This window comes from Ruegeria sp. CDSC054, assembly GCF_059610645.1.
This window is the reverse complement of record NZ_JBXWOA010000008.1, coordinates 1-57671: the sequence shown is the minus strand read 5'-3', so window position 1 is coordinate 57671 and position 57671 is coordinate 1. Positions and strand designations below refer to the sequence as shown.

General features: G+C 57.2%; 49 protein-coding genes, 1 other RNA gene and 1 riboswitch. Of the genes, 34 read left to right on the top strand and 16 right to left on the bottom strand.

Annotated features, from left to right (window positions below; all coding sequences use genetic code 11):
* Nucleotides 1–352: 352 nt before the first annotated feature.
* A complete protein-coding gene (locus AC2FGC_RS15605) occupies nt 353–2104 on the bottom strand; it encodes a DNA polymerase III subunit gamma/tau (protein ID WP_496726611.1) in 1752 nt (583 codons plus the stop codon).
* A 157-nt stretch (nt 2105–2261) separates the two neighbouring features.
* Between AC2FGC_RS15605 and AC2FGC_RS15600 the strand changes: the two genes are divergently transcribed.
* Nucleotides 2262–2759, top strand: coding sequence for a protein-tyrosine phosphatase family protein (locus tag AC2FGC_RS15600; protein WP_496726612.1), 498 nt, complete (start codon nt 2262–2264; stop codon nt 2757–2759).
* 7 nt (nt 2760–2766) lie between these two features.
* Here the strand turns inward: AC2FGC_RS15600 and AC2FGC_RS15595 are convergent, their stop codons facing one another.
* Nucleotides 2767–3174, bottom strand: coding sequence for a hypothetical protein (locus tag AC2FGC_RS15595; protein WP_496726613.1), 408 nt, complete (start codon nt 3172–3174; stop codon nt 2767–2769).
* Nucleotides 3175–3258: 84 nt separating this feature from the next.
* A riboswitch (cobalamin riboswitch) is annotated at nt 3259–3478 on the bottom strand.
* 144 nt (nt 3479–3622) lie between these two features.
* Here AC2FGC_RS15595 and AC2FGC_RS15590 point away from each other — a divergent pair.
* Nucleotides 3623–4480 (top strand): alpha/beta hydrolase family protein, encoded by an 858-nt coding sequence (locus AC2FGC_RS15590; protein ID WP_496726615.1) that lies wholly within the window; start codon nt 3623–3625, stop codon nt 4478–4480.
* A gap of 8 nt (nt 4481–4488) precedes the next feature.
* Here the strand turns inward: AC2FGC_RS15590 and rsgA are convergent, their stop codons facing one another.
* The 3 genes from rsgA to AC2FGC_RS15575 form a co-directional block, all read right to left on the bottom strand.
* Nucleotides 4489–5517, bottom strand: coding sequence for a ribosome small subunit-dependent GTPase A (gene rsgA, locus AC2FGC_RS15585; RefSeq protein WP_496726616.1), 1029 nt, complete (start codon nt 5515–5517; stop codon nt 4489–4491).
* 158 nt (nt 5518–5675) lie between these two features.
* Nucleotides 5676–5774: signal recognition particle sRNA small type (ffs, locus tag AC2FGC_RS15580), an RNA gene on the bottom strand.
* 39 nt (nt 5775–5813) lie between these two features.
* Entirely contained in the window at nt 5814–7643 is a 1830-nt protein-coding gene (locus tag AC2FGC_RS15575; RefSeq protein ID WP_496782900.1) for a bifunctional 2',3'-cyclic-nucleotide 2'-phosphodiesterase/3'-nucleotidase, read from the bottom strand.
* Nucleotides 7644–7850: 207 nt separating this feature from the next.
* Between AC2FGC_RS15575 and nudC the strand changes: the two genes are divergently transcribed.
* From nudC to AC2FGC_RS15560, 3 genes are read left to right on the top strand one after another with little or no spacing between them, the layout of a single operon-like run.
* Entirely contained in the window at nt 7851–8831 is a 981-nt protein-coding gene (gene nudC / locus AC2FGC_RS15570; RefSeq protein WP_496782788.1) for an NAD(+) diphosphatase, read from the top strand.
* Nucleotides 8832–8871: 40 nt separating this feature from the next.
* Nucleotides 8872–9339, top strand: a complete 468-nt coding sequence (locus AC2FGC_RS15565; RefSeq protein WP_496726619.1) for an SRPBCC family protein — start codon at nt 8872–8874, stop codon at nt 9337–9339.
* A gap of 26 nt (nt 9340–9365) precedes the next feature.
* Nucleotides 9366–9833 carry a GNAT family N-acetyltransferase gene (locus AC2FGC_RS15560; protein ID WP_496726620.1) on the top strand — a complete coding sequence of 156 codons (468 nt, stop codon included), beginning with the start codon at nt 9366–9368 and terminating at the stop codon, nt 9831–9833.
* A gap of 12 nt (nt 9834–9845) precedes the next feature.
* On the opposite strand, the gene AC2FGC_RS15555 is transcribed toward AC2FGC_RS15560, so the two are convergent.
* Complete coding sequence (locus tag AC2FGC_RS15555; protein WP_496726621.1) at nt 9846–10679, bottom strand: prephenate dehydratase; 834 nt, start codon at nt 10677–10679, stop codon at nt 9846–9848.
* A 119-nt stretch (nt 10680–10798) separates the two neighbouring features.
* Between AC2FGC_RS15555 and AC2FGC_RS15550 the strand changes: the two genes are divergently transcribed.
* The 5 genes from AC2FGC_RS15550 to AC2FGC_RS15530 all read left to right on the top strand — a co-directional run bounded on the left by AC2FGC_RS15550 (nt 10799) and on the right by AC2FGC_RS15530 (nt 17160).
* Nucleotides 10799–11305 carry a c-type cytochrome gene (locus AC2FGC_RS15550; protein ID WP_496726645.1) on the top strand — a complete coding sequence of 169 codons (507 nt, stop codon included), beginning with the start codon at nt 10799–10801 and terminating at the stop codon, nt 11303–11305.
* A gap of 174 nt (nt 11306–11479) precedes the next feature.
* A complete protein-coding gene (locus AC2FGC_RS15545; RefSeq protein ID WP_496726622.1) occupies nt 11480–13384 on the top strand; it encodes an extracellular solute-binding protein in 1905 nt (634 codons plus the stop codon).
* Nucleotides 13385–13393: 9 nt separating this feature from the next.
* The gene (locus tag AC2FGC_RS15540) at nt 13394–14479 is read left to right on the top strand and encodes a microcin C ABC transporter permease YejB (RefSeq protein WP_058279808.1); all 1086 of its coding nucleotides are present in this window, start codon (nt 13394–13396) and stop codon (nt 14477–14479) included.
* Nucleotides 14480–15586 (top strand): ABC transporter permease, encoded by a 1107-nt coding sequence (locus AC2FGC_RS15535; protein ID WP_108861177.1) that lies wholly within the window; start codon nt 14480–14482, stop codon nt 15584–15586.
* On the top strand, nt 15583–17160 hold the full coding sequence (locus AC2FGC_RS15530) for an ABC transporter ATP-binding protein (protein WP_496726623.1): 1578 nt from the start codon (nt 15583–15585) through the stop codon (nt 17158–17160). The genes AC2FGC_RS15535 and AC2FGC_RS15530 overlap by 4 nt, the downstream gene beginning before the upstream one ends.
* Before the next feature lie 20 nt (nt 17161–17180).
* Here AC2FGC_RS15530 and AC2FGC_RS15525 read toward each other — a convergent pair whose 3' ends face one another.
* On the bottom strand, nt 17181–19109 hold the full coding sequence (locus AC2FGC_RS15525) for an elongation factor G (RefSeq protein WP_496726624.1): 1929 nt from the start codon (nt 19107–19109) through the stop codon (nt 17181–17183).
* 177 nt (nt 19110–19286) lie between these two features.
* Nucleotides 19287–20642 (bottom strand): oxygen-independent coproporphyrinogen III oxidase, encoded by a 1356-nt coding sequence (gene hemN, locus AC2FGC_RS15520; RefSeq protein WP_496726625.1) that lies wholly within the window; start codon nt 20640–20642, stop codon nt 19287–19289.
* A gap of 64 nt (nt 20643–20706) precedes the next feature.
* On the opposite strand from hemN, the gene fnrL reads away from it, so the two are divergent.
* Together fnrL and AC2FGC_RS15510 are read left to right on the top strand one after the other, a co-directional pair.
* Nucleotides 20707–21447, top strand: coding sequence for a transcriptional regulator FnrL (gene fnrL, locus AC2FGC_RS15515; RefSeq protein ID WP_496726626.1), 741 nt, complete (start codon nt 20707–20709; stop codon nt 21445–21447).
* Nucleotides 21448–21511: 64 nt separating this feature from the next.
* Nucleotides 21512–21766, top strand: coding sequence for a GlsB/YeaQ/YmgE family stress response membrane protein (locus AC2FGC_RS15510; protein WP_170417060.1), 255 nt, complete (start codon nt 21512–21514; stop codon nt 21764–21766).
* A gap of 44 nt (nt 21767–21810) precedes the next feature.
* Here the strand turns inward: AC2FGC_RS15510 and AC2FGC_RS15505 are convergent, their stop codons facing one another.
* Nucleotides 21811–22650: a universal stress protein gene (locus AC2FGC_RS15505; RefSeq protein ID WP_496726627.1), complete on the bottom strand. Its 840-nt coding sequence runs from the start codon at nt 22648–22650 to the stop codon at nt 21811–21813.
* 195 nt (nt 22651–22845) lie between these two features.
* On the opposite strand from AC2FGC_RS15505, the gene ccoN reads away from it, so the two are divergent.
* From ccoN to nusG, 11 genes are all read left to right on the top strand, one after another.
* Nucleotides 22846–24453 carry a cytochrome-c oxidase, cbb3-type subunit I gene (ccoN, locus tag AC2FGC_RS15500; protein ID WP_472724515.1) on the top strand — a complete coding sequence of 536 codons (1608 nt, stop codon included), beginning with the start codon at nt 22846–22848 and terminating at the stop codon, nt 24451–24453.
* Nucleotides 24454–24466: 13 nt separating this feature from the next.
* A complete protein-coding gene (gene ccoO, locus AC2FGC_RS15495; protein WP_058272496.1) occupies nt 24467–25195 on the top strand; it encodes a cytochrome-c oxidase, cbb3-type subunit II in 729 nt (242 codons plus the stop codon).
* An 11-nt stretch (nt 25196–25206) separates the two neighbouring features.
* Complete coding sequence (locus AC2FGC_RS15490) at nt 25207–25443, top strand: cbb3-type cytochrome oxidase subunit 3 (protein WP_496726628.1); 237 nt, start codon at nt 25207–25209, stop codon at nt 25441–25443.
* Nucleotides 25440–26303 (top strand): cytochrome-c oxidase, cbb3-type subunit III, encoded by an 864-nt coding sequence (ccoP, locus tag AC2FGC_RS15485; RefSeq protein WP_496726629.1) that lies wholly within the window; start codon nt 25440–25442, stop codon nt 26301–26303. The genes AC2FGC_RS15490 and ccoP overlap by 4 nt, the downstream gene beginning before the upstream one ends.
* Nucleotides 26304–26711: 408 nt before the next feature.
* Complete coding sequence (locus tag AC2FGC_RS15480; protein WP_496782785.1) at nt 26712–27587, top strand: LysR family transcriptional regulator; 876 nt, start codon at nt 26712–26714, stop codon at nt 27585–27587.
* A gap of 100 nt (nt 27588–27687) precedes the next feature.
* Complete coding sequence (gene ccoG, locus AC2FGC_RS15475; RefSeq protein ID WP_496726631.1) at nt 27688–29115, top strand: cytochrome c oxidase accessory protein CcoG; 1428 nt, start codon at nt 27688–27690, stop codon at nt 29113–29115.
* Between the two features lies 1 nt (nt 29116).
* On the top strand, nt 29117–29575 hold the full coding sequence (locus AC2FGC_RS15470; RefSeq protein WP_496726646.1) for a FixH family protein: 459 nt from the start codon (nt 29117–29119) through the stop codon (nt 29573–29575).
* Between the two features lie 3 nt (nt 29576–29578).
* The gene (locus tag AC2FGC_RS15465; protein WP_496726632.1) at nt 29579–31756 is read left to right on the top strand and encodes a heavy metal translocating P-type ATPase; all 2178 of its coding nucleotides are present in this window, start codon (nt 29579–29581) and stop codon (nt 31754–31756) included.
* A 5-nt stretch (nt 31757–31761) separates the two neighbouring features.
* On the top strand, nt 31762–31920 hold the full coding sequence (ccoS, locus tag AC2FGC_RS15460; RefSeq protein WP_058272490.1) for a cbb3-type cytochrome oxidase assembly protein CcoS: 159 nt from the start codon (nt 31762–31764) through the stop codon (nt 31918–31920).
* 68 nt (nt 31921–31988) lie between these two features.
* Entirely contained in the window at nt 31989–32186 is a 198-nt protein-coding gene (gene secE, locus AC2FGC_RS15455; RefSeq protein ID WP_058279820.1) for a preprotein translocase subunit SecE, read from the top strand.
* Nucleotides 32187–32386: 200 nt separating this feature from the next.
* Nucleotides 32387–32920 (top strand): transcription termination/antitermination protein NusG, encoded by a 534-nt coding sequence (gene nusG / locus AC2FGC_RS15450; RefSeq protein WP_058272488.1) that lies wholly within the window; start codon nt 32387–32389, stop codon nt 32918–32920.
* A 131-nt stretch (nt 32921–33051) separates the two neighbouring features.
* On the opposite strand, the gene AC2FGC_RS15445 is transcribed toward nusG, so the two are convergent.
* From AC2FGC_RS15445 to AC2FGC_RS15430, 4 genes are all read right to left on the bottom strand, one after another.
* On the bottom strand, nt 33052–33816 hold the full coding sequence (locus AC2FGC_RS15445) for a hypothetical protein (RefSeq protein WP_496726633.1): 765 nt from the start codon (nt 33814–33816) through the stop codon (nt 33052–33054).
* Nucleotides 33813–34673: a hypothetical protein gene (locus AC2FGC_RS15440; RefSeq protein WP_496726634.1), complete on the bottom strand. Its 861-nt coding sequence runs from the start codon at nt 34671–34673 to the stop codon at nt 33813–33815. Before AC2FGC_RS15440 ends, AC2FGC_RS15445 begins: the two co-directional genes overlap by 4 nt.
* A gap of 464 nt (nt 34674–35137) precedes the next feature.
* Entirely contained in the window at nt 35138–36358 is a 1221-nt protein-coding gene (locus tag AC2FGC_RS15435) for a peptidoglycan-binding domain-containing protein (RefSeq protein ID WP_496726635.1), read from the bottom strand.
* A 380-nt stretch (nt 36359–36738) separates the two neighbouring features.
* The gene (locus AC2FGC_RS15430; RefSeq protein ID WP_496726636.1) at nt 36739–37929 is read right to left on the bottom strand and encodes an adenylate/guanylate cyclase domain-containing protein; all 1191 of its coding nucleotides are present in this window, start codon (nt 37927–37929) and stop codon (nt 36739–36741) included.
* Nucleotides 37930–38199: 270 nt separating this feature from the next.
* On the opposite strand from AC2FGC_RS15430, the gene rplK reads away from it, so the two are divergent.
* Both rplK and rplA read left to right on the top strand, forming a co-directional pair.
* Complete coding sequence (gene rplK / locus AC2FGC_RS15425; protein ID WP_037314971.1) at nt 38200–38649, top strand: 50S ribosomal protein L11; 450 nt, start codon at nt 38200–38202, stop codon at nt 38647–38649.
* A 1-nt stretch (nt 38650) separates the two neighbouring features.
* Complete coding sequence (gene rplA, locus AC2FGC_RS15420; protein WP_496726637.1) at nt 38651–39349, top strand: 50S ribosomal protein L1; 699 nt, start codon at nt 38651–38653, stop codon at nt 39347–39349.
* Between the two features lie 160 nt (nt 39350–39509).
* Here the strand turns inward: rplA and AC2FGC_RS15415 are convergent, their stop codons facing one another.
* Both AC2FGC_RS15415 and AC2FGC_RS15410 read right to left on the bottom strand, forming a co-directional pair.
* Nucleotides 39510–40550, bottom strand: coding sequence for a Hint domain-containing protein (locus tag AC2FGC_RS15415; protein WP_496782782.1), 1041 nt, complete (start codon nt 40548–40550; stop codon nt 39510–39512).
* Nucleotides 40551–40710: 160 nt separating this feature from the next.
* The gene (locus AC2FGC_RS15410) at nt 40711–41685 is read right to left on the bottom strand and encodes a phosphotransferase (protein WP_496722149.1); all 975 of its coding nucleotides are present in this window, start codon (nt 41683–41685) and stop codon (nt 40711–40713) included.
* Nucleotides 41686–42166: 481 nt separating this feature from the next.
* Here AC2FGC_RS15410 and rplJ point away from each other — a divergent pair, with 481 nt between their 5' ends.
* From rplJ to AC2FGC_RS15380, 6 genes are all read left to right on the top strand, one after another.
* Complete coding sequence (gene rplJ, locus AC2FGC_RS15405) at nt 42167–42685, top strand: 50S ribosomal protein L10 (RefSeq protein ID WP_058272482.1); 519 nt, start codon at nt 42167–42169, stop codon at nt 42683–42685.
* Between the two features lie 79 nt (nt 42686–42764).
* Nucleotides 42765–43139 (top strand): 50S ribosomal protein L7/L12, encoded by a 375-nt coding sequence (gene rplL, locus AC2FGC_RS15400; protein ID WP_037314964.1) that lies wholly within the window; start codon nt 42765–42767, stop codon nt 43137–43139.
* 252 nt (nt 43140–43391) lie between these two features.
* Nucleotides 43392–47525: a DNA-directed RNA polymerase subunit beta gene (gene rpoB / locus AC2FGC_RS15395; protein ID WP_496726640.1), complete on the top strand. Its 4134-nt coding sequence runs from the start codon at nt 43392–43394 to the stop codon at nt 47523–47525.
* Between the two features lie 49 nt (nt 47526–47574).
* Entirely contained in the window at nt 47575–51816 is a 4242-nt protein-coding gene (rpoC, locus tag AC2FGC_RS15390) for a DNA-directed RNA polymerase subunit beta' (protein ID WP_496782779.1), read from the top strand.
* Between the two features lie 135 nt (nt 51817–51951).
* On the top strand, nt 51952–52407 hold the full coding sequence (locus AC2FGC_RS15385; RefSeq protein ID WP_496782776.1) for a macro domain-containing protein: 456 nt from the start codon (nt 51952–51954) through the stop codon (nt 52405–52407).
* Nucleotides 52408–52494: 87 nt separating this feature from the next.
* Nucleotides 52495–53364 (top strand): DMT family transporter, encoded by an 870-nt coding sequence (locus AC2FGC_RS15380; RefSeq protein WP_496726643.1) that lies wholly within the window; start codon nt 52495–52497, stop codon nt 53362–53364.
* Here the strand turns inward: AC2FGC_RS15380 and AC2FGC_RS15375 are convergent.
* Nucleotides 53349–54155, bottom strand: a complete 807-nt coding sequence (locus AC2FGC_RS15375) for a putative rhamnosyl transferase (RefSeq protein WP_496726647.1) — start codon at nt 54153–54155, stop codon at nt 53349–53351. The two genes, AC2FGC_RS15380 and AC2FGC_RS15375, sit on opposite strands and share 16 nt — an antisense overlap.
* A gap of 385 nt (nt 54156–54540) precedes the next feature.
* On the opposite strand from AC2FGC_RS15375, the gene rpsL reads away from it, so the two are divergent.
* Genes rpsL through fusA form a run of 3 tightly spaced genes read left to right on the top strand, consistent with a single transcriptional unit; the run spans nt 54541 to nt 57534 of the window.
* Nucleotides 54541–54912: a 30S ribosomal protein S12 gene (gene rpsL, locus AC2FGC_RS15370; RefSeq protein ID WP_005621086.1), complete on the top strand. Its 372-nt coding sequence runs from the start codon at nt 54541–54543 to the stop codon at nt 54910–54912.
* A gap of 15 nt (nt 54913–54927) precedes the next feature.
* On the top strand, nt 54928–55398 hold the full coding sequence (rpsG, locus tag AC2FGC_RS15365; protein ID WP_008756926.1) for a 30S ribosomal protein S7: 471 nt from the start codon (nt 54928–54930) through the stop codon (nt 55396–55398).
* Nucleotides 55399–55416: 18 nt separating this feature from the next.
* The gene (gene fusA / locus AC2FGC_RS15360; RefSeq protein ID WP_282120247.1) at nt 55417–57534 is read left to right on the top strand and encodes an elongation factor G; all 2118 of its coding nucleotides are present in this window, start codon (nt 55417–55419) and stop codon (nt 57532–57534) included.
* The last annotated feature ends 137 nt before the right edge of the window (nt 57535–57671 follow it).

Here is a 57671-nt window from a genome sequence, read left to right as displayed (position 1 = left end):
CATATACAGCGTAAAGTGTCATCGACGCACATAGCGCAATTGTCAGCCCTATGAACAGGCTGGAATGACCGATGCACCCGATGTCTGCCGCCGATCTACGCGAGTCATCCATCAAGTCGTCGACAAAAATGTGAGCCGCCCAAATCGCCCAAGCGAAGGACGTCGCCAATGCGATCCATAGGTTTCCGCGCCAGATTGCTATAGCAGACAACACCAGCAAGACCATGGATACCGGATGCAAGGTGAGAGCAACTGCTTCGACCAATTCGCTAACCGGTTCGCCATCCCAGCCAGGGTTAAATACTTCGCATGCTTCGTAGTAGACCGCATCGATGTGTGCAAAGTGCAGCTGTTAATCCTCCTCGAACGGGTCCCATTCGTCTTCGACCTCAGGCAGGGCTTCGGTTTCGACCTTGGCGGCGCGTTCTTCCGGGGTTTCGATCCGTTTGATGCGCGCTTTGGGGAACTGCATCAGAACGGCTTGAACCAGTGGGTGTTGTTCGGCCTGCGCTTTCAACGCCAGATCAGCCGCGTCTCGAACCTCGGCGATTGTTGCCGCGTCCCCGTCGGCCACGATTGAGACGGCCCATCGGTTTCCGGTCCAGCGTTGCAAGGCTGAACCAAGCCTTTGCGCCAGATCGGTCGGCGCTTTGTCCGTTGGCGTGAACTCGATCCGTCCCGGGGAATACGAGACGAGACGCACGCCGTTTTCGACCTCAACCAACAGTTTTACGTCCCGGTTGGTACGGATCAACTCGACTACGTGTTCGAAGGTTGGATAGCGTGCCAGCGCGGTCTGGATGTCCTGGGCAAGCGCTGCGGTGGGTGCCCCTGCCGGCCCGCGCTGGGCCGAGAGATGCGTAGAGGATGTCGCCTGCGTAGGTGCATGAGTTGGCACAGCCACACCACCGCCAGGTCCCCCGCTTGGTGGGGGGGGAGGTGCATCCTGTAGTCGTTTGATAAGTTCTTCGGGGCTTGGTAAATCGGCCACATGGGTCAGACGAATGATTGCCATTTCGGCGGCCATCATCGCGTTGGGTGCTGCGGAGACCTCCTCCAGCGCTTTCAGCAACATCTGCCACATGCGCGTCAACACCCGCATTGGCAGCGCCTCGGCCATCTGTTGACCACGCGCACGTTCATCCGGTGAGACGGTGGGGTCATCGGCGGCATCGGGCGTGATTTTGACCACGGAAACCCAATGGGTGATCTCGGCCAGATCGCGCAGAACGGCCAGCGGATCGGCCCCTTCGGCATACTGGCCGCTCAACTCGGTCAATGCTCCAGCCGCATCACCGCGCAGGATCATGTCCATCAGATCCAGCACGCGCCCGCGATCTGCAAGGCCCAGCATTGCCCGAACCTGATCGACGCTGGTTTCCCCGGCACCATGTGAAATCGCTTGATCCAACAGCGATGTTGCATCGCGGGCAGACCCTTCGGCCGCGCGCGTGATCAAAGCAAGCGCGTCTTCTGCGATCTGCGCATTCTCAGCCGCTGCGATCTTGTTGAGAAGGCCAATCATGTCTTCGGGTTCGATCCGGCGCAGGTCAAACCGCTGGCATCGTGACAGCACTGTCACTGGAACTTTGCGAATCTCGGTCGTCGCAAAGATGAATTTTACGTGCTCGGGCGGTTCTTCAAGCGTTTTGAGCAGGGCATTGAAGGCGCTGGTCGACAGCATGTGAACTTCGTCGATGATATAGATCTTGTAGCGCGCACTGGCGGCACGATATCGGACACTGTCGATAATCTCGCGAATGTCGTTCACACCGGTCCGGCTGGCGGCGTCCATCTCCATCACGTCGACATGGCGTCCTTCCATGATGGCAATGCAATGCTCGCACTGGCCACAAGGTTCGGTCGTTGGTTTGCCTTCACCATCGGGACCGATGCAGTTCATACCTTTGGCGATAATCCGGGCAGTGGTGGTTTTACCTGTACCGCGAATGCCGGTCATGATGAAGGCTTGCGCGATCCGATCCGCTTCGAACGCATTTTTTAGCGTGCGCACCATTGCGTCCTGTCCAACCAGATCTGCAAAGGTTTCGGGGCGGTACTTGCGGGCAAGAACCTGATAGGCGGGGCTGGGCGTTTCGGTCATGTCTGCTCTGTCAGATTCGTGTCAGAAATGTAGCGTAGAGACCCGGGCCGCTCGCGTCCACAGCAGGCTTCGTGGAATTTCGGTTTGGACTGCGTCTGTAAGCGGGATAAACCGGCTGTCAAAACCTGGTAAGCCGGTGGCAGTAGGAGCATAAGCTTTGGCAAAATTTGCAATCTACGCACTGCCTGTTGGCTCAGGCACTTTGGCGTTGTCCCCCTTGCCTGGCGGCGGCGGCGGGTATGTGGATGATCTGAGGGTGATACAGGACTGGAACCCTGATCTGGTGATTTCAATGACCACTGAGGCCGAGATGCAGCAGGTCGGTGCAGGCAGTTTTGGTAGAGACGTTCAAAGCAGACCCGCGACCTGGGTGCATCTTCCGATCGAGGATTTTGGCACGCCGCCCCTGCCAATCGAAACTCTTTGGCCTCAAGCCAGCGCAGCCGCCCGGCAGGTGCTGTCCGAGGGTGGACGCGTGCTGGTGCATTGCCGGGGCGGTTGTGGGCGGTCGGGGATGGTCGCGCTTAGGCTCATGGTGGAAAGCGGTGAAGACCCAAACCACGCGCTAATCCGGTTACGCTTGGCTCGACCCTGCGCGGTGGAAACGGATGAGCAGATGGCCTGGGCCATGAAGCCGACCCAGAGCGATCGGTGAAGCAAAATCAGGCTGTTGCTTGCTGCACGATGTGCTGTGACGGTCGCGGCGCAAGTGCCGATGCCTCGAGCATTGCGCAAGGCAAGGCGGTCAATACACCTGTTGGCAGAGTGGCGAATTCAGGGCTGAACATCATATCGGCGTAGTCGTCCAACATATCTGCCGAGTCGTCTGCGTTCGCGCCGCAATAGACCCTGATCCGGGACGGGCTAGCGCGAAACCGAGCCGTGCAGCCCTCGCCGCAATGGGTCAGTTCGCTGGAACCGTCCACCTCAAATTCGCTGGTCGTCATTGGTTGTGCTGTTGCCATCGCCTCGGCCAAGGCCCGAGCCATTTGTGCCAATGCGGGGCAGGTTTTCCCCGTTTTCTGGCACAGGGTGGCGGTGAACTCGTGGGTCGTTGTCTTCCAGATCATAATGCGCCCTCCGCGCGGTGAGCGGGGGACGTGGAACAGGTGTTTCAGTCAACTGAAGACCTGCCCGGACACCCCGCCCGAGTTTCGGTTTTTACTTTGATGGCAGGTCTCCTGACTTGCGGGTCATTGCTTTGCCGACCTTCCCAGCCTTTCGGCCAGTGGTTTTTCGGCATTGCTTACCGCTTACAGTTGCGGGGGCAGTCGCGGCCTTGGTCCGTTCCGGCATTGCCGGGCTGGACCGCACCGAGTTCCCTTTTCATCCCGCCCCAATATAAGGACGAGAACCATCACCTCATCGCTAGCGGTTGTAGGTGGCTTGAGTCAAGCGGGCTGTTTTCCATCGTTCAAGTGGACGCTTGGTCACTTTGAAAATCTGTTGACTCTAGTCGCGCAAAAGCGCCGATATGCCATATGTGAACCGAATAGTTCAGATGCTTGCGAGGGCACCATGTTGGACAACACTCCGGTCGTTTTGACCGAAGATTTCACGTTTTCTGCCGGAGAGGCCGAACTGTCGGCACGGCTGTATATGCCTGCCTCGGCACCTGATGTGGCGGTTGTAGTCCATGCAGCCACAGGCGTACCGCGCGACTATTACCAGCATTTTGCGCGGTGGCTGGTGGAAGAACAGGGTATGGCCTGTCTGACCTATGACTATCGCGATTTTGGCCACTCTCTAAAGGGGCGTCTGCGCGATTCGCAGGCCACGATGGCCGATTGGGCGTTGATCGACATGCCCGCTGCCCGCACTGAAATGCGGCGCAGGTTTCCTGTCGCGCAACAGTGGAGCATTGGCCATTCGGTGGGTGGAATGCTGGGGCCAATTCAGCCCGATATTGAGCAGATCGACCGGATGATCTGTGTCTGTTCAGGTTTGGTGACGGTATCCGACCACCCCTGGCCGTATCGCGCACTGGCGACAATGTTCTGGTATGCCCACCCGCCATTGCTGGTTAAGGCATTGGGATACCTGCCGGGCAAGGCACTTGGGTTCGGCTCGGACCTTCCGGCACGTGTCTACTGGCAGTGGCGCAAATGGTGCACCGCTGCGCTGAGCTACGTGCCGGATATCGGCAAAAGCCTTCCAGACGCCCGTTGGGCTGCGTCGGAAACACCCGTCGATCTGTTCACAATGGACGATGATCAGGTGGTGCCCCCGAACGCGGTTTGGCGCCTGGCCGATCTTTACGGTCCCAAAGCCCGCCGGCATCAGTTGTCGCCGAAAGACTTTGGATTGGCCGGGGTCGGTCACATCGGCGCATTTGCGCGCCGAAATGCGGCCATATGGCCCCGGTTAATCGCCTGAGCCGGTACTTACAGCTTTTTTCGGGATTTCTTGTCCTGCATCACCGATCGTACCATCTTACCAAAGGCCTTGTCGCGCGCACGAGACTGCGCCACGGTTTCCGAGTTCCTCTCATCCTCGCGCCGCAGCTTTCGCCAGCGCTCTAACCGCTCAGCGTCCAGTGTTCCGTTGGAAATCGCATCCTGCACGGCGCAGCTCGGCTCGGCCTGATGCTGACAATCGGAAAAGCGGCAGGTCTGAGCCAATTCAAGAATGTCGGAAAAGACCTCATCGACGCCATCTTGTGCATCCAGCAACCGCAAAGCCCGCATGCCGGGTGTATCGATCAACCAGCCTCCGTTCTGCATCGGATGCAACGCGCGGGCAGTTGTCGTGTGCCGCCCGCGCGCGTCGTCCTCGCGAATGCCGGAGGTTGCCTCATCCAGGCCCGTCATGGCGTTGACCAATGTTGTCTTGCCGACACCGGATGAGCCGACCAGTGCAGCGGTCTGCCCGGTGGGGCACCAGGACAGAACTTGCTGAACGTCCATGGCATCCAAAGCATTGATTGCCAGCACGGTCAGAAACGGAGACAGCGACACGGCCGCTTTGGAGTATTTATCAGGATCGGTGCAGGTATCGGCCTTGGTTAGTATGACGACCGGATAGCACCCGGCCTGATGTGCCAAAGCCAAATACCGTTCCAGCCGGGCCAGATTGAAGTCGGCATTGCAGGAACTGACGATGAACAGCACATCCACATTGGCGGCGATCAACTGGGCCTCGGCCCCAGTTCCGGCGGCGCGGCGTTTCAAAAGGCTGCGGCGTTCCAGCAGCTGTTGAACGCGGTTATGATCATCCGCCAATACCCAGTCGCCGACGGCGAAGTCGCCCGTCGGCTGGGCCAGGGTGAGCAGAGGTGTTTCACCGTTGATGTTTGCACCGATCAGACGATCACGGTGAACGGCTGTGATGCGAAAGGGAACGCACGAAGGATTGGCCGCATGTTGGGCGGCAAAGTGTGAGGACCATCCCAGGTCCGAAAGTGTAAAGGACATTGTTCTGCCTGTGTTCAGGTACAGCAAGCCGTCTGGATGGCGGTCGCGCAATCAGCGGTGATGTGTTCAGGCAGGTGTGAGGGTCGGCCTCAGAAACGCTCTGCCCAAAGGGTTTTTGCTACAATCATAAAAGCCCTCCTGTGGCTAGCGGTTCAAGTAAGTGAGAGGTTGGACATCGACCCAAGCGGGGCTCGTTGTGGCTGCTTCCTTCCGGACCTGACCAGGTTGGCGAGGCGCTCGCCCGCGCCAACCTCTCGAAAATCGATATAGGGAAGACACGCAGAAATGACAACCCGTCACAGTGTGAGTTGAATGCGCAAAAACCCTTCGGCATCCGTGCCAGCCAGCTTTGCGCTAAACTCTGCGATGTCCGCGAGGTGACACTGTGCCTTTGGACCGGTCTTCAACAGGACAGAGGACCCCGGCATGGGCGCAAAACGGAATGGGCAGGGACCTTGTTCCAGCGATTCTGTGGGCATTGCACCGGTCAGGTAGCCCTTCAATGCGTGTTGGATCGGCAAGGCTGGAACGTTGATGACTTCGGCGTCTTGTATGAACGGAAAATGTCCACCGCCGCTGGCGCGGTAATTGTTCAGTGCAACGACAAAGCGGTGTTCGGCCGTCACCGCGTGGCCTTGGAAACGAAGATCTGAGATGCGCCGGTATGCCGGATTTACCAGTCGCCCTTCCGCATCGAACCGAGGCGGTACGCTGAGGTCGATCACGTAGCTTAGCCCGAACAGAACATCGAAATTGTGTCCGGCTCGATCAGGATTGACCAATTCAGTTTGCGCGCCGGGTTTCACCTGATTGAAAACGCCCGCAGACATTTCAAGCCAATCTCTGATGTGCTCTCCTGACACCGCGACCGAACGAAGTTCGTTTGGAAAGATGTTCAGATCGGCCACGTGGCGCATGCGCATTACGCCCGCAGGAATGTCCGAGTAAAAGCGAGGCCCGGCGCGACCACCGAATTTCGAAGGCGCTACGGCAGACAGCAATGGTGTCGCTTCATGGGGTGTGCCCTTCAGGATCTGGCGCACGGTCGAAGCCTGTGCTGCGGCCACCATCGCAAGCCCTCGATCCTTGGCGCAAAAGCTGAAATAGCTGTGCAGGCTCTGATCCGTATGCCCAATCGGTTCCGCGGCCCGTTTTCGTGTTGCGGAATGCACATCTGAAAACATCGCTACCAACAGCGGGTCTTCGGCCGCCGGGTCAGCACCTGAGACCGGGCGCAGTTCAGTGCGATGAGCCGCGACCGACCAACCCTTTTCCGTCGTGGCAGTCAGCGTCAGATCAATCACGCCAAGATGAGATCCGGCAGATCCCGGCATGACAACAGGTGTGCCATGCACCATACCGCCAGTGGCATCGACGTGTTCCAGCCCAGCGTGTGACTTCCCCGGCAGGGTCAGATGCGTGTGCCCGGCGATGATGGCGTCAATGCCCTCAATCGCGGCAAGGGGGATTATCGCGTTTTCAAGATCGGGCGCGGGGTCGACGTACCCCAGCCCTGTATGGGCTAGCGCGATGATCACGTCGCAGCCGTGGGATCGAAGCTCTGACACTTTAATGCGCGCGCAGGTCAGAATGTCGTCTATCCGGACGTCATTACCCAGCCGATGAGATTCCCAATTCCGGGTCTGCGGCGGAACCACCGAGAAGACGCCGACGGTTAGCGAGGCTTGGTGCCCCGCGACCTCAACCCGGCGGGTTAGAACTGCCTGATCCTGCCAGACTTCGTTGGCGCCCGGGCGATGAACATTGCTGCAAACCACCGGGCAGGGGGCCTGTGAAAGTATGCGATCCAGTATGTTCCCTTCGAACCCGAAATCATGATTGCCTAACCCGATCGCATCATACTCTAGCGCGCCAAGGGCCTGCATCAGCGCATGCGGCTTATCAGTTTGCTCGGCGGCCAGGTCCCCAACCGGAGTTCCCTGCAGCGAATCGCCATTGTCAAAAAGTAACACAACCGAGCCTTCCGCCTGCGCCTCAGTTCGGGCTTCACGGATCAGGCTGGCGGTTCGAGCCAGGCCGATTGTGGGTTCAGGGGTGTCAGAATAGTAATCAAAACCCCTCAAGTTCATATGAAGATCCGTGGTGGCCAGTATTCGGATCTGCACGGTCTGCGATGGCAGAGAAGGGGAAGGTTTCAAATTTCTACTTTTGGCAGTTTTGTCTTAGTTATTTTCAACAAAAAGATTAATCACAGTGAATTGCAAGGCTTAGCTGTGTTCATTCGATGGCGACCTGTGATTTTGGAGGTGAAACACCGTTGCAACTGATTGGCCGACATGGCAGCCCTGTGCGGACAAGCCTAAGGATAACTTATGAAAAATGCGGAAAATGTGACGTTTGGTAGCTCGGGGCTGGATCGTGCGGCGCATATTCGCGGGGACGCTGATGCGGTCGCGGGGGCGCGGGTGCATCCCAATGCAAAATGCCTGCTCTTGTGGCGCGGTAAGGTATTGGTTCAGGGTGAGGCGCTGGATCAGTTGGGGCTGATCGCGATGTCACACAAGCTGGTCGAAACCGGGCTAGGAGGTTCTGTCGAGCAGCCTGTATTCCTGGGGCTGTCAGACGACGCGCCTGTGTTTGCCTTTGATATCTCGGACTGGACGGCTGATGGGTTGGACGTGTCCGGTGTCGGAGGCTTTATCGATAAGTCAGAGCAACAGCACCCGGACTTGCCCCACGGCCATGTCTTTGCCGAACTGCGTCGGATCATGACCCGTTTGTCGACGCGTGACGCCGAACTGGCGGCCTCGGCCAAGGCGGTGACTGCATGGCACGAAACGCATCGGTTTTGCGCCCGGTGCGGCGCAGCCAGTGAACTTGCGCAGGCGGGGTGGCAGCGCAGTTGTCCGTCCTGTGGTGGACAGCATTTTCCACGTACCGATCCGGTCGTCATCATGTTGATTACCCATCGCGATTCAGTTCTGATGGGGCGTTCGCCGGGCTGGCCAGAAGGGATGTATTCGCTGTTGGCAGGGTTTGTTGAGCCGGGTGAAACGCTTGAGGCTGCAGTCCGACGCGAAGTGATGGAAGAAGCCGGAGTGCCCGTGGGTGAGGTCCGTTACCTCTCCAGCCAACCCTGGCCGTTTCCAGCCTCGTTGATGTTCGGCTGCGCCGGTGAGGCGTTGTCGCGCGATATCACCATCGACCCGATTGAAATCGAAGATGCGATGTGGGTTACCAAATCCGAGATGATGGAGGCCTTTGCCGGCGAACACCCCGTTCTGCTGCCAGCCCGCAAGGGAGCGATTGCGCATTTTCTTTTGCAAAACTGGCTTGCCGATACGTTGGACTGACAAAATACTGTTCTGAAAAGCGAGAGAACCCCGAACCACAATGCAGTTTACAGTGCGCGAAGATATCGAAGCTCCCATCAACTCGGTGTTCGAAATGGTGGCCGACTTTGACCGATTCGAACGGATCGCAATGCGGCGCGGGATCGAGGTCCGGCGGATTTCGGGCGAATTGGGCGTTGTTCCGGGCACCAGTTGGGAAACAGAATTCAGGTTGCGCGGAAAGCCACGTCAGATTTCCGTGCAGATGGCCGAATGCGACCCGCCTTCGCTGATGCGGTTCGAAGCGGCAAGCAAGGGGATGAACGGCATCACCACGATCGAGCTTTTGGCCCTGTCGCAGCGTCGCACGCGTCTTAGTGTTGATATGTCCCTGTCAGCCAAATCCCTGCCTGCGCGGCTGCTGTTACAATCGCTCCGGCTTGGGCAATCCCGGTTTCGCCGACAGTTTCAGTTGCGCCTGACCGAGTTCGCACGGGAATTGGAACAACGCCACATTCATGGTGGCTGATTACCCAATGCCTTGGTGGGAACAAGATGGATAGCTTTATTGTTCGTGAGGCGGTGTTGACGGATGCCCAAGGTATCTCAGAGGTACTGCAGGACATCGCAGCGGCCGGAAAGCGTAATAAGCGCTGCGACGTTGATTTTGCCCGCGAGTATTACGTGGCCGACCCCGACCGGATCAGATGTTCAGTCGCTGTTCAAGGGGAACAGATCCTGGGGTTTCAATCACTGAAATGGGCGGTCGAAAACAACCCATATGGTGCTCCGGTCGGGTGGGGCGTCATTGGAACGCATATTCGCCCGTCTGCCGCACGGCGCGGTGTCGGGCGTGCCTTGTTTCGTGCGACGCTCTTGGCGGCACGGGAAAGTGGCCTACCGGCCATTGATGCGACCATTTCGGCCACAAACGCCGAAGGATTGGCCTATTATTCGGCGATGGGCTTTGTGGATTACCGGCAGCACGAGGGAGGCCTGTGCAAAAGCTTCACCGTGACTTGAGCCGGGGTCCCTTCAGCCGCGCGGTTGAGCCGCTGGGTAGACGCCCAAAATCTCGACATTCGTGGTGAAATGTTCCAGCTCTTCCATCGCCAGCTGAACGTTCCGGTCGTCCGGGTGGCCCACGATATCGGCATAAAACTGGGTCGCGGTGAACGAACCATCGACCATGTAGCTTTCCAGCTTGGTCATGTTGATGCCGTTGGTCGCAAACCCACCCATCGCCTTGTATAGCGCGGCCGGAATGTTGCGCACCTGAAAAACAAAACTGGTGATCATGCCGTGCTCACCCCGGCGCGACATGTCGGCCTGCTCTGACATCACCAAAAAGCGCGTGGTGTTGTTGTCGCGGTCTTCAATGTGCCGGGCAAGTACGTTCAAGCCGTAGATTTCGCCGGCCAACTCGCTGGCCAATGCTGCTGAATGCACCTCGCCTTGTTCCGAGACCTCGCGGGCCGCCCGCGCGTTGTCGGGGCCGACACGTCCTTTGATGTTGTGTTCTTTCAAAAACCCGGCGCATTGCGGCAAAAGAACCAGGTGCGAGTGTGCCTCAGTTACGTCCTCAAGCTTTGCACCCGGTACGGCAAGAAGGTTGATGTGAACGCGCACGAATGCTTCTTCGATGATGTGCAACCCGCTGTGGGGAAGCAAACGGTGGATATCGGCGACGCGCCCATAGGTCGTGTTTTCCACCGGCAACATCGCCAGTTCAGCCTCACCTGCGCGCACCGATTCGATCACATCTTCGAAAGTCCGGCAGGGCAGGGCCTCCATATCGGGGCGGGCATTACGGCAGGCCTCGTGGCTGTAGGCGCCGGGTTCTCCCTGAAATGCAATACGTTTGGTCATTTGGTCGATTCCGTGCAACAAGTTCGATAATTGGGCGTTTAGTCGCGGTGTCTATACCTTGCCTCTTGTCAGGGGAAGCCTTAGACACCCCGCAGACAGCTGAAATGGACTCGCGATCAATGTTCGACACGATGACAGTTACCAAGGCCGCAGCAGGCCTGTTTGGCACCTTCCTGGTGCTGCTTCTGGCCAAATGGGGTGCCGAAGTGCTTTACCATGCGGATGGGCATGGTGAGACGGCCTCGTATATTATCGAAACCGAAAGCTCTGGTGAAAGCGCTGACGGCGAAGAAGTGGTGTTCGAAGACATGCTGGCCGCCGCCGACCCGGACAAAGGCGCCCGCGTATTCCGCAAGTGCACCGCGTGCCACAAGCTGGAAGACGGTGCTAACGGTACTGGCCCGTACCTCTTCGCGATTGTGGACCGTCCGGTTGCATCTGCGAAAGGCTTTGGCGGCTATTCGGCCTCTATGCAGGCGCATGGCGGCAACTGGACTCCTGAAGCACTGGACGCATTCCTGACCCGCCCAAGCTCTTATATCTCGGGCACCACAATGAGCTTTGCTGGTCTGAAAAAACCGCAGGAACGGGCCGACCTGATTGCCTATCTGCAGACCATCAACTGATCTTTCGCTCAGTTTTGACGCATTCAAAAGCCGCTGCCCCGTGCAGCGGCTTTATTTTTTGTCTAAGTAAATCTTCACAAAGTGTTCACGCACTCTAAACTTGAAACTGGCAGTGCTGGTCTTTTAGCTGGCGCAAACAATATTAAAGATGTCAACGAGCAGGGGATGAACCACATGAAATCCAATCGAGTTACCGCTTTAGCGCGAACAAGGGATTTCGGACGCTTAGTTCACATTCTGGCTTTGGGGGCATTGCTCTGTGCAGCCGCCGCAACTCAGCTTTTTGCTGAGGAAAAGATCATCAAATCACACGGGTTCTCGGAATTCGGTGATCTAAAGTACCCCGAAGGCTTTGCGCACTTCGACTATGTGAACCCGGATGCGCCACGTGGTGGAGAACTCTCCTATGCGGCGCAAGGCACGTTCGACAGTTTTAATCCGTATACCAGGCAGGGCCGGGCTGGTGCGCGGTCGGCAGATCACTACGAAAGCCTGCTGGTTCCGTCTTATGACGAACCTGCAGCATATTATGGCCTGCTAGCCGAAAGCCTCGAATACCCCGAAAGCTATGAGTGGGTGATCTTCAATATCCGCCCGGAGGCGCGGTTTTCTGACGGTACACCTGTGACGGCAGAGGATGTGGTGTTTTCCCATAACCTGCTTCTGGACCAGGGGTTGAAATCCTATGCCGAAGCAATTCGCCAACGAATCCCCAAGGCCGAGGCGCTGGATACCCATCGTGTAAAGTTCTACTTCTCGCCGGACTTCCCTCGCCGAGGCCGGATTTCCCAAGTTGGGGCCACGTCGATTTTCTCAAAGAAATGGTTCGAGGAAGACCCTGAAAACCGCCGATTGGACAAGTCGCGGCTGGATCCGGGTATCGGTTCGGGGCCATATGTTCTGGATGATTATGACATCAACCGGCGCATCGTCTACAAGCGCAACCCCGATTATTGGGGCAACGACGTCAACGTCAATGTGGGCCGCAACAACTTTGACACCATCCGCGTTGAGTATTTCGCCGATTCCATCGCTGCGATGGAGGGGTTCAAGGCAGGCACATTTACGCTTCGACAGGAAAACAACTCAAAAAGTTGGGCGACGGCCTATGATTTCCCGGCAATTGCGAATGGTTCTGTCGTGCGGGTTGAACTGGCAGACGGAAATGTGCCGACGGCGTCGGGCTTCATCATGAACCTTGACCGTCCAAAGTTTCAGGACCCTCGTGTTCGCGAAGCTATTCAGCTGGCGTATAACTTCGAATGGACGAATGAGAGCCTGCAATATGGATTATTCCAGCAGCGCAGCTCTTTCTGGGAAGGAACGCATCTTGAGGCGACCGGCCTGCCCGAAGGGCGCGAGCTTGAGGTGTTGCAGGAATTGGGTGACGCGCTGGACCCGGCCATCCTGACCGAAGAACCGGTCTCGGCGCATGAATCCCGGGCCGCCCGCCAAAATGACCGTGGCAACTTGCGCAAGGCGATGAAACTGCTGGACGAAGCTGGCTGGCTTGTTGGGGATGACGGCATTCGTCGCAACGACAAGGGCGAAGTGCTGTCTGTTGCATTTCTGTCCGACCAGCCAACGCTGGACAGGCTTATTCAACCCTTCGTCGCCAATTTGCGGGCAATGGGGATTGATGCGAGCTACAACCGCGTGGACAACGCCCAGTTCACCTTGCGCCGCCGGGACCGTGATTTCGACATGATTGTTGGCGGGTACCCGAGGTCGTTGCAGCCGTCGACAGGGTTGTATCAGCAGTTCGGAACCGAAGCGGCCTCTTACTCGGTCTTCAACCCGTCGGGTGTGCATGGCCCGGATATCGAACCGCTGATCGATAACATTGCCTCTGCCGAAGACAGCGAAGAGCTGTTTGCAAATGTCCGCGCATTGGACCGCGTCCTGCGCGCCAAGCGGATCATGGTTCCTACGTGGTATCTGGGCAAGCACTGGGTTGCCTACTGGGACATGTACGAATACCCGGAAAATCTGCCGCCTTACGCATTGGGTGTTGAAGACCTCTGGTGGATCAACGAAGAGAAAGAAGCCGAGTTGAAATCCTCCGGCGCCTTGAGGTAATCCGCCCCCATGGGAGCATATATTCTTAGACGACTGTTGCTGGTCATCCCAACCCTGCTTGGGATCATGATCGTCAACTTCACGCTGGTTCAGTTCGTTCCTGGCGGACCGATTGAACAGATCATCGCCCAGTTGGAGGGTGGCGGTGATGTGTTCGAAGGGATTGCCGGCGGCGGCAGTGACATCGAGCAACAGACCGGCGGCACGAATGATCGCTACATCGGTGCGCGTGGCCTTCCGCCCGAGTTTATCGAAGAGCTGGAAAAGGAATTCGGGTTCGACAAACCTCCGGTTGAGCGGTTCCTCAACATGATGGGCAATTACCTGACACTGGATTTCGGTGAGAGCTATTTTCGGTCGATCAGCGTAACCGATCTGGTGTTAGAGAAGATGCCGGTATCGATCTCACTGGGCCTGTGGTCCACGCTGATCGCGTATCTGGTTTCGATCCCGCTGGGCATTCGCAAGGCGATTAAGGATGGGTCACAGTTTGATACCTGGACCAGTGGCGCGATCATCGTAGCCTATGCTATTCCCGGCTTCTTGTTTGCGATCCTGCTGTTGGTTCTGTTTGCCGGGGGATCATATTGGCAGATATTCCCGCTCCGGGGGCTGACCTCGGACAACTGGGACAGCCTCAGCCTGTTTGGTAAGATCGTTGACTACTTCTGGCACATTGCCCTGCCAATTATCGCGCTGACGATTTCGGCCTTTGCGACGCTGACTCTGCTGACCAAGAACTCGTTCCTGGACGAGATCAAAAAACAATATGTCATGACCGCCCGCGCCAAGGGTCTGAGCGAAAGTCAGGTTCTGTACGGCCATGTTTTCCGCAACGCGATGCTGATCGTAATCGCCGGATTCCCGGCGGTTTTCATCGGCGTCTTCTTCGGGGGGTCGATCATCATCGAGACGATCTTCTCGCTTGACGGTCTCGGCCGTCTGGGGTTCGAGGCAGCCGTTGCGCGGGACTATCCGGTGATCTTCGGCACTCTGTTCATCTTTGGCTTGATGGGGTTGGTTGTCGGCATCATCAGTGACCTGATGTATGTGCTGGTCGACCCGCGCATCGATTTCGAAAAGCGGGAGGGGTAAATGGCGCTTTCCCCACTCAACCAGCGCCGCTGGCGCAACTTTCGCCGCAATGGGCGTGCGTTCTGGTCGCTGATGGTGTTTTCCGTGCTATTTGGTTTGTCGTTGTTCGCCGAATTCATCGCCAACGACAAACCGATCCTCGTGAAATACCGCGGTGAGTTTTACACGCCGATTTTCAATTTCTACGCGGAAACCGAATTCGGCGGTGATTTCCAGACCGAGGCAATCTATCGCGACCCCGAGGTGCAGTGCCTGATCGACAGCGGTGGCATCGAAGACTGTTTTGACGACCCCGAGGGGATTATCGACGAAATCAAGGCCGGTACATTCCAGGCAGAAGGGTACGAGCGTGGCTGGGCCGTCTGGCCGTTGATCCCGTATTCCTTCAACACCAGCGTTGATCGCCCCGGTGCAGCGCCGCTGCCACCCAACGGGCAAAACCTGCTGGGCACGGATGACACCAAGCGCGACGTGTTGGCCCGTGTAATTTATGGCTTCCGACTGTCGATTTTGTTCACGCTTATGGTCACGGGTGTGGCCAGTCTTGTGGGAATTTTTGCCGGGGCTATTCAAGGCTTTTTTGGCGGCTGGCTGGACCTGATCTTCCAACGGATCATCGAAATCTGGTCAGCGACTCCTTCGCTTTACGTCATCATCATCATGTTCGCCATTCTGGGTCGAAGTTTCTGGCTGCTTGTCGCGCTGATGATCCTGTTCAGCTGGACCGGGCTTGTGGGAGTTGTGCGCGCCGAGTTCCTGCGGGCGAGAAATCTGGAATATGTGCGCGCTGCGCGGGCACTGGGTGTGGGCAATATGACAATCATGTTCCGCCACATGCTGCCCAACGCGATGGTCGCTACGCTGACCTTCATGCCCTTTATCGTGACGGGCACCATCGGCGGCCTGGCCTCACTGGATTTTCTGGGCTTCGGCCTGCCGTCTTCCGCCCCGTCTTTGGGTGAGTTGACCTTGCAGGCCAAGCAGAACCTGCAGGCACCTTGGCTGGCCTTCACCGCCTTTTTCACCTTTGCCATCATGCTGTCGCTACTGGTCTTCATCTTCGAAGGCGTGCGCGATGCATTTGATCCCAGAAAGACCTTTTCATGAGCCTGCTGGATGTGAACAACCTCAAGGTCTCGTTCCGTCAGGACGGGCAGGTGAGCGCAGCAGTCAAGGGGGTGTCCTTTACTGTGGATCGGGGTGAAACGGTTGCGCTGGTGGGCGAATCCGGATCTGGCAAATCAGTCACTGCGCTGTCGACAGTGTCTTTGCTGGGTGACAGTGCGATTGTCGAAGGTTCGGTCACCTATGAAGGGCAGGAGATGATCGGCGCGTCTGACCAGCGCCTGATGGATGTGCGCGGCAACGATATCAGCTTCATCTTTCAGGAGCCGATGACCTCGCTCAACCCGCTTCACACGATCCAGAAACAGATGGCCGAGTCACTGGCCCTGCACCAGGGTTTGACAGGTGATGCTGCACGGGCCCGGATTGTCGAACTGCTGACCAAGGTTGGCATCCGCGATCCCGAGGAGCGTCTGGACAGCTACCCGCATCAATTGTCAGGTGGCCAACGCCAGCGCGTCATGATCGCCCTGGCACTTGCCAACAAGCCCGATATCCTGATCGCGGATGAGCCGACAACAGCACTGGATGTTACCATTCAGGCGCAGATCCTCGAACTTCTGGCCGAGCTTCAGAAGTCCGAGAATATGGGGATGCTGTTCATCACACACGATCTGGGGATCGTGCGCCGCATCGCGGACCGCGTTTGCGTTATGAAGGACGGCGAGATTGTCGAGTCGGGTGCAACGCTCGAGATTTTTGACAACCCGCAACACCCTTACACTCGTAAGCTGCTGGCGGCGGAACCTTCTGGTCATCCCGATCCCGTAGCGCCCGATGCCGAAGAGGTTGCGCGCACCGATCATCTGAAGGTCTGGTTTCCGATACAGCGCGGCTTCCTGAAGCGCACAGTTGGGCATGTGAAGGCTGTGAACGATGCAACGCTCAGCGTGCGCGCCGGTGAAACCTTAGGGATTGTGGGCGAAAGTGGATCGGGCAAGACAACGCTGGCGCTGGCGATCATGCGATTAATTGCGTCCGAAGGTGGGATAACGTTCCGAGATCAGGACGTGCGCAGATGGTCGACAAGAGAGTTGCGGCGGCTGCGCAAGGACATGCAGATCGTGTTTCAGGACCCGTTCGGCAGCCTCAGCCCGCGGATGACCTGCCAGCAGATCATTGCCGAAGGGCTGGCAATCCACAAAGTCGATCCGCACCGCTCGCCACGGGAACTGGTGACCGAAGTGATGATTGAGGTGGGCTTGGACCCAGCCGCGATGGATCGTTACCCACACGAATTCTCAGGCGGGCAACGACAGCGTATCGCAATTGCGCGCGCCATGATCCTCAGGCCCAAGCTGTTGGTTCTGGATGAACCGACCAGTGCCCTGGATATGACGGTGCAGGTGCAGATCGTCGATCTGCTGCGCGATCTTCAGCGGAAATACGGGCTGGCTTATCTGTTCATCAGCCACGATCTGAAAGTCGTGCGTGCGATGTCCCACAATGTGATTGTCATGCGAAACGGTGACGTGATCGAAATGGGCGCGGCCGAAGACCTTTTTGAAAACGCCCAGACCGACTACACCCGCGAACTGATAGCGGCGGCGGGCTGAAACCAGCCCGCCCGGGGCTTTCAAGCATTCGCTGTTTCGCGCGCCGCGGATTTTGGGACAGGCCCGCGTAATTCTTCATAGTGATCGAAGCTCAACTTAACCCACCCGGTGCCACGCGTGGCGCTGGCGAGGGTGCGGTGCAACTCGTCCTCGGCCACCGCGGGTAGTTGGGCGTTGAATATCTCCCAACCCGAGGCGTTCGGGTTGCCTTCAAAGCCCAGAACCTGACCCTGCAGCGAACTGATCGTAGGCACCAGATCTCCCACAAAATCCGAGGGCAAGTGGATTTCTGCGTTCAGGATGGGCTGCAGCACGACCGGTTTCGCTTGCGGCAAAGCCTCTCGCACCGCGTTCTTGCCCGCAGTGCGGAACGCGTAGTCTGAACTGTCGACGTTGTGATGCTTGCCATCGCTGAGTGTGACTTTGACATCCACAACCGGGAACCCCTCGGGCCCTTGCACCAGAGCGTCCTTGGCCCCGTGTTCCACCGAAGGGATATAGTTTCTGGGAACAGCGCCCCCTTTTACGATCTCTTCGAATTCGAACCCGGCCCCGCGTGGGGTCGGTGCGATCGAGATCACCACATCGGCAAACTGTCCCGCGCCGCCGGATTGTTTACGGTGGCGATGACGATGTTCGATCGGTGCGCGGATGGTCTCGCGATAGGCCGTCTCAACCGAATGGGTCTCAATCTCGATACCGAAGTCTTCGGCCAGTTTGGCGCTGACCCGGCGCATATGCTGAGGCCCTTGCGATCCAAGAACGGCATGACCGCTCAGTTCATCGTGTTGCAGGTGCAGTCCGGGGTCGATCTCGACCAGTCGGGATAACGCGTTGGACAGGCGTACATCGTCGCGCTCATGTGCAGGCGACACAATTTGTCGGTGGGCGGCCGGATGGGCCTCGGCCCATTCCGGTAACGGTGTGGCTCCGGTGCTGTCGTACAGGTTGCCGGGGTTGAGGTGGTCGGATTTCACGGCCAGCCCGATCTGGCCAGCTTCCAATTCCGAAATTTGTGTTTTGGCATCCAGCGTCGTCAGGTTGCCAACCGTTTCGCCGCCCAAGGCTTCATGCGCTTTGACGCCCTTGCCCAGACCGCGCAGCACGATGATTTTTCCGATATGCTTTTTGACATCCGCGAACCCGGCAATTGCGCGCGCGTCTTCGGCTGCTTCGTCCCGCCCGGCGGCGATATTGAATTCTGGGGCTTCGTGACGCAGCGCTTTCATCAAACGGGTCAGACCGTTGCCGTGGCTGGCAGACCCCAGGCAGGCCGGGATCAACTGGTGGTTTTGCAGAACCTGCGCGGCCAGATCATAGATTTCTGCGCTGGGCGGCTGTTTGTCCTCGATCAGTTGCTCCAATAGATGATCATCGAAATCTGAAAGCGTCTCCAGCAATTCGGTTCGGGCTTCCTGTTCCCGGTCTTCGACGGACTGCGGAAGTTCGATCAGGGCCGAGGGTTGCCCTTCCTGATACTTCCATGCCCGTTCCGAAATCAGGTCGACCGCGCCGATGATCGCTTCGCCATCGCGGATTGGAACCTGCCGCAATGCGATGTGGTGTGTGCAGTAGGTTTGCAGAGCGGCGATGATATCGCGGATACGTCCGTTTGGTGTGTCCATGCGATTGATGAACAGAAAGCAGGGGATACCCGCCTCTTCGACCAGCCGCAGATAAGGGGCGCAAAGCACGGCGGCGTCCGGGTCAGGCGGTACGACGACGACAGCAGCATCCGAGATCGCCATGGCAGGGCCGACATAAGCCATGGTGTCGCTGCCGCCATTCACGTCAATGGCACACCAGGGTTCGTCCAAGTAAGAAAAACCGTGCAAATGCACGGTTCCGGAAACGTCGAATGTGGTTGGCCGGCCATCAAGGCGGCTGATGGCCTCGACCAGTGTTGTTTTGCCCGAGTGGCTGGGGCCGAGGACAGAAAAAACGCGCATAGATGCAGTCCCTCTTTCAAGTTGCAGAACGGCTGCACGAAAAGGGCGGTCGAGCGCGAACGCGTCGGCACATACTGTCTGGTACTCTGCCTGCCTCAGGCACGGGGCGGATTTCCACCCGCCCTACAAGTGTGGGGAAAACCCACCCTCCGCGTCAAGTCCTGTCCTGCGTCGGTATCAAATCGCCGAGCTGTGTCCCGCCTTGCTCAGATCATAGGCGTCAAAGGTGCGGGCGACCATTCGGGTCAGCGCGCGCGCCTCGGGCGGGATGAACAGGCCGTCTTCAGAGACGCTTAGCAACCCGTCAAAGGTTGCGTTTGCAGTCTGATACATCTCCTGCAATTCCGCGGCGGTGATGTTGTGGTCGCGCAGAATCTCGGCGGTATCTATCCGGAAATCGCACATCAACGCTTCAATCAATCGGGCGCGCAAGATGTCTTGGCCTTTGAACAAATGCCCACGGGATATTGAGAACCCGCCCTCGCGGATCGCTTTGGTATGCGCCGACGTCGCGGGTGCGTTCTGGGCGTATCCTTGCGGGAATCGTGAGATCGAGCTTGCACCAATTCCAATCAGAACGTCGGACTGATCGTCGGTGTAGCCCTGAAAGTTGCGTTTTAACCTTCCCGCGTTCAGTGCGTGCGTCAGCCCGTCATCCTGCGTGGCAAAGTGGTCAATGCCGATTTCGGCGTACTTGTCCCACAGGAACAGGCGCCGGGCCGTATCGAACAGATCCAGGCGGTCTTCGGGTGTGGGCAGGGCATCCGTCGGGATCAGCTGTTGCCGCTTTGCCATCCACGGCACATGCGCATACCCGTACAACGCCACCCGGTCCGGGCTGAGCGACAGCAATTTCTGCACGCTTTCAGTCATCCGCGCCTTGGTCTGGTGCGGCAGACCATACAGAATATCGGCATTCAGGCTGGCGATGCCGCGCGCGCGGATCATTTCTATGGCCTTGCGGGTGGTGTCGTAACTTTGGATGCGCCCGATGGTTTTCTGGATTTCGTCGTCGAAATCCTGCACGCCGATAGACGCACGGTTCATGCCAGCCTCGGCCAATGCATCGAGCCGACCCTCGTCAATCTCATTCGGGTCGATTTCGACCGAGAATTCCGCCTCCGGCCCCAGTGGGACAATTTCAAGAATCCGGGCGGCCAGATCGAGCATCAGATCGGGGTTTAGCAGGGTGGGTGTACCACCGCCCCAATGCAGGCGCGACAGGGTTACGCCTTCGGGAAGCTGGGCGGCAAGCAGGTCCAGCTCGGCCTTCAGGACGTCCACATAGGCGATCACGGGGTTGTCGGTTTGGGTGCCTTGCGTCCGGCAGGCGCAGAACCAGCACAGTCTGCGGCAGAACGGGACGTGGACGTACAAAGACACAGAACTGCCGGGCTTGATCCCGGAAATCCAGTCGCCAAAAAGACTTGGCCCCACATCGTTGCTGAAATGCGGGGCGGTGGGATAGCTTGTGTAACGCGGGACTTTCGCGTCAAATAGTCCAAGCCTTGATAATTGCGGTTTCACTATCATAGCGATACCGTTAAGGCACGGCCGTCTACGAAACCTTGACTGAGATCAAGTGAAAGCGCGAACGATGCTAAAAGCACAGATTGATCATACCAATTGTTCCGAATGCCCCATTCGGCATCGCGCCGTCTGTGCGCATTGTGATGCTGATGAGTTGGAAGAGCTTGAAGGCATTAAGTATTACCGTAGCTTCGAAGCTGGTCAGACAGTCATCTGGTCGGGCGATCAGATGAACTTTGTGGGCTCTGTCGTGTCAGGAATTGCCTCGTTGACCCAGACGATGGAAGATGGGCGAACCCAGATGGTTGGCTTGTTGCTGCCCAGCGATTTCGTCGGTCGGCCGGGCCGTGATTCTGCGCCTTATGATGTGCAGGCCACAACTGATCTGGTCATGTGCTGTTTTCGCAAGAAGCCATTCGAACAACTGATGAACGACACGCCCCATATTGCGCACCGGCTGCTTCAGATGACGCTGGATGAACTGGATGCCGCGCGCGAGTGGATGCTGGTGCTGGGGCGCAAGACGGCGCGCGAGAAGATTGCAAGCTTGCTGTCAATCATTGCCCGGCGGGACGCTTCAATTGCGCCCAAGCAAAAACCTGGCCCGATTGTCTTTGACCTGCCGCTGACACGCGAGGCTATGGCAGATTATCTGGGATTGACCCTTGAAACCGTAAGTCGCCAGATTTCGGCCCTGAAGAAAGAGGGGGTCATCGAGTTGGAAGGCAAACGCCACGTGACAATCCCCGATATGCGGCGTCTGATGGACGAGGCTGGCGACGACTCGGATGGCGGCTTTCTGATTTAAGCCTATCCTGCTGCCTTCAGCCGTGATTTACTGAATCCGTGAATGAACCACGCAGGAGTAAGGCATGGAATTCAGTAGCATTTTGGCAATGCTGGTCATCGGTGCGATCGCCGGGTGGCTTTCGGGAAAAATTATGGAAGGCCGCGGGTTCGGCCTGATCGGAAACATCATAGTCGGGATCGTGGGCGCCTTTCTTGCAGGTCTGATTTTCCCGGCGCTGGGCTTTTCGGTTGGCGGCGGCGTGTTTTCGTCAATACTCTTCGCAACCATCGGCGCGGTCATACTGTTGTTTGTGATTGGTCTCATAAAACGCGTCTAGGCCATCCGTCCGAACGGAAGGCCCTGAATAGGAAACACGCCTGATCAGTGTGCCAGAAACACTGGGACCGAAGCTTGTTCCAGCATGTTGCGAGTCGCCCCGCCCAGGATGGCTTCGCGGAACCTTGAATGACCATATGCACCCATAACGATCATGTCCGCCTCACTATCTTCGGCGTGCCTGTTCAGGATGTCTGAGACACGGGTCATGGTTTTGCTGAGCACATCAATTTCACATTTGGCCCCATGACGAGCCAACATCTGAGACAGTAGTCCACCGGGGTCAGAGCGGTCGGGGCCGTGGCGCGGCGGGTCGATAACGACAATTCGGACCAGATCAGCTTGCGTCAGGAAAGGCAGGGCGCACCGGATGGCGCGCATGGCTTCGACACTTTCATTCCACCCGATCAGCACAGTACTAGGACGCTCAAAGGGCGCTGAGCTATCAGGCGTGACCAGAATTGGCGCGTGACCCTCGAACATGGCGGCTTCGACAATTGGTTCGGCCTCGGCGCTGCGGTCTTTGCCATAAGGTTTAGGCAGGACAACCAGATCCGAGAACCGGGCACGATGCGCTACGTGCCGACCAATATCGGCGATCTGAGCGACCCCGCTTTCGGCAGACCAGCGAATATCGGATTTGCCCAGATATTCCTGAGTTTGCGTCAGCAGTTCGTCGGCGTCTGCGTTGGCCCGGCTCAGCGTTTCTTGCAGGACCAGAGCATTTGCACCCGCGTAATAATAACCCGCTTGGCTGCGATCGACGCCAAGGCATAGCGCTTCGGCATGCGCATCCTGTGCATTTGCCAGTGCAACCATTTGCGCCAAGGCTGATTGTGATTGTCCCGAGTCCGTTACGACTGTGAGAAGAGATTTGTACGCCATTTTGACCTCTTGTCTTCAGGGCTAAGTGGCATGCGGCCATGCAACTCAGTCTAAGGCTTAGGATTGTCACAGATTTCGGGCTATTGTCTTGATACAGATCAAAGCGAGGTTGGCCGCTGTCCGACAAAACAACGGCCAGTCAAAAGGGTTCCGCGACAAATAAGAATCGCGCGGGGCATGGCAAAGGGACGCAATATGTCAAATTACATCAAGCTGATCGTGCTTGGTCTGATCGCGATATTCGCGGCGATCGGAACCAATTACGCACGCGATTTGGCGTATCAGGTGCATGCAATTCTGGTGATGCTGATCGCCGGTGGATTGTTCATCTGGACGCTGAGAAATACGGATGAGCCAGATATCCTCGTCGACCGTTCGGCCGAGTACATGGATGACGTGATCCGCTATGGCGTGATCGCAACTGCCTTCTGGGGGGTGGTCGGGTTCCTTGCGGGGACCTTTATCGCCTTTCAGTTGGCCTTTCCGGTGCTGAACTTCGAGTGGGCACAAGGCTATCTGAACTTTGGCCGTTTGCGTCCGTTGCACACCTCGGCTGTGATTTTTGCCTTTGGTGGTAACGCGCTGATCGCGACGTCTTTCTATGTGGTCCAGCGCACAAGCGCTGCGCGCCTATGGGGCGGCAATCTGGCGTGGTTCGTGTTCTGGGGCTATCAGCTGTTCATCGTTCTGGCAGCAACCGGCTATGTGCTGGGTGGAACGCAGTCCAAGGAATACGCGGAACCCGAATGGTACGTTGACCTGTGGCTGACCATCGTCTGGGTGGCCTATCTGGCCGTATTCCTGGGTACGATCGTCCGGCGGAAAGAGCCCCACATCTACGTGGCGAACTGGTTCTATCTGGCGTTCATCGTGACCGTCGCCATGTTGCACTTGGTCAACAACATGACCATCCCGGTCAGCGTTTGGGGTTCGAAGTCAGTCATCGTCTGGTCGGGCGTTCAAGACGCCATGATCCAGTGGTGGTACGGCCACAACGCCGTGGGCTTCTTTCTGACCGCAGGCTTCCTGGGCATGATGTACTACTTCATCCCGAAACAGGCCGAGCGTCCGGTATTCAGCTACAAGCTGTCAATCATCCACTTCTGGGCGCTGATCTTCCTGTATATCTGGGCCGGTCCGCACCACCTGCATTATACCGCGCTGCCGGATTGGGCGTCGACGCTGGGCATGGTGTTCTCGATCATCCTGTGGATGCCGTCCTGGGGTGGCATGATCAACGGCCTGATGACCCTGTCGGGCGCGTGGGACAAGCTGCGTACTGACCCGGTGATCCGGATGATGGTGATCTCGGTCGGCTTCTACGGCATGTCCACGTTCGAGGGGCCAATGATGTCGATCCGCGCGGTCAACAGCCTCAGCCACTACACCGACTGGACCATCGGTCACGTGCACTCGGGCGCGCTGGGCTGGAACGGCATGATCACCTTTGGTGCGCTGTACTTCCTGGTGCCGGTCCTGTGGAAGCGTGAGCGTCTGTACTCGCTGCAGATGGTCAGCTGGCACTTCTGGCTCGCCACTATCGGCATCGTGCTCTACGCCGCGTCGATGTGGGTGACCGGTATCATGGAAGGCCTGATGTGGCGTGAAGTGGATGCAAACGGCTTCCTGGTGAACTCGTTCGCTGACACCGTGGCTGCCAAATTCCCGATGTATGTGGTGCGTGCTTTGGGTGGCGTGATGTTCGTCGCGGGTGCGTTGATCATGTGCTACAACCTGTGGATGACTGTGCGGAAAGCGCCGGCCAAAGAGGCCAGCCTGACCGTCGCGGTCCCGGCTGAATAGGAGGGCCGGAGCAATGGCAATTCTCGACAAACATAAGATCCTCGAGACCAACGCGACCCTCCTGCTGATCTTCAGCTTTTTGGTCGTGACCATCGGTGGCATCGTGCAGATCACCCCGCTGTTCTATCTTGAGAACACCATCGAGAAGGTGGAGGGCATGCGCCCTTACACCCCTCTCGAAATGGCGGGCCGTGACATCTACATCCGCGAAGGCTGCTATACCTGCCACAGCCAGATGATCCGCCCGATGCGGGACGAGGTCGAACGCTATGGCCACTACTCACTGGCGGCCGAGTCGATGTACGACCACCCGTTCCAATGGGGGTCCAAGCGTACTGGACCAGATCTGGCGCGTGTTGGTGGCCGCTATTCCGACCAGTGGCATGTTGATCACTTGCGTGACCCGCAGTCGGTGGTTCCGGAATCGGTGATGCCGAAGTACGGCTTCCTCGAGCATCGCAAGATCGACGGCAAGTATATCGGTGACGTCATGGCGGCGAATGCTGTCGTGGGCACGCCCTATACGGAAGAGATGCTGGCAAATGCACAGGCGGATTTCCGAGCGCAGGCCGACCCGGACAGCGACTATGACGGTTTGCTGGAACGGTACGGTGACAAGGTCAGCATTCGTAACTTCGACGGTCAGCCCGAGCTGACCGAGGCTGATGCGTTGGTAGCTTATCTGCAGATGCTGGGAACGCTGGTCGATTTCTCGACCTTCACCCCGGATCCGAGCCGCTAAAGGAGGGTGTGATGGAAGAATACACAATCCTGAGGCAATTCGCGGATAGCTGGATGCTGTTGCTGCTGTTTGCCTTCTTTGTTGGCATCGTGATCTGGGTGTTCCGCCCCGGTTCCAGCAAGGAATACAAGGACACCGCCAACATCCCGTTCCGGCACGAAGATGCCCCAGCGCCCCGCAAGGGTGACGAAACAGCTGCGCCCCGTGGGGGCGACAAACCCGCCACATCCAAGGAGGCGCGGCAATGAGCAAGATACCTGAAAAACAGCCGGGCGATCCGAATACCACGGGCCACAGCTGGGACGGCATCGAGGAATTCGACAATCCGATGCCACGTTGGTGGCTGTGGACCTTTTACGTCACGATCATCTGGGGTGTGATCTACACGATCATGTATCCGGCCTGGCCGCTTGTTCAATCCGCAACTGCGGGCGTCCTTGGCTGGTCTTCACGAGAATTGGTGCAGGAAGAGATCGTTTCCTTCGAAGAGGCCAATGCGCCGTGGAACGCCAAACTGGTTGAAACCTCGCTTGAAGATGTCTCGAAAGATCCGGAGCTGCAGCAATATGCGGTCAATGCGGGCGGCGCGGTATTCCGGACATGGTGCGCGCAGTGCCACGGTTCGGGCGCGCAGGGTGCGCCGGGCTTCCCGAACCTGCTGGATGACGCATGGCTCTGGGGCGGTTCGCTGGAAGATATCGAGACCACCATTGCCTATGGTATTCGGAATGAAGAAAGCGACGATGCACGTTATTCCGAAATGCCAGCCTTTGGCGAAATCCTCGAGAAAGAGGAGATCACTCAGGTCGTACAGTACGTCATGTCGCTGACCAATGCGCAGACCGACCACGCGGCGGCACAGGCAGGCAAGGTTGTCTTTGAGGACAACTGCTCGGTTTGCCATGGCGAAGACGGCAAGGGTGACGTCACTCAAGGTGCACCGAACCTTACGGATGCGATCTGGCTTTATGGTGGCAGCGAAGAGGCTTTGACCGAAACGGTACAGTATAGCCGCTTTGGCGTGATGCCCCCGTGGGAAAACCGCCTGACCGAAGCGCAAATCCGCGCTGTCACCGCCTATGTCCACCAGTTGGGTGGCGGTCAGTAACCTCAAAAGAATACCTTCGGACGGTTCGCCGTCCGAAGGTTGAGGCACCGGCTGTTCCATCTGTTCGCGCGTTTCCTGAACAGCCGGTGCTGCCTCTCTACCTTACAAATCACCAGCGAGGCGGTCCAGACGCGGGCTTCGGTTTGCTATTTGCATTGCGAAAAACTGGCGCGTTTGTGTTGCCTCCACCAATGACTTTCCGGCAACCAGCGTTGCCTTTGTCTGTCAGATCGATCCGATGATTTTGGTTCATCCAGCTCATGTGTCTGAGTGGCGATCATGAATGACTTTGCAAGAATTGAGAGCATCTGACATCTCCTGAGTTTTGGTTCTTCTGTCATCAGGATTGATTTTCAGACTGCAAAATGCGACTCAATTAGCATTTCTATATGTAATCAGGGCTTACATATGAACTGGATGGAAATGCCGCCGCTCGCATCGCTCAGAGCTTTTTCCGCTTTTGCGGCGACACGGAATGTTGTGGAAGCGGGCAACTCACTGAATGTCAGCCACGCTGCCATCAGCCAGCAATTGCGCGTGCTTGAGAAATTTCTTGGAGTTGCGCTGTTGGATCGGTCCGGCAAATCCATGACCTTGACGCCTGAAGGTGAAAGGTTGGCGCGCGCCGTGCATCTTGGGTTCGGTGCGATTGGCGATGCCTTGGTCGAACTGACCCAATCCAAACAGGATCGTCCGGTTCATGTTTCTTTGACGTCGTCATTTGCCGCGTCATGGCTGATGCCCCGCCTGCCTGCATTTCAGGCCGAACACCCGGATATCCAATTGGCGCTTGATCCGTCACCTGCACTGGTCAGCCTAGATCCCGGCGGTGTCGATGTGGCCATCCGCTATGGTGCAGGCACATGGCCCGGTGTCCGTACAGAAATGTTGCTGCAAAGCCCTATGGTGATCGTCGCGGCCCGCAATCTGGTGGGGGGAAAAACGTCGTGGACGCCAGACGAGCTCAGCGAACTGCCCTGGCTTGAAGAGTTCGGCACCACCGAGGCAACCAACTGGCTGGCCCGACGTGGTGTCGGGCACGGGCCAAACGCAGGGCGAATCTCATTACCCGGCAATCTGCTTTTGGAAGGGTTGCGCGCGGGGCAGGGCGTAACCGTCACGGCGCGGCATTTTGTCGAAGCAGAAATCACGTCGGGCCAAATCATCGAACTGTTTCGCGAGCCCGAAAACAGCGGATATCACCTTGTTACTGGTGATTTCCCTCTGCGTCCGGCGGCAAAAACTTTTATTGCATGGCTCAGGCGGCAAGCTGGTAAGATGTGACAAAAGGTGTCTGCACGATGCGCTTTTGACCCATGTCAAAGTGGCTACCTTTGTGTTCTGGAAAAAGACACCGTGATATAGCCACATCTGGAGCCAGCCCGTGAGCGATTCCGACCCCGCACCCAGCCTTTACGCCGCACGAGAACCCATATTTCCGCGCCGCGTGTCCGGGCCGTTTCGCAACCTGAAATGGATTATTCTCGCGGTCACGCTGGGGATCTATTACATCACCCCGTGGATCAGATGGGACCGGGGGCCCAGCCTGCCGGATCAGGCGGTGTTGCTGGATTTGGCCAACCGCAGGTTCTATTTCTTCTGGATCGAGATCTGGCCGCATGAATTCTACTTTGTTGCCGGTCTGTTAATCATGGCCGGGTTGGGGTTGTTCCTGTTCACCTCGGCGCTGGGGCGCGTGTGGTGCGGATATGCCTGCCCGCAGACGGTTTGGACTGACCTGTTCATCCTTGTCGAACGGTGGATCGAAGGAGATCGCAACGCCCGATTGCGTCTGCATCGGCAGGAAAAGCTAGACTTTCGTAAAGCGCGGTTGCGGCTGACGAAATGGGGTGCCTGGCTTTTGATCGGTCTGGCGACCGGTGGCGCCTGGGTGTTCTATTTTGCCGATGCGCCGACACTTCTGCGGGACCTTGTGACCGGGAATGCCCATCCGGTTGCCTATACGACAGTACTGATTTTGACGGGAACGACCTTCCTGTTCGGTGGCTTCGCGCGCGAACAGATCTGTATCTATGCCTGCCCATGGCCGCGGATTCAGGCGGCTATGATGGACGAGGATACACTCGTCGTCGGGTACCGTGAATGGCGTGGTGAGCCGCGTGGCAAGGGCAAACGAACTGCGGATTCTGAGCTGGGCGACTGCATCGACTGTATGGCCTGCGTCAATGTCTGCCCGGTTGGGATCGACATTCGCGACGGACAGCAGTTGGAATGCATTACTTGTGCGCTGTGTATCGACGCCTGTGACGACATGATGGCCAAGATCGGCAAGCCGCGTGGTCTGATCGACTATATGGCCCTGAGCGACGAAGCCAACGAGCGGGCAGGTAAACCTCCCAAAAATGTCTGGAAACACATCCTGCGGCCCCGGACCATCCTGTACACGGCCCTTTGGTCACTTGTCGGCTTTGGGCTGCTCTTTGCCCTGTTCATCCGGTCCGACATCGAAGTTACCGTGGCCCCGGTTCGCAACCCGACCTTTGTCACCCTGTCCGACGGCACGATCCGCAATACCTATGACGTGCGCGTGCGGAACAAACATGGCGAGGAACGGCTGTTCAAGCTGTCCCTGTCCGGTGATCCGGCGATGCGGATCGTGATCGAAGGCACGCCACTTGATACGGTGAATGTCACGGCGGATACTGCGCAATTGCAGCGGGTCTATATTATCGCCTCGAAAGACACGGATCCGGCAGCGGCGGACGCGACACCGGTTCGGATCTGGATCGAGGATATCGAAAGCGGTGAGCGCGCCTACAAGGACACGACGTTCAATGGACGAGGAAACTGAGATGGCCGAGCGTCAATTTACTGGAAAGCACTTTCTGGCGATCTTTGTCGCTGCTTTCGGGGTGATCATTTCCGTGAATCTCGTGCTGGCCTACAAAGCTGTCCAAACCTTTCCCGGGCTCGAGGTCAAAAACTCTTACGTCGCCAGTCAGGAGTTCAACGAGCGCCTGAAAGTGCAACAGGCCTTGGGTTGGGAAATCCGGGCTGAGACCAATGGCGGTCTTTTGATCCTGCACATCACCGACCAAACCGGCGCGCCGGTCCAGGTGGCCGAGCTGCAGGCAGTTGTTGGCCGGGCGACGCATGTGAAAGAGGATTTCACCCCGGATTTCACTTTTGACGGGACCGCCTATTCCACGCCCGCAGCGCTGGGCAAGGGGAACTGGAACATCCGTCTGGTGGCCAAAGACAACAGCGGTGCCGAATTTGCGCAGCGGGTTCCGTTGTATGTGAAAGGGTAGGGGATGACCGCTCAGCTCAGCTCAGGTACGGCGGCATGCCCCGGTTGCATCGCAGCACCGGCGGAACCAGCGCGACCCGTTCCTGAAGATGTGCAGATTGCCCTATCCCTGCCCGGCATTCACTGCTCGGCCTGTATTGCGAATGTTGAGCGCGCGCTGAACGCCCATCCGGGTGTCGAGGACGCGCGGGTCAATCTGACGCTCAAGCGTGCAATGGTCAAAGCAGCCGCTGAGACACACGCTGCCGACCTGATCCCCGTTTTGGAGCGCGCCGGGTACGAGGCGCATGAGCTGGACCCGGGCGCTTTGTCGGCAACCCAATCCGACAAGGCCGGGCGTGATCTGCTGATGCGATTGGCGGTGGCTGGTTTTGCGTCGATGAACGTGATGCTGTTGTCTGTGTCGGTCTGGTCAGGGGCTACGGATGCAACGCGGGACCTGTTTCATTGGATTTCAGCGGCCATTGCTCTGCCTGCGATTGCCTTTTCAGCGCAGCCCTTCTTTGCCAACGCCTGGAGTGCGCTGCGCGTCAAACGATTGAACATGGATGTGCCGATTGTGCTGGCCATTCTGTTGGCGCTCATGACGTCGCTTTGGGAAACCGCGCTTAGCGGAGAGCATGCGTATTTCGACGCCGCACTGACGCTGACTTTCTTCCTGCTCGCGGGCCGATATCTGGACTACCGCACCCGCGCCGCAGCGCGATCAGCAGCCGAAGAACTGACGGCCTTGGAAGTGCCGCGTGCAATTCGCTTGGTGGATGGGGCGGAAGAAGAGGTGTCCGTCGCAAGCATGGCCGTTGGTGATCTGATTCTAGTTCGGCCCGGCGGGCGTATGCCTGTGGATGGTGAGATTGTATCGGGCAAATCGGAGCTCGACCGGTCATTGTTGACGGGCGAGACCTTGCCTGTCTTTGCCGAAGCCGGTCTTGCCGTCAGCGCAGGTGAAGTCAACCTGACAGGCCCGCTGACGGTCCGGACGACGGCGGTAGGCGAGGATACGTCACTGCACCGTATGGCGGATCTGGTGGCCATCGCCGAATCCGGTCGATCGCGCTATACGTCGCTGGCTGACAAGGCGGCCAAGCTATACGCGCCAGGGGTGCATATTCTGTCCGCGCTCAGTTTCCTTGGGTGGTACATCTATTCCGGCGATATCCGAACCGCGCTGAACATCGCTGCAGCGGTTCTGATCATCACCTGCCCCTGTGCGCTGGGGCTTGCTGTGCCCGCTGTGACGACGGCGGCCTCGGGGCGATTGTTCCGCAAGGGGATGCTAATCAAACATTCTACTGCGCTGGAACGTCTGGCCGAGGTTGATACGGTCGTTTTTGATAAAACCGGCACACTTACATCCGGCACTCCGGAATTGACCAATCTTGAGGATCATTCCCGCGCGGATCTTGAGATTGCACTGGCACTGGCCGAGGCGTCTTCGCATCCGTTGTCGGTGTCGCTTGCCAAGTCCGCCAGAGATGCCGGGATCAAGCCTGCCAGACTTGAGGATGTGGTCGAGGTTCCGGGTTATGGCACCGAAGGAACCTACCGTGATCAGCGTGTGCGCCTTGGGCGCGCCGGTTGGACCGGCGCGACCGAAGGTGATCAGACGGCAGCTTGGTTGGCGGTCACGGGGCAGTCACCGGTTGCGTTTCTGTTCTCGGATTCTCTGCGTCCGGGCGCGGCCGAGGCTGTGCAGGCGTTCCGTGACGGCGGAAAGAGCGTCGTTCTCATCTCGGGTGATACGCGGGGCGCAGTTCAATCGCTGGCCGACAAGCTTGGGATTGAAACATGGATTGCCGAGGCGCTGCCTCAGGATAAAGCCACCCATGTACAGGAGCTCAGCGACCAGAGCCGCCACGTCCTGATGGTTGGTGACGGGCTGAACGATACGGCCGCGCTTGCCGCGGCGCATGTGTCAATTTCACCTGCCTCGGCGCTGGACGCAGCGCGAGTGGCGTCGGATATCGTATTACTGGGCAACGATTTGTCCCCGATTGCAGATGCCTGTGACACAGCAGTGAAGGCGACCAAAAGGATTCGCGAGAACTTTCGCATCGCCACGGTTTACAATATCATCGCGGTACCCTTGGCCGTGGCCGGGTTCGCCACACCTCTGATCGCGGCATTGGCGATGTCGACGTCGTCGATTACCGTGTCCCTGAATGCCCTGCGCCTGAGGTAGTTAATATGGAAGTTCTGGCCTATCTCATACCGATTTCCCTGTTTTTGGGCGGGGTTGGCCTTGTGGCGTTTATCTACACGGTGCGGTCGAACCAGTACGATGATCCCGAAGGTGACGCGCGGCGTATCCTCAGCGATGAATGGGATGACAAGCCCAAGTCCTGACCACTCTTGAAATTGCCGCAATGCCCGGTTATGTCCGGCCCATCCGCTAGCAGAGAGAACCAAGCCAAATGGCAACTATGAATCCGATCCAGTTCATTCAGCAAGTCCGTGCCGAAGTCTCGAAGGTCGTCTGGCCGACCCGGCGCGAGGTTCTGCTGACCACGGTCATGGTGTTCATCATGGCGGCGCTGACCGCTGTGTTCTTTGCGCTGGTCGATCTGGGTATTCGCGGCGGTCTGCAACTGATCCTGGGCGCATTCGGTTAAACCGGATTGGGCCGGGCGGAAACGCCACAGCCCCCTTGCACAGCGCGGGATGTCAGAGTAGTTGACACAGTACTATTCGGAATGGGCGTGCGGCGATTCGGGCTGTGCGCCGCTTTTTATTCCGGGTGACGTGGCAGAATTTCAATGACGGTGCTTGCGGCATTCCGAACGCACCGAAGGCAAACAAGGACGACAGGTTCATGGCGAAACGGTGGTACTCGGTCAGCGTTCTTTCGAACTTCGAAAAGAAGATCGCAGAGCAGATCCGCACGTCCGTGGCTGAGCAAGGCCTTGAGGACGATATCGACGAAGTACTGGTGCCCACCGAAGAGGTGATCGAAGTGCGCCGGGGCAAGAAGGTCACGACCGAACGCCGCTTTATGCCCGGCTACGTGCTGGTGCATATGGAAATGTCGGATCAGGGCTATCACTTGGTCAACTCGATCAACCGGGTTACCGGCTTTCTGGGCCCGCAGGGCCGCCCGATGCCGATGCGCGACGCCGAGGTGAACCAGATCCTCAACCGTGTTCAGGAAGGTGAGGACGCGCCAAAACTGATGATCTCGTTCGAAGTGGGCGAGAAGGTCAAGGTCAACGACGGCCCGTTCGAGGATTTCGACGGTATGGTCGAAGGTGTGGACGACGAAGCCCAGAAGCTGAAAGTCTCGGTTTCGATCTTTGGTCGCGAAACCCCGGTCGAGCTGGACTTTACGCAGGTTACGAAGCAGGGCTAAAACCCACTTCAGCGAATTTTGGAGCGCCGCGATGCTAGGAGCAACGCGGCGCTTTTGCTTTTATGGCATCAGCTTTTCAAATTCGCAGGCAAAAGGCAGAAGAAATCGACCGGAAAGTAAGAGCTTTGCAGCTAGGGCGGACCGGGAATTAGTTCTTGTTGTTGAAGAACTGTTAGGATGTCCAGAATTGTCGACGGGCTGACATCCACCGAACCGTCCAAAAATACACCAAGTCCACCTTCTCCGATCTCTCGTGGGCCACCAGAGTCATAAACCGGATCAAGAGACGCGAGCTCTGCCGGCAGTACCGGACACAAAGGGGTTTCGTTCAAAACAAGGTCTACGGCAGCCAACATCAGCTTCTTGACGGACTCGAGCGTGTCGTCCTCAAGGAGTTTTTCGCGCTGCGCTTCGGGAGCCGTGAGTACGAGGTCGATAAGTTCGAAATAGGCACAGTTGTCCCGCAACTCTACAGTCGCCTCGGTGGACATGTTTGCCTGGATAGAGTTTTTTTGTTCACCCCGCTGAAAGTCGCGCTCACTGGTTCGGCTGCATTCAAAGATTGTGATGGTCACTTGCCCATCCAGATCGATCGCGTCGTCTTCAGCCTTAAAGCCGAATTCATCCAGTCGGACTTGCAGGCCGCAATTGTCGACTATTGCGTTTTCCGCCAGTCGCTCAGGTACAGTTTTCTGTACTTCGCGCAGATCAAGAAGGGCACCCACACCGATCCGGGTAGGGGCAACAGCGGAGAGGTTAAGATCAAGCGTATAAGGCAATTCCGTATCACGAACTGGCAGTGTCGCGTCGATGACAAAATCTACCTGTTGCGCGACGGGTGCTCGGGCTCCCAGAACTACTGCCATTAAGGCTGGAAAAATCAACCAAAGTCTCATTCAGCAAACTCCAATACGCCAAGCTCCTTCAATCCTCCAAGGACTTCGACAATTGTCTCAGCGCTGACATCGGCAGACCCGACAATGGCAGCACCCATCCCGCCTGGCGCAATTTCCCGAGTGCCCCCGGACTCGTAAATCGGGTCGAGTACAGTGAACTCCGCGGGCAATGGCGGGCAGACCGGGTGCGCAGCCAAAAATTCCCCGCCTTTTTCGAGGACGGCTTCGTTGATGCGGTTGGTCAGTCCGAAAAGATTGGAGACAGCGCCAATAAAACCGCGCGGATTTAGATCAACGCCTTCGATGCTGAATGTCAGGCATTGGCCCTTCACCTCGGCCTTGGCGACCGCGACCGCGTCTACCGTGGCCCCAAAATACCGAAAGCCCGGTTCTTCATGGCGGTTACATCTCGTAAACTGCGCACGGGCTGAACCTTCAATCTTTACGGTGTCGTCTATGGCGGTGACGTCCCGAACCTCAAGATAGATCTGGCGTTTACAGCTTTCTTCCAGGGGACCGGTCAGTATTTGAGGCGCTTTTTCCTGCAATCCGCGCAAATCCATAAAGGCGCGCAGTTGCAAACGGGTTGGGCTGGCTTCTTCAAGGCCACCATAGACAGTGAAGGGAACCGGAATATCGCGCAGTGGAACTTCTTTATTCAATTTGATCTGAAACCGACCGGCATAGGTGGCAGGATCAATTCCCGTAGAGGAGTATGAAGAAGAACTGTTGGACCCGCCGGTTTGGGTGACCGCCTCCGGCTCTGCGCCCTGATCCTGAGCCTTGCTACCACAGCCCGGCAGCATAGCAAAAAGAATGCAGACCAATAGTCCCTTATTCAGTCGAGATGATGCCATCCCTGACCACCTCTTCTGTGTCCAAGCCGTACCAAGATACCCGCCTGCGTTTCTTAAGCAACTTATGTATTCAATTTATTTATTTTGTTTCGCTGTTTCCAACTGTCACAGAGGCTCGTTCAGGACACAAACACGCCCTTTGGAAACAAGGTGTGAGCTACTTGCCAACCCCACCATTCCCCTATTCATGCCGCCTTTACCGTTTTCGGGCGAGATTCTCTCGTGGGAGGTTGCTGGGATCGCGGTCTGGTATCTGACCGCGCGAAACAAGTCGGGTGGGGCGTGCCGGTCAAGCTGCTGTTCTAACTTTTGGCGGTGAAGTCACGGTCGAACTAGGTTTCTAGCAACTTGCGAAGTAGAGCTAGGTTGTTTTCTGGCTACATTGATAACGCCGCGATGCAATACGCAACGCGGCGCTTTTTTGTTTCAGCTTGGCAGACGCCGATAGCGTTTAGTTTATCGACTTATCTCGCCTGCACCATAGCCGCTCGCAAGAGTTGCGGGCGGTCTGATTGGGATGGCAGGAAGACAGCCTGCGATCCAGCATCCAGCGCAGAAAGGCTCGCATCGTACCATTGCATCGCAAGATCGCGGCGTTCTTGTACACCAAAGCCTTCGCGCAGGTGGTGCCCAACCAACTCTCCATAGGCTGGCTCGCCCATAGCGACCAACATCAGTGCAGAACCAACAGCGGTATCCATGTTGTCCTGCAGGTAACCCATTGCCAGGCAGACTTTGCTTGTCGCCGCAAGATCTTCAGGGCTGAGCCCGGAATCCAAAGCAAGCTTGCGCATCTGAGTTTCCGACTCTGTTTTTGAGTTTAGAGACAACGCAACAACTTGCGGCTCCAACATTTCACCAAAGGCGTCACACTGAGCTGCGACCTGATCTGGTGTCAGTCCCTGAATGTCCTGCATCAGATCCTCACCGCGCGCCATCGCGTAGCTACGGGCGAGGCAGAACTGTTCGCTGAGTGCAAAATCAGGATCGGACATATTGGCCAAAGTCGTGTAGCCGCCATTGGTCGACGTCTGAAGCATAACCGCGCTGCAGCGATTGGCGAGTGACGGGCCTGTTGTGCCGCCAGAAAACAAGGTCGGTAGGGTAGTGGATGGTGCTTCGGCAACGTCTGCCGTGGGTTCGACCTCTTGCGCGGTTGCGACCGGGGCGGCCACTGCCGGTGGCTGCGGAGCCGCCGCCAGAGCGGTGCCGCTATGCACTTGCTGACGGTACGCTAACAAAAGAGGCTGTCCGGACAGTTGAGTCGATGCCTGTCCTCCGCTTGTCGCCCAATAGTAGGCCTGCATAAGGAAGTCGCGCTGATACGGCTGAAAATCATAGCCATTGATAGGGTAGCCCATTGAAACCTGATAACGTTCGATCGCAGACCGGGTTCCGCGGCCGACCTGTCCATCCACCCTTCCGGCATTGTAACCAAAGTAGTTGAGTGCGGTCTGAGTTTGCGCACCTTGTGTTGTCGACGGTATGCCGGGACGGTAGGTCCGAGTTGACCGCGTCGTTCTCTGGGCTTTTTTCTTCTGCTGGTCCTGGCCTATCGCGTAACCTAAGACCCCACCAACGACAGCGCCGCCGAGGAAGTCACCGGCGTCGGCCCGCGCCACCTGAGGAGCGGTTGCAACAAAGGATAGGGCGAGTCCGAGCGTAACTATCAAACGAAAAAACATAACTTACCTCCAAAACAAAACGCCTGAATTTGATGAGTATACCACATTCATTGCTCAACGCGGACCTGGACATTACTGTGACGTTCGAATCCCAGTCTCAGGGCGGTTGGTTGGCGGACTTTTGCCAATTTCAGGCTATTTTCCGATGGGCATAAAAGTCTTCTAACTCACGAAATGTGGACGAGCGGGTCAATTGTGGTCCGTTCGAGGAATTCGTCGGTATGGGCGACGGCGTGGACGACGAGAACCAGAAGCGAAGGTCTTGGTTTCGATCTTTGGCTGCGAGATGTCGGCCGAGCTGGACTTCACGCAGGTTAAGAAGCAGGGATACTTGGGCTTAGCAGAAAATTTATGTTGAGGTGACCTGTTGGGCACCCTTTTTATGAATTTGCTGTGCGAACTTTCCAGACAGATTGATCCTCGCCAAACCCTTTTAGGGACGCCGTTCCGATCTGTTCGCACAGTTCTGGCAGAATTGCCGCAGCCGCGTCAGAGAGGACATGATCAGAATCTAACTCTGTCGCCGCTGTAAGCAATCGGGCGGTTAGATTCACGTCAGGCCCAATCGCTGTAAAATCCAGCCGGTCGCCACCTCCGATGTTGCCATAATGAAACCGACCATAGTGGATCGCTGTGCGGACGCCCAGTTTATGATCGAAGCTTGCCGTGTCCAGCGCTTGCCAACCTTCTTGAACCGCCGCAATTGCGGCTTTGACCTGTGCGTCCGGGGGCATGTTTTCCCGAGTTGGGAAAATGGCAAAAAATCCGTCACCCATAAATTTCAATATTTCACCGCCCTGATCCATCACGGATGGGGCCAGGCAGTCGAAAGTATTATTCAGAAGCTTGACTAACGCGTCTCCGGAAACTGAATTCGAGAGTTGTGTGAACCCCTTAAGATCTGCGAAAAGAATGACGGCGTCGATTTCTCCTCCGTCGCCGCGGTGTATCTTGCCATCCAGAATTTGTGCGCCACTGTTCCGGCCCACATAGGTCGACAAAAGATAGGTTGCATCCAGTCGCAGCATATAGGACTCGGTCAGGCGTGCGAGCGGTCCACGGACCCTCTCCAGAATATTCAAATCCCGTTCTGAGAATCCGCCCGGCGATGCGCTCGACCACGTGCACACGTGGGTATCGCCGTTGAGGTAGATCAGTGGCTGCGCAAGATAGTCTGTAAACCCTTGTTCGCGCAATTCGCCTATGATGATGTAATCTTCCGGGCAATCGGGGTCTTCCAAGTGCCGACGAATAGTTTCCTTACGCTCGATCACATGGGGCAAGGGATTGTTCGTGTAAATTTCGGTCGTAAACAACTGCAGCGGGGCATCAACCCTGTCCACTCCCTCACCCGCCTTCCATAAGAACCGGCGGCCTGTCAGATTGGGGTGAAGCGTCCAGATGAACAACCCGAACCGGTCGATTGCTACGCCCGCATCCACTAGACTCGTACAAATACCCTCAATGATGCCTATGGCATTTCCTGCCGAGCGGGCCCCATCGACCATCCATTCGATCAGGGCGTCAACTTTGGTTTGTTGCGGGCTGGGCTTTTGCGATGCGGGCAACATGAGTTTCTCGTTAGGCGGCGTGTTGTAGCGTATAAACCGGTATCATGAAACTCTGACTGTCTTGGGCTGAAACTGCAAGATTCGTACGTCAGGCAGATCGGCGATCAGAAATTCGGCTTGCCATTGGACGTTTAGACTAGTAAGGCGCAGCTCTGTCGTTGAAAGCGACAAGCATTGTGGAAGGCGAGCGTATCGCGATTCGCGGACCAGACCACACAACTGAATAGCCCTGATGACGCGTCAGAGGGGTGTTGGAAAAGGAGAAACCAAATGGCTAAGAAGCTTGCTGGTACGATGAAACTGCAGGTTCCTGCAGGTCAGGCGAACCCGTCGCCGCCAGTTGGTCCGGCGCTGGGTCAGCGCGGCATCAACATCATGGAATTCTGCAAGGCGTTCAACGCCAAGACCGCAGACATGGAGCAAGGCGCACCTTGCCCGACCGTGATCACCTATTATCAGGACAAGTCCTTCACCATGGACATCAAGACGCCGCCCGCGTCTTATTACCTGAAAAAAGCAGCTGGTCTGAAGCCGGTTGGTAAGCGTAACCGCCCCCGTGGCGCGGAAAACCCAGGTCGTGAGACCGTGGCAACCGTGACCTCGAAGCAGGTTCGCGAAATCGCCGAAGCCAAAATGAAAGATCTGAACGCCAACGATGTCGAAGGCGCTATGCAGATCATCCTGGGCTCGGCCCGCTCTATGGGCATCGAGGTGAAGTAAGATGGCAAAACTCGGTAAACGTACGCGCGCCGCGCGCGAAGCTGTCGCTGGCAAGGAAAACCTGTCGGTAGACGAAGCAGTTGCCCTGGTCAAAGCCAACGCAACTTCGAAATTCGACGAGACCATCGAAATCGCTCTGAACCTGGGCGTTGACACTCGTCACGCAGACCAGATGGTTCGTGGCGTTGTTGGCCTGCCCAACGGCACCGGTAAAGCGATGCGCGTTGCTGTATTTGCTCGTGGCCCCAAGGCTGACGAAGCGAAAGAAGCAGGCGCGGATATCGTTGGCGCAGAAGACCTGATGGAAACCATTCAGGGCGGCACCATCGAATTCGATCGCTGCATTGCCACCCCGGACATGATGCCGATCGTCGGTCGTCTGGGTAAAGTTCTGGGCCCGCGCAACCTGATGCCGAACCCCAAGGTTGGCACCGTGACCATGGACGTGAAAGCGGCCGTGGAAGCAGCCAAGGGCGGTGAAGTTCAGTTCAAGGCGGAAAAAGGCGGCGTCGTGCACGCCGGTGTTGGCAAAGCGTCATTCGACGAGGCCAAGCTGGTCGAAAACGTCCGTGCCTTTATCTCGGCCGTGGCCAAGGCCAAGCCGACAGGCGCGAAAGGCACTTACATGAAGAAAATCGCGCTGAGCTCGACCATGGGCCCTGGCGTGACTCTGGATGTTGCCGCTGCTTCGGGCGAATAAGCCCTATTGTTGCAACGCGAAGATGAAATCCCGGGTGGTGCGAACCGCCCGGGATTTTTTTCTTAAATTTGATCAGGCTGTCCGCGTTTAGGCCGCATTCAAGTGGCCTGCGCCAGGCGGAAGCTGCGGATTAAGACTGCGCGTGTCTGACCTCTACGGCTTAGATGTATGCGCGCAATACACCGGCCTCACGCGCGCTGATCGTTGGGGCTGCGGTGCGTCGAAACGCGTCGCTGACATCTTCGATTGATGGGAATAGCGCCAGGATTTCAGATTGTTGCGGGGACGACAGTGCGTATCTTGCGCTTTCGCCATAATAGTAGCTTTCTGTCAGCGCGCCGTTGGACCGGACAATGTGGTGTCGGTCGAACATGAAGTGGGTGTAGGTAATGCAATCCGTCGGGCGGATCGAAACCCCCGGCAGGCCACACAGGTGCTTGGCGGCCACGAACACTTCGGATGATCCAAAAAGCATGTCAGTGGCAGGAGAGCCGATCAGAATTCGATGCTGTTGCGAAACCACCAGCTCTTTCGTGTTCCCGATAGCGCCGACCTCGATCACCACCGGAGCAAACGGCCCATGACCATGAACCTCGGTCGTTCCGATCCAGAGGATAGGTTGAAATCCACTGTCCCGTGTCCAGACGCGTTGACCTCTGGTGAGGTCTTGAACCTCAACAATTCCGTCGGCAGTTTCGATAAGGGTTCCCGGCCCAAAACAGGTAACATAGTCTGCATAAGCCGACGACCCGGCATTCGAACCACCGGTTTTGACATACGACGTTCCAGACTCTAGCGGGGCAGATGTAGCATAGCCCCAAACGTTCTGCGTCACCCCACCTTGGGAAAATACATAGATGGTGATTTCTGGTCCGGTCGGGTTGAGATCGTCATCCAGGGCTCGCACAGTGATAATTGACTCGGATTCTACCTGCATGCCGTTTGTCACTATGCCGCCACCATCGGTGATGACGTGGCCAGCTGGCAGGTCATCGTCGAAAACGTCAGGGCTGCCAGCAGTGTCATCCAGTGTGATGGTGGTACCGGTGCCGCCCGAGTAGGTAAAGATGGTGCCATCCGGTGTGTCCGAATTGTTGATGATCGAGCCTCCGACCACGATATCGTTCGCGTCAGCTGTATCCGGGACGAATGTAGCGACCAGGCTGGAGCTGTCCTGAGCAAAAAAACTGCGGAGAACCATGTAAGCGACTTACCTTCTGTGTGGCGGTTATTGTCGGCCTAAACTGACAAACGCCGCGTGGGTTATGGTTTGGGATAACGTTTCTTGGGATGGTTCGGTCAACTAAGATTTGCGCGATGTCGCTCACAATCTCGTCATTTACGCTGACCATCCATCCAGCTCAACGGTGTTGGAACGCGACCAGCAGGCGATCGCCCAGTCTTTGCCGCTTGTCTCTTTCGAAATCGCTGCATTCGTGGTCGTTCCGCCACAAGGCCAACCAGTCTTTCAATAGCCGTCCGCGGAGACAATAATCCAAGACTTCAACATTGACAGGATGTCGGTAAAGGCGAAAGAACATGTCTTTGTTTCTTTTAAGTATACCGCTTCGGTCGACACCCGATGCGCCGCCATTCCGAAAGATATCCGCCTTCAGAAAATCGACGATATCGTAGACCGCCAGCTTGTCGCGGGCTTCGGTGAAATCCAGTCCGATCGTTTTCCCCTGTCCCACAATCAGGTTCTGCCCGTGATAATCGCCATGTGAAAACACGCGCAGGTCCTCGGTGCCCTTCAGGCGGGTCCCTTCGGACAGCATCAGGTTCACCATCGTCCGGCTTTGGTTCGCGATTTTATTAGGTACGGCCGTCATCAGCTCTTTCAAGCTGTCTGTCATCCACCTGGGGCGAAAGGCGTATCGAACAGGCGGGTTGCGACTGTGGAGATCGTTCAGCCACGACCCCGCGCGACGGTACACCTGGGCGACCTGATCATCGTCTTTGCTGTTGTAGATCAGATCAACGGCGGTTGGCCGATTGATGTATTCGGTCACCAGAAAAGCGCCACCTGGCGAGAGGTAAACGGGCCGGACAACGCGCGAAGTCTCATTGCCCTCAAAAAATCGGTACAGTTCGACGAGCAGGTCATATTCGTTCCGCAATCGCCCGGTGTCTGGCGATTGCGTGTCGATCTTAAGGGCGAAGGCCTGCGCTGCGGTATGCAGGATAACGACGGATCGCGTGTCGTCGAACGCATGCGATCGGTAGATGCATTCATAGCGGCGGATGGGCACTTTCAGGAACTGGTTTGAAAACTCGTCGATATACAAGGCGACGCGGGCATTTTCTTCGTCTGAAAGGGGCAGCGTTCCAGCCAACGGGCCAAGTCCTGAGTGCTATTGTCCAGTCTCCGGACAGGATAACAGTGCGATGTCCGTGTCAACGGAAAGTCGATGCTTGAATCTGCTTGATTTGGCGTTTGCGCGTCATATTCCGCAAATCCGCGCCTATGTGCACGCCAAGCCCCAAACGGGGTGGAAATCGTTTTCGACAGATGCTGTAGCGAACCTGCGGAAACCGCAATTTACCCCTTGGAAACCGGCCCCATCTGCCCTAAGTAGGGCTACGAAGTAAAGCGTGCGATTCGTCGTGCGCTTTATTTTGTTTCGTCCAAGACGGTGGGTGGTGCCATATGGCCCCTTAATTCCCTGCCTGAGACGGGTAAGACCAAAGAATTCTGGGGGGTCCAACCCTCGGGCGCATTTTGGCCAATCCCGTAACAACGGACCTGAACGCCGGAGCGAAAGCTGCGGCTAATATGAGCCGGGGTGAGATATCGCCCCAAACTTGGAGAGAACTGTGGATAGAGCCCAGAAAGAGAAAGTGGTCGAGGAACTCGGCCAAATCTTCGAAAGCTCTGGCGTCGTAGTGGTTTCGCACTACGCCGGTCTGACAGTTGCCGAGATGCAGGACCTTCGCGCACGTGCTCGTGACGCGGGTGGCTCCGTGCGTGTTGCCAAGAACAGGCTCGCCAAAATCGCCCTCGACGGAAAGCCATGTGAAAGCATTGCCGACCTGCTGACGGGTATGACCGTTCTGACCTATTCTGAGGACCCTGTGGCAGCAGCCAAAGTGGCCCAGGACTACGCCAAAGAGAACCAAAAGTTCGAAATTCTTGGCGGTGCAATGGGTGAGAACGCTCTGGATCGTGCCGGCGTCGAAGCCGTGTCGAAAATGCCTTCGCGCGAGGAGCTTATTGCTACTATCGCGGGCATGCTTGGCGCACCTGCTTCGAACATCGCTGGCGCAATTGGCGCACCTGCAAGCAACATCGCAAGCATCCTTTCCACCATCGAAGAGAAGGCGGAAGCTGCGTAAGCGGTTGGCACTGAATGATCTGCGTAGGGTAACCACCCTGACGTTGGAACACACACTGTAAACGGAAAGAGCTGATAAAATGGCTGATCTGAAAGCACTCGCAGAAAGCATCGTGGGTCTGACCCTGCTGGAAGCACAAGAACTGAAAACCATCCTCAAAGACGAATATGGCATCGAGCCCGCAGCAGGCGGCGCAGTTGTCATGGCAGCCGGTGGCGACGCTGGTGGCGCAGCTGAGGAAGAAAAAACCGAATTCGACGTCGTTCTGAAGAACGCCGGCGCTTCGAAAATCAACGTGATCAAAGAAGTTCGCGGCATCACCGGTCTGGGCCTGAAAGAAGCCAAAGAACTGGTCGAAGCTGGCGGCAAGATCAAAGAAGGCGTGTCGAAAGACGAAGCCGAAGAAGTCAAAGGCAAGCTGGAAGCAGCTGGCGCCGAAGTCGAGCTGGCCTAAGCCATTCGACAGGTGCATCGCTGATGTGCCGCAGAATTTGGCTGGATCCGGAGAAATCCGGGTCCAGCCGAACCTGTCTTAGAAAGGGCCTCTGAAAATTGGGGTGTTTTCTAAGACGCGGTTCGCGGATCGGGAGGCTGCCATTCGGGACGGTGGCCACGAATTGATCCGGACGTGTCGTCTCTAATGTGCAAGGCACCGGGGCCCGACGGTGTCTTTGTCCGCTGAGAACATCGAAAGGTGACATCTGACATGGCTCAAACGTTCCTTGGCCAGAAACGTCTTCGTAAATATTACGGCAAAATCCGCGAAGTGCTGGAGATGCCGAACCTCATTGAGGTCCAGAAATCTTCTTATGATCTATTCCTGCGCTCCGGCGATGCAGATGTGCCCACAGACGGCGAAGGCATCAAAGGCGTGTTCCAATCGGTCTTCCCGATCAAGGATTTCAACGAAACCTCCGTTCTGGAGTTCGTGAAATACGATCTGGAAAAACCTAAATATGACGTCGAAGAGTGCATGCAGCGCGACATGACCTACAGCGCGCCGCTGAAGGTCACTCTGCGTCTGATCGTGTTCGATGTCGATGAGGACACCGGCGCCAAATCCGTCAAAGACATCAAAGAACAGGACGTATTCATGGGCGACATGCCCCTGATGACGCCCAACGGTACGTTCATCGTGAACGGCACCGAGCGTGTGATCGTGTCCCAGATGCACCGTTCGCCCGGCGTGTTCTTTGACCACGACAAGGGCAAGACCCACTCTTCGGGTAAACTGCTCTTTGCTTGCCGCATCATCCCGTATCGCGGCAGCTGGCTGGACTTTGAGTTCGACGCCAAGGACATCGTGTTCGCCCGTATCGACCGTCGCCGCAAACTGCCTGTGACGACCCTGCTTTATGCGCTGGGTCTGGATCAGGAAGCGATCATGGACGCGTATTACAACACCGTGTCCTACAAGCTGGACAAGAAGAAAGGCTGGATTGCGCCCTTCTTCCCCGAGCGTGTACGCGGTACCCGTCCGACCTATGATCTGATTGACGCAAAATCCGGTGAAGTGATTGCCGAAGCCGGCAAGAAAGTCACCCCGCGCGCGGTCAAGAAACTGATCGACGAGGGCGTTGTCACCAATCTGCTGGTTCCGTTCGATCACATCGTTGGTAAGTTCGTTGCCAAAGACATCATCAACGAAGAAACCGGTGCGATCTATGTCGAAGCCGGCGATGAACTGACGCTGGAATACGACAAGGACGGCGATCTGATCGGCGGCACTGTCAAAGAGCTGATTGATGCAGGCGTAACCGATATCCCGGTTCTGGACATCGATAACGTCAATGTCGGCCCTTACATGCGCAATACCATGGCGCAGGACAAAAACATGGGCCGCGACACTGCGTTGATGGACATCTACCGCGTCATGCGCCCGGGCGAGCCACCCACCGTCGAAGCGGCTTCGGCCCTGTTCGACACGCTATTTTTCGACAGCGAGCGTTATGACCTGTCCGCCGTTGGCCGCGTGAAGATGAACATGCGTCTGGCCCTGGATGCGCCGGATACGCTGCGCACCCTGCGCCGCGAAGACATCGTGGCCTGCATCAAGGCGCTGGTTGAGCTGCGCGACGGCAAAGGCGACATCGACGATATCGACCACCTGGGCAACCGTCGTGTGCGTTCTGTCGGCGAACTGATGGAAAACCAGTACCGCGTTGGCCTGCTGCGCATGGAGCGCGCGATCAAAGAGCGTATGTCTTCGGTCGAGATCGACACCGTCATGCCGCAGGACCTGATCAACGCGAAACCGGCCGCTGCCGCTGTTCGCGAATTCTTCGGCTCGTCGCAGCTGTCGCAGTTCATGGACCAGACTAACCCACTGTCCGAAGTCACCCACAAACGCCGCCTCTCGGCGCTTGGCCCCGGTGGTCTGACACGTGAACGTGCGGGCTTTGAGGTGCGCGACGTACACCCGACCCACTATGGTCGGATGTGCCCGATTGAAACGCCGGAAGGCCCGAACATCGGTCTGATCAACTCGCTGGCCACCTTCGCCCGCGTGAACAAGTATGGCTTCATCGAAACACCCTACCGCGTCGTCAAAGACGCCGAGGTGACCGATGAGGTTCACTACATGTCCGCAACCGAGGAAATGCGTCACACCGTGGCGCAGGCGAATGCGACGCTGGATGCGGATGGCAAGTTCATCAACGATCTGGTTTCGACCCGTCAGTCCGGTGACTACACGCTCGCCCCGCGCGAGAATGTGGACCTGATCGACGTCAGCCCGAAACAGTTGGTATCGGTCGCCGCGTCGCTGATTCCATTCCTTGAAAATGACGACGCCAACCGGGCCTTGATGGGTTCGAACATGCAACGTCAGGCGGTTCCGCTGCTGCGGGCCGAGGCGCCGCTGGTCGGCACCGGTATCGAGGAAAAGGTTGCGATCGACTCGGGTGCTGCGATTCAGGCGAAACGTGCCGGTATCATCGACCAGGTCGATGCCCAGCGTATCGTTATTCGTGCTACCGAAGATCTGGAACTGGGCGACGCGGGTGTGGACATCTACCGTCTGCGCAAATTCCAGCGTTCGAACCAGAACACCTGCATCAACCAGCGTCCGCTGGTAAAAGTGGGTGACACTGTCACGAAAGGCGAGGTTGTTGCCGATGGTCCGTCCACCGATATCGGTGAACTGGCCCTTGGTAAGAACGTGGTCGTCGCGTTCATGCCGTGGAACGGGTACAACTACGAAGACTCGATCCTGATCTCGGAACGTATTGCGCGTGACGACGTCTTTACCTCAGTCCATATCGAGGAATTCGAAGTCGCCGCCCGTGATACAAAGCTGGGCCCGGAAGAGATCACCCGCGACATCCCGAACGTCGGTGAAGAAGCGCTGCGCAACCTCGACGAGGCGGGCATCGTTTACATCGGCGCGGATGTTGAGCCGGGCGATATTCTGGTCGGCAAGATCACTCCGAAGGGCGAAAGCCCGATGACCCCGGAAGAAAAGCTGCTGCGCGCCATCTTTGGTGAAAAAGCATCTGACGTCCGTGATACTTCGCTGCGCGTGAAGCCGGGTGACTACGGTACGGTCGTGGAAGTCCGCGTCTTCAACCGTCACGGTGTTGAGAAAGACGAGCGTGCGCTGCAGATCGAGCGTGAGGAAGTCGAACGCCTGGCCCGTGACCGGGACGACGAGCTGGCGATCCTTGACCGCAACATCTATGCGCGTCTGCAAGGTCTGATCCTGGGTAAAACCGCTGTCAAAGGCCCGAAAGGCGTCAAGGCGGGATCGGTGATCACCAAGGAACTGCTGGACATGCTGACCCGTGGTCAGTGGTGGCAGCTGGCACTGGAAGACGAAAAGGACGCACAGATCGTAGAGGCTCTGAATGAGCAATACGAAGTGCTCAAGCGCGCTCTGGATGCCCGTTTCGAAGACAAGGTCGAGAAAGTCCGTCGTGGTGACGATCTGCCGCCGGGTGTGATGAAGATGGTCAAAGTCTTCATCGCCGTGAAGCGTAAGCTGCAGCCGGGCGACAAGATGGCCGGTCGTCACGGAAACAAAGGTGTGATCTCCAAGGTTGTTCCGATGGAAGACATGCCGTTCCTGGCTGATGGTACTCCGGTTGACTTCTGTCTGAACCCACTGGGCGTGCCTTCGCGTATGAACGTTGGACAGATCCTTGAAACCCACATGGGTTGGGCCGCACGCGGTCTGGGTCTGAACATCGACGAAGCACTGGGTGAATACCGCCGTTCTGGCGACCTGACCCCGGTTCGCGAAGCGATGAAGCTGGCCTATGGCGAGAATGTCTATGAAGAAGGCATTGCAGGCATGGACGAAGGTCATCTGATCGAGGCGGCGGGCAACGTGACCCGCGGTGTTCCGATCGCGACCCCCGTCTTTGACGGAGCCAAAGAGGCTGACGTCAACGATGCGCTGGTGCGTGCGGGCTTCTCGGAAAGCGGTCAGTCGGTTCTGTTCGACGGTCGTACGGGTGAGCAATTTGCGCGTCCTGTGACCGTTGGCATCAAGTACCTGCTGAAACTGCACCACCTTGTGGATGACAAAATCCACGCGCGTTCGACCGGGCCGTACAGCCTGGTTACCCAGCAGCCGTTGGGTGGTAAGGCGCAGTTCGGTGGTCAGCGCTTTGGTGAGATGGAAGTCTGGGCTCTGGAAGCTTACGGCGCCGCCTACACCCTGCAGGAGATGCTCACCGTGAAATCGGATGACGTCGCCGGCCGGACCAAGGTCTATGAGTCGATCGTCAAGGGCGAGGATAACTTTGAAGCGGGCGTACCGGAATCGTTCAACGTTCTGGTTAAAGAAGTCCGCGGCCTCGGCCTGAATATGGAACTCCTGGATGCGGAGGAAGAGTAGGGGCGGCAACGCCCCAAACTCATCCCATCCCAATTTGTAAGGACGCAAAATGAACCAGGAAATCACCAATAACCCGTTCAACCCGCTGACGCCGCCGAAAGTCTTTGACGAGATCAAAGTCTCCTTGGCGTCGCCCGAGCGGATTCTGTCTTGGTCCTATGGCGAGATCAAGAAACCCGAAACCATCAACTATCGGACGTTCAAGCCCGAGCGTGACGGTCTGTTCTGTGCGCGTATCTTTGGCCCGATCAAAGACTACGAATGTCTGTGCGGCAAATATAAGCGGATGAAGTATCGCGGCGTTGTCTGCGAGAAATGCGGCGTGGAAGTCACCCTGCAGAAAGTCCGCCGCGAGCGTATGGGCCACATCGAACTGGCAGCACCCGTTGCGCACATCTGGTTCCTGAAATCGCTGCCGTCCCGCATCGGTCTGATGCTGGACATGACGCTGCGCGATCTGGAACGTGTTCTGTACTTTGAAAACTATGTCGTCATCGAGCCCGGTCTGACCGACCTATCTTATGGCCAGATGCTGACCGAAGAAGAGTACATGGACGCGCAGGATGCCTATGGCATGGACGCGTTCACCGCGAACATCGGTGCCGAAGCTATCCGTGAGATGTTGGCCCAGATCGATCTGGAAGCCGAAGCCGAGCAGCTGCGCGCTGATCTGGCCGAAGCAACCGGTGAACTGAAGCCCAAGAAGATCATCAAACGTCTGAAGGTTGTTGAATCTTTCCTCGAGTCGGGCAACCGGCCTGAGTGGATGGTGATGACCGTGATCCCGGTCATTCCGCCGGAACTGCGTCCGCTGGTTCCGCTGGATGGTGGCCGTTTCGCGACTTCGGATTTGAACGATCTGTATCGCCGCGTCATCAACCGGAACAACCGTCTGAAGCGTCTGATCGAACTGCGCGCACCTGACATCATCGTCCGCAACGAAAAGCGGATGTTGCAGGAATCCGTGGATGCTCTGTTCGACAATGGCCGTCGTGGCCGCGTGATCACCGGCGCCAACAAGCGTCCGCTGAAATCGCTGTCGGACATGCTGAAAGGTAAGCAGGGTCGCTTCCGTCAGAACCTTCTGGGTAAGCGCGTCGACTTCTCGGGCCGTTCGGTCATCGTGACCGGTCCGGAACTCAAGCTGCACCAGTGTGGTCTGCCCAAGAAGATGGCGCTGGAGCTGTTCAAGCCGTTCATCTACTCGCGCCTTGAAGCCAAGGGTCTGTCTTCGACCGTGAAGCAGGCGAAGAAACTGGTCGAGAAAGAGCGTCCCGAAGTGTGGGATATCCTCGACGAGGTGATCCGCGAACACCCTGTCATGCTGAACCGTGCGCCGACGCTGCACCGTTTGGGCATTCAGGCGTTCGAGCCGGTCCTGATCGAAGGTAAAGCCATCCAGCTGCACCCGCTGGTCTGTTCGGCCTTTAACGCCGACTTCGACGGTGACCAGATGGCTGTGCACGTCCCACTGAGCCTTGAGGCCCAGCTGGAAGCCCGTGTTCTGATGATGTCGACGAACAACGTTCTGTCGCCTGCAAACGGCGCGCCGATCATCGTTCCGTCGCAGGATATGATCCTGGGTCTGTACTATGTGACGCTGGAACGTGAAGGCATGCCGGGCGAAGGCAAGGTCTTTGGTTCGATCGACGAAGTTCAGCACGCGCTGGATGCAGGCGAAGTTCACCTGCACACCAAGATCACCGCGCGGATCACGCAGATCGACGACGAAGGCAACGAAGTTCAGAAGCGTTTCGAGACCACTCCGGGCCGTCTGCGTCTGGGTGCCTTGCTTCCGATGAACAACAAGGCGCCGTTCGAACTGGTTAACCGTCTGCTGCGGAAGAAAGAAGTGCAGCAGGTGATCGACACCGTCTACCGTTACTGCGGTCAGAAAGAGTCGGTTATCTTCTGTGACCAGATCATGTCGATGGGCTTCAAAGAAGCGTTTAAGGCGGGCATCTCGTTCGGTAAGGACGACATGGTCATCCCTGATGACAAGTGGGGCATCGTTGATGAGACCCGCAGTCAGGTAAAAGACTTTGAACAGCAGTACATGGACGGACTGATCACACAGGGCGAAAAGTACAACAAAGTTGTCGATGCCTGGTCGAAGTGTAACGACCGCGTAACCGATGCGATGATGGGCACGATCTCGTCTTCGGATCGGGCAGAGGATGGCTCCGAACAGGAACCGAACTCGGTCTACATGATGGCCCACTCGGGTGCGCGTGGCTCGGTTACTCAGATGAAACAGCTGGGCGGTATGCGTGGTCTGATGGCCAAGCCGAACGGCGACATCATCGAGACGCCGATCATCTCGAACTTTAAAGAAGGTCTGACCGTTCTCGAGTACTTCAACTCGACCCACGGTGCCCGTAAGGGTCTGTCGGATACCGCTCTGAAGACGGCGAACTCGGGTTACCTGACCCGTCGTCTGGTGGACGTGGCGCAGGACTGCATCGTTCGTGAGATCGACTGTGGTACCGAACGTGCGATCACTGCCGAAGCTGCGGTCAACGATGGTGAAGTTGTTGCATCTCTGGCAGAACGTGTGCTGGGTCGTGTTTCGGCCGATGACGTTCTGCGTCCGGGTACGGAAGAGGTTCTGGTCGCTGCGGGTCAGTTGATCGACGAACGCATGGCCGACACCATTGATGAAGCCGGTGTTGCGTCGATGCGCATCCGTTCTCCTCTGACCTGCGAGTCTGAGGAAGGCGTATGTGCCACCTGCTATGGTCGTGACCTTGCACGTGGTACGCGGGTCAACACGGGTGAGGCTGTCGGTATCATCGCCGCCCAGTCCATTGGTGAACCAGGTACACAGCTGACGATGCGGACCTTCCACATCGGCGGTGTTGCGCAAGGTGGTCAGCAGTCGTTCCAGGAAGCCAGCCAAGACGGTGTGGTTTCGTTCGAGAACCCGCAGGTTCTGGCCAATTCCGCAGGCGAAATCCTGGTTATGGGCCGGAACATGAAGCTGGTGATCAAGGACGAACACGGCGAGGAACGTGCCAGCCACAAGCTGGGCTACGGCTCCAAGCTGTTCGTCAAGGACGGCGCCAAGGTTGCCCGTGGCGACAAGCTGTTCGAGTGGGATCCCTACACCCTGCCGATCATCGCCGAGAAAGCCGGTACCGCGAAGTATGTTGACCTTGTTTCGGGCATTGCTGTCCGCGATGAGACCGACGATGCAACCGGCATGACCCAGAAGATCGTGATCGACTGGCGCGCCGCCCCCAAAGGCAGCGACCTCAAGCCCGAGATCATTCTGGTTGGTGAAGATGGCGAGCCGGTCCGCAATGATGCGGGCAACCCGGTTCACTATCCGATGTCGGTGGATGCGATCCTGTCGATCGAAGACGGTGAAAAAATCGAGGCTGGTGAAGTCGTTGCGCGTATCCCGCGTGAAGGCGCCAAAACCAAGGACATCACCGGTGGTTTGCCGCGTGTGGCTGAACTGTTCGAAGCCCGTCGTCCGAAAGATCACGCGATCATCGCAGAAGCTGATGGTTACGTGCGCTTTGGCCGCGACTACAAGAACAAGCGCCGCATCAGCATCGAGCCGGCTGACGAGTCCATGGAGACCATCGAGTACATGGTGCCCAAGGGCAAGCACATCCCGGTCGCCGAAGGGGACTTCATCCAGAAGGGTGAATACCTGATGGACGGTAACCCGGCTCCGCATGACATCCTGTCCATCATGGGTGTCGAAGCGCTGGCGGATTACATGATCGACGAGGTGCAAGACGTCTATCGCCTGCAAGGTGTGAAAATCAACGACAAGCACATCGAAGTCATCGTGCGTCAGATGCTGCAGAAGTGGGAGATCCTGGACTCAGGCGACAGCACTCTGCTGAAAGGCGAACATGTCGACAAGCAGGAGTTTGACGCAGCCAATGAGAAGACGTTGGCCCGCGGCGGACGTCCAGCTCAGGGCGAACCGATCCTCTTGGGGATCACCAAAGCCTCGCTGCAGACACGTTCGTTCATCTCGGCGGCGTCGTTCCAGGAAACCACCCGCGTGCTGACCGAAGCTTCGGTTCAGGGCAAGAAGGACAAACTGGTTGGCCTGAAAGAGAACGTCATCGTTGGTCGCCTGATCCCAGCCGGTACCGGTGGGGCCACTCAGGCCGTGCGCCAGGTTGCGCAAGGCCGCGACAACGTCGTGATCGAAGCCCGCCGGGAAGAGGCCGAAGCGGCCGCTGCTCTGGCTGCGCCGGTCATGGATGACGATATGGTCGGTGACGAGCTGGACGTTCTGGTGGAAACACCGGAAAGCCGCGAGTAACTTCCTCATCATAGAAATACGGAAAGGCCCTGCGATTTTGCGGGGCCTTTTCTTTTGCCCTTGGTGCGCTTTCACCCAATCGTGATACAACTGAATAGTCTCGAAGACAGCGACCCACTGACCAAGGGATGCATGATGCATATAATCAAAGGTGATTTGATACAGCTTGCACTGAATGGTGAGTTTGATGTCATCGTTCACGGTTGCAATTGCTTCCATGCGATGGGGGCCGGGATAGCACGGGCGATTGCGGTGGAATTCCCTGATGCGCTTGAGGCCGACAAGCAGACGGACCTTGGGTCCCGATCAAAACTCGGAACGATTTCTTCGGTCCAGATCACGCGGGGTACGACCGAGTTTGCGGTGGTTAATGCCTATACCCAGTTTCATTGGGAGGGGCCGGGGCCGCTTGTGGAATATGACGCGATCTCGGGTTGTTTTTCGAAGATTGCACGCACATTTCCCGCATTGCGGATCGGCTATCCGATGATTGGCGCAGGATTGGCTGGGGGTGATTGGGTTGAGATTGCCCAGCGCATAGACGCGGCCCTTGCCGGTATAAACCACACACTGGTGATCTTGCCCGACTGACCGACGGGTCCGTGGTTGCATATTGACATCTCACAAGGACTTACGGCCAATGATCCGTGTTTCTTTTGAGTATTGGATTCTGCGACTATGACCCCGAATGTGAAGGGCGCTATGCTGATGATGGGCAGCATGGCCGCCTTTACAGTGAATGATGCATTGATCAAAGTGGCGGGGGCAGACTTGCCGCTGTTTCAGATGGTTGCGATGCGTGGCCTCTTGGCGACGTTGTTGGTGTTTCTGATGGCGCGTCATCTTGGGGCGCTGCACCTGAACTTTCCGCGCCACGACAAGTGGCTTGTTGCTGCACGCTGCTTGGCCGAGTTGTCGGCCACATTCTTCTTTCTGACAGCGCTTTTGCATATGCCGCTTGCAAATGTAACGGCCGTTCTTCAGGCGTTGCCACTTACGGTGACATTGGGGGCTGTTTTGTTCTTTGGTGAACATATCGGCTGGCGCCGCATTCTAGCGATCGGGATGGGCTTTGCAGGAATGTTGCTGATTGTACGGCCGGGGCCTGATGGGTTCAGTCTTTACGCGATTTACGCTCTGATTGCCGTGGCATCCGTCACCGCACGCGACCTGATTACCAGGCGTATGTCCACCCATGTTCCGTCCTTGACGGTCACATTGGCGACGACGGTTTCCATTACAGTGGCCGCAGGGATCGCAACTGCAGTCACAGGGTGGGAGCCGGTAACGCCGGGCGCAGGCATAATGGTGGCCTCAGCCGCGGTCTTTGTTCTGACCGGATATCTTTGCAGCGTCATGGTCATGCGCGAAGGCGACGTCGGTTTTATCGCGCCGTTCCGGTATTCCAGCCTGATCTGGGCTTTGGGGCTGGGTTGGGTCATTTTTGGCGATTGGCCCGATACGATCACGATGTTGGGCGCTGTTCTGGTCGTGGGTGCGGGGCTTTTCACGCTGTTCCGGGAACGTCAGTCTCAACCTGCCGAGTGAGCCCGCCGCACCCTGTCCTGTTCAATGGCAAATCGCGCAATGAACTCGCCTTCTTGTTCCGGTGTCAGTGGGGACAGCTCGGTCTTGCTGGCGCGGGCATGGGGGGAGTCGTTGAAGTTGTTCAGCGTACGGACCCACATGGGCGCGTCGGGATAGCTGATTACGGGCATGAAACGACCGATCTTATGGTGCGTGAAGCTCATGATCGTGTGTTTGCAGCCGCCGGCAACATACATCCCCAACCCTACGCCCAAAAGGGACTGGAACACCTGGGTGGCGCGAATGCCATCCGGTCCAAAACGCGCCAGAAACCCGCTGTTGAAATCCAGTCCGACCGTCCGGCTATTCCTGGTCAGTCCTTTAGCGTCAATCGCCGCAAGGCGCAGACGTTCGACAAAGTCGACCGAGACGGCGTCATCGTCATCATGCCGGAACTGGAGGCACGGCTGATCCGGGTCGGTGCGGGCGCTGTGCAGAACCTCTTTGACAACTGGGCGATGCCGGGCTGGTGTGCGCTTGACGATGCGGGTCTGCCTGATGCCCGACGTGAGATCATACAGCCGGTCCATGGACTTTTTAGGAAGGCATTCACCGACTAGCACCACCAGCTCAAAGTCCTCGTCTGTCTGTTCCCGAAAACCGGGCAGGGTGGTGGTTTCGAACAGTCGAAACCGTTCTTCCAGCCGCTCTGGGTTATACAGGTATTGACGACGCTCTTCGACAGTTTCGTGTTCTACCTGATAACCGCCGATCGCGGGGTAGGAAAAGCGGCACAGGCCAATGACTTGCATGTTTCGTCCATCGAAAAGTTTCGCGGCCACTATGCAGAACTCCGCAATTGCCGGCAACGGACGAGTAGCACTGGAAGCTGCAGCTAAGTCTTGGTAAAACGCCGTCAATCGGCTTGTCGGGTATGTGCTGTTGACACTCGAGCCGACTCCCCATATACGCGCGTCATCTCGGTGCCGGGGGCCGCCCCACAACCGATTCCAGTAATGAACTGGTCAAGGCCCGGACACTTTTATCGTTCGCGCCCTCTGATAACAAACCGCGACGTTCACCTCGGAATGGGAACGCTCGCGGGTTTTGCGCTTGTGGACGCACGAACGCAGCAAGTTTAGCCGCACGCAATGCGCGTGCATGTCATGTGTGTTGCAAAACGGGGAAGAAACCGGAATGCCAACTATTCAACAGCTGATCCGCAAGCCGCGTCAGCCCAAAGTAAAACGCTCGAAGTCCATGCACCTGGAGCAGTGCCCGCAGAAACGCGGCGTCTGTACTCGTGTGTATACAACCACACCGAAGAAGCCGAACTCGGCTATGCGTAAGGTTGCCAAAGTGCGCCTGACCAACGGGTTCGAGGTCATCTCGTACATCCCCGGTGAAAGCCACAACCTGCAGGAACACTCGGTTGTTCTGATCCGTGGCGGCCGTGTAAAAGACCTTCCCGGTGTCCGTTACCACATCCTGCGTGGTGTTCTGGATACCCAGGGCGTCAAAGACCGTAAGCAACGTCGTTCGAAATACGGCGCGAAGCGTCCCAAGTAAGAAGGAGAGGCTGATATGTCACGTCGTCACGCCGCCGAAAAACGCGAAGTCCTGCCTGACGCCAAATTTGGCGACAAGGTACTGACCAAATTCATGAACAACCTGATGATCGACGGCAAAAAGTCGGTCGCAGAGCGCATCGTTTACAACGCATTTGACCGCGTTGAAGGCAAGATCAAGCGCGCTCCTGTCGAAGTGTTCCACGAAGCGCTCGACAACATCAAACCGTCGGTCGAGGTTCGCTCGCGCCGGGTTGGTGGTGCAACCTATCAGGTTCCGGTCGAAGTGCGCCCCGAGCGCCGCGAAGCACTGGCCATCCGCTGGCTGATCACTGCTGCGCGTGGCCGTAACGAAAACACCATGGAAGAGCGCCTTGCGGGCGAACTGCTGGACGCCGTACAGTCCCGCGGTACTGCCGTGAAAAAGCGCGAAGACACCCACAAGATGGCCGAGGCGAACAAAGCCTTCAGCCACTACCGTTGGTAATTCCAGAGGCTTATCAAAATGGCACGCGAATATACACTCAACCATTACCGTAACTTCGGTATTATGGCGCATATCGATGCAGGTAAAACCACCTGCTCGGAACGCATCCTGTATTACACCGGCAAATCCCACAACATCGGTGAGGTGCACGATGGTGCAGCCACCATGGACTGGATGGAGCAGGAGCAGGAACGCGGCATCACCATCACTTCGGCTGCGACCACCACGTTTTGGGAACGCACCGAAGACGGTGAAACTGCTGACTCGCCCAAGCACCGCCTGAACATCATCGACACCCCCGGCCACGTTGACTTCACCATTGAAGTTGAGCGTTCGCTGGCGGTTCTCGACGGTGCCGTTTGCGTTCTGGACGCAAACGCCGGTGTTGAGCCCCAGACCGAAACCGTGTGGCGTCAGGCTGACCGCTACAAGGTTCCGCGTATGGTGTTCGTCAACAAGATGGACAAGATCGGCGCGGACTTCTTCAACTGCGTTGCAATGATCGAAGACCGTACCGGCGCACGTGCTGTTCCGGTTGGTATTCCGATCGGTGCAGAAACCGAGCTGGAAGGCCTGATCGACCTGGTCACCATGGAAGAATGGCTGTGGCAGGGCGAAGACCTGGGCGCAAGCTGGGTCAAAGCACCGATCCGTGACAGCCTGAAAGACATGGCTGACGAATGGCGCGGTAAAATGGTCGAAGCGGCCGTCGAAATGGACGACGACGCGATGATGGAATACCTGGAAGGTAATGAGCCCGACGTTCCGACCCTGCGCGCCCTGCTGCGCAAAGGTACTCTGGAAATCGCGTTTGTTCCGGTTCTGGGTGGTTCGGCGTTCAAGAACAAAGGCGTTCAGCCGCTGTTGAATGCTGTGATCGACTATCTGCCCAGCCCGCTGGACGTTGTCGATTACATGGGCTTCAAACCCGGTGACGAAGAAGAAACCCGTAACATTGCCCGCCGCGCGGATGATGACATGGCGTTCTCGGGCCTGGCGTTCAAAATCATGAATGACCCCTTTGTTGGCTCGCTGACCTTTACCCGCATCTACTCGGGTACTCTGGCCAAAGGCGACACGCTTCTGAACTCGACCAAGGGTAAGAAAGAGCGTATCGGCCGGATGATGATGATGCACTCGAATGATCGTGAGGAAATCACGGAAGCATTCGCAGGTGACATTATCGCACTGGCAGGTCTGAAAGACACCACCACCGGTGACACCCTGTGTTCGACCGGCGATCCAGTGGTTCTGGAAACCATGACCTTCCCCGATCCTGTTATCGAGATCGCGGTTGAGCCGAAAACCAAGGCTGACCAGGAAAAGATGAGCCAGGGTCTGGGCCGTTTGGCTGCAGAAGACCCGTCCTTCCGCGTGGAAACTGACCTGGAATCGGGTCAGACCATCATGAAGGGCATGGGCGAACTTCACCTGGACATCCTGATTGACCGTCTCAAGCGTGAATTCAAGGTTGAAGCGAACATTGGTGCGCCGCAGGTGGCCTATCGCGAAACCATCGGTCACGAAGCCGAGATCGTTTACACCCACAAGAAACAGTCGGGTGGTTCGGGTCAGTTCGCCGAGGTGAAGATGATCATCTCGCCGACAGAGCCGGGCGAAGGCTATTCGTTCGAATCCCGCGTTGTTGGTGGTTCGGTACCCAAGGAATATATCCCGGGTGTCGAAAAAGGCATCAGATCCGTCATGGATAGCGGCCCGCTGGCTGGCTTCCCCGTGATCGACTTCAAAGTTGCCCTGATCGAAGGTAAATACCACGACGTGGACTCCTCGGTTCTGGCGTTTGAAATCGCGGCTCGTATGGGTATGCGTGAAGGCATGCGCAAAGCCGGTGCGAAACTGCTTGAGCCGATCATGAAGGTCGAAGTGATCACCCCGGAAGAATACACCGGCGGCATCATCGGCGACCTGACATCACGTCGGGGTCAGGTTTCCGGTCAGGAAAACCGTGGCAACGCCATCGCGATCGACGCGTTCGTTCCGCTGGCCAACATGTTCGGCTACATCAACACTCTGCGTTCGATGTCGTCGGGCCGTGCCCAGTTCACCATGCAGTTCGATCACTACGATCCGGTTCCGCAGAACATCTCGGACGAGATCCAGGCGAAATACGCATAGGCGAAGATTTGAGGGAGCTCTGTTCAGGGGCTCCCTTCATTACCGAAAAAGGAGGCCATCATGGCAAAGGAAAAGTTTGAGCGTAATAAGCCGCACGTCAACATCGGCACGATTGGCCACGTTGACCACGGCAAGAC

What these genes read in the sequence shown, in the direction of transcription:
- AC2FGC_RS15375 (WP_496726647.1), bottom strand. Translation starts at nt 54,155, where the DNA reads ATGCAAGTCATTGGCCTGTGCCGCTTTTCCTACCCCGCGATCGGCGGT.
- AC2FGC_RS15505 (WP_496726627.1), bottom strand. Translation starts at nt 22,650, where the DNA reads ATGGCGTACAAATCTCTTCTCACAGTCGTAACGGACTCGGGACAATCA.
- AC2FGC_RS15540 (WP_058279808.1), top strand. Translation starts at nt 13,394, where the DNA reads ATGGGAGCATATATTCTTAGACGACTGTTGCTGGTCATCCCAACCCTG.
- AC2FGC_RS15465 (WP_496726632.1), top strand. Translation starts at nt 29,579, where the DNA reads ATGACCGCTCAGCTCAGCTCAGGTACGGCGGCATGCCCCGGTTGCATC.
- rsgA (WP_496726616.1), bottom strand. Translation starts at nt 5,517, where the DNA reads ATGTCCTTTACACTTTCGGACCTGGGATGGTCCTCACACTTTGCCGCC.
- ccoN (WP_472724515.1), top strand. Translation starts at nt 22,846, where the DNA reads ATGTCAAATTACATCAAGCTGATCGTGCTTGGTCTGATCGCGATATTC.
- nudC (WP_496782788.1), top strand. Translation starts at nt 7,851, where the DNA reads ATGAAAAATGCGGAAAATGTGACGTTTGGTAGCTCGGGGCTGGATCGT.
- AC2FGC_RS15560 (WP_496726620.1), top strand. Translation starts at nt 9,366, where the DNA reads ATGGATAGCTTTATTGTTCGTGAGGCGGTGTTGACGGATGCCCAAGGT.
- AC2FGC_RS15595 (WP_496726613.1), bottom strand. Translation starts at nt 3,174, where the DNA reads ATGATCTGGAAGACAACGACCCACGAGTTCACCGCCACCCTGTGCCAG.
- AC2FGC_RS15550 (WP_496726645.1), top strand. Translation starts at nt 10,799, where the DNA reads ATGTTCGACACGATGACAGTTACCAAGGCCGCAGCAGGCCTGTTTGGC.
- AC2FGC_RS15605 (WP_496726611.1), bottom strand. Translation starts at nt 2,104, where the DNA reads ATGACCGAAACGCCCAGCCCCGCCTATCAGGTTCTTGCCCGCAAGTAC.
- AC2FGC_RS15440 (WP_496726634.1), bottom strand. Translation starts at nt 34,673, where the DNA reads ATGGCATCATCTCGACTGAATAAGGGACTATTGGTCTGCATTCTTTTT.
- AC2FGC_RS15415 (WP_496782782.1), bottom strand. Translation starts at nt 40,550, where the DNA reads ATGGTTCTCCGCAGTTTTTTTGCTCAGGACAGCTCCAGCCTGGTCGCT.
- ccoS (WP_058272490.1), top strand. Translation starts at nt 31,762, where the DNA reads ATGGAAGTTCTGGCCTATCTCATACCGATTTCCCTGTTTTTGGGCGGG.
- fusA (WP_282120247.1), top strand. Translation starts at nt 55,417, where the DNA reads ATGGCACGCGAATATACACTCAACCATTACCGTAACTTCGGTATTATG.
- AC2FGC_RS15535 (WP_108861177.1), top strand. Translation starts at nt 14,480, where the DNA reads ATGGCGCTTTCCCCACTCAACCAGCGCCGCTGGCGCAACTTTCGCCGC.
- AC2FGC_RS15480 (WP_496782785.1), top strand. Translation starts at nt 26,712, where the DNA reads ATGAACTGGATGGAAATGCCGCCGCTCGCATCGCTCAGAGCTTTTTCC.
- AC2FGC_RS15490 (WP_496726628.1), top strand. Translation starts at nt 25,207, where the DNA reads ATGGAAGAATACACAATCCTGAGGCAATTCGCGGATAGCTGGATGCTG.
- rpoC (WP_496782779.1), top strand. Translation starts at nt 47,575, where the DNA reads ATGAACCAGGAAATCACCAATAACCCGTTCAACCCGCTGACGCCGCCG.
- rplA (WP_496726637.1), top strand. Translation starts at nt 38,651, where the DNA reads ATGGCAAAACTCGGTAAACGTACGCGCGCCGCGCGCGAAGCTGTCGCT.
- secE (WP_058279820.1), top strand. Translation starts at nt 31,989, where the DNA reads ATGGCAACTATGAATCCGATCCAGTTCATTCAGCAAGTCCGTGCCGAA.
- AC2FGC_RS15380 (WP_496726643.1), top strand. Translation starts at nt 52,495, where the DNA reads ATGACCCCGAATGTGAAGGGCGCTATGCTGATGATGGGCAGCATGGCC.
- AC2FGC_RS15435 (WP_496726635.1), bottom strand. Translation starts at nt 36,358, where the DNA reads ATGTTTTTTCGTTTGATAGTTACGCTCGGACTCGCCCTATCCTTTGTT.
- AC2FGC_RS15445 (WP_496726633.1), bottom strand. Translation starts at nt 33,816, where the DNA reads ATGAGACTTTGGTTGATTTTTCCAGCCTTAATGGCAGTAGTTCTGGGA.
- ccoO (WP_058272496.1), top strand. Translation starts at nt 24,467, where the DNA reads ATGGCAATTCTCGACAAACATAAGATCCTCGAGACCAACGCGACCCTC.
- AC2FGC_RS15510 (WP_170417060.1), top strand. Translation starts at nt 21,512, where the DNA reads ATGGAATTCAGTAGCATTTTGGCAATGCTGGTCATCGGTGCGATCGCC.
- rpsL (WP_005621086.1), top strand. Translation starts at nt 54,541, where the DNA reads ATGCCAACTATTCAACAGCTGATCCGCAAGCCGCGTCAGCCCAAAGTA.
- fnrL (WP_496726626.1), top strand. Translation starts at nt 20,707, where the DNA reads ATGCTAAAAGCACAGATTGATCATACCAATTGTTCCGAATGCCCCATT.
- rpoB (WP_496726640.1), top strand. Translation starts at nt 43,392, where the DNA reads ATGGCTCAAACGTTCCTTGGCCAGAAACGTCTTCGTAAATATTACGGC.
- AC2FGC_RS15590 (WP_496726615.1), top strand. Translation starts at nt 3,623, where the DNA reads ATGTTGGACAACACTCCGGTCGTTTTGACCGAAGATTTCACGTTTTCT.
- AC2FGC_RS15430 (WP_496726636.1), bottom strand. Translation starts at nt 37,929, where the DNA reads ATGTTGCCCGCATCGCAAAAGCCCAGCCCGCAACAAACCAAAGTTGAC.
- AC2FGC_RS15565 (WP_496726619.1), top strand. Translation starts at nt 8,872, where the DNA reads ATGCAGTTTACAGTGCGCGAAGATATCGAAGCTCCCATCAACTCGGTG.
- ccoP (WP_496726629.1), top strand. Translation starts at nt 25,440, where the DNA reads ATGAGCAAGATACCTGAAAAACAGCCGGGCGATCCGAATACCACGGGC.
- hemN (WP_496726625.1), bottom strand. Translation starts at nt 20,642, where the DNA reads ATGATAGTGAAACCGCAATTATCAAGGCTTGGACTATTTGACGCGAAA.
- rplK (WP_037314971.1), top strand. Translation starts at nt 38,200, where the DNA reads ATGGCTAAGAAGCTTGCTGGTACGATGAAACTGCAGGTTCCTGCAGGT.
- AC2FGC_RS15385 (WP_496782776.1), top strand. Translation starts at nt 51,952, where the DNA reads ATGCATATAATCAAAGGTGATTTGATACAGCTTGCACTGAATGGTGAG.
- rpsG (WP_008756926.1), top strand. Translation starts at nt 54,928, where the DNA reads ATGTCACGTCGTCACGCCGCCGAAAAACGCGAAGTCCTGCCTGACGCC.
- AC2FGC_RS15530 (WP_496726623.1), top strand. Translation starts at nt 15,583, where the DNA reads ATGAGCCTGCTGGATGTGAACAACCTCAAGGTCTCGTTCCGTCAGGAC.
- rplL (WP_037314964.1), top strand. Translation starts at nt 42,765, where the DNA reads ATGGCTGATCTGAAAGCACTCGCAGAAAGCATCGTGGGTCTGACCCTG.
- AC2FGC_RS15470 (WP_496726646.1), top strand. Translation starts at nt 29,117, where the DNA reads ATGGCCGAGCGTCAATTTACTGGAAAGCACTTTCTGGCGATCTTTGTC.
- AC2FGC_RS15525 (WP_496726624.1), bottom strand. Translation starts at nt 19,109, where the DNA reads ATGCGCGTTTTTTCTGTCCTCGGCCCCAGCCACTCGGGCAAAACAACA.
- nusG (WP_058272488.1), top strand. Translation starts at nt 32,387, where the DNA reads ATGGCGAAACGGTGGTACTCGGTCAGCGTTCTTTCGAACTTCGAAAAG.
- AC2FGC_RS15545 (WP_496726622.1), top strand. Translation starts at nt 11,480, where the DNA reads ATGAAATCCAATCGAGTTACCGCTTTAGCGCGAACAAGGGATTTCGGA.
- AC2FGC_RS15555 (WP_496726621.1), bottom strand. Translation starts at nt 10,679, where the DNA reads ATGACCAAACGTATTGCATTTCAGGGAGAACCCGGCGCCTACAGCCAC.